The 57671-nt window shown below is 74.5% G+C and carries 47 protein-coding genes and 1 tRNA gene (2 of these 48 cut by a window edge); 26 read left to right on the forward strand and 22 right to left on the reverse strand.

The window, feature by feature from the left end:
- The 4 genes from ABT048_RS13145 to ABT048_RS13160 all read left to right on the forward strand — a co-directional run.
- A protein-coding gene (locus tag ABT048_RS13145) for a 6-phospho-beta-glucosidase (RefSeq protein WP_350521439.1) crosses the window boundary here: on the forward strand, positions 1–398 show its end. 916 nt of this gene lie to the left of the window's left edge; only the last 398 of its 1314 coding nucleotides appear in the window; its start codon lies off the left edge, out of view; it ends in the stop codon at positions 396–398.
- A gap of 147 nt (positions 399–545) precedes the next feature.
- Complete coding sequence (locus ABT048_RS13150) at positions 546–1565, forward strand: N-acetylglucosamine kinase (protein ID WP_350521440.1); 1020 nt, start codon at positions 546–548, stop codon at positions 1563–1565.
- A 127-nt stretch (positions 1566–1692) separates the two neighbouring features.
- Positions 1693–2343, forward strand: a complete 651-nt coding sequence (locus ABT048_RS13155; protein WP_350521441.1) for a hypothetical protein — start codon at positions 1693–1695, stop codon at positions 2341–2343.
- A 354-nt stretch (positions 2344–2697) separates the two neighbouring features.
- Positions 2698–3786 carry a hypothetical protein gene (locus tag ABT048_RS13160; protein WP_350521442.1) on the forward strand — a complete coding sequence of 363 codons (1089 nt, stop codon included), beginning with the start codon at positions 2698–2700 and terminating at the stop codon, positions 3784–3786.
- Positions 3787–3862: 76 nt separating this feature from the next.
- Here the strand turns inward: ABT048_RS13160 and ABT048_RS13165 are convergent, their stop codons facing one another.
- Both ABT048_RS13165 and ABT048_RS13170 read right to left on the reverse strand, forming a co-directional pair.
- Complete coding sequence (locus ABT048_RS13165) at positions 3863–4540, reverse strand: response regulator (protein ID WP_350521443.1); 678 nt, start codon at positions 4538–4540, stop codon at positions 3863–3865.
- The gene (locus tag ABT048_RS13170; protein ID WP_350521444.1) at positions 4537–5715 is read right to left on the reverse strand and encodes a sensor histidine kinase; all 1179 of its coding nucleotides are present in this window, start codon (positions 5713–5715) and stop codon (positions 4537–4539) included. The genes ABT048_RS13165 and ABT048_RS13170 overlap by 4 nt, the downstream gene beginning before the upstream one ends.
- A gap of 134 nt (positions 5716–5849) precedes the next feature.
- On the opposite strand from ABT048_RS13170, the gene ABT048_RS13175 reads away from it, so the two are divergent.
- Positions 5850–6776 carry an ABC transporter ATP-binding protein gene (locus tag ABT048_RS13175; RefSeq protein ID WP_350521445.1) on the forward strand — a complete coding sequence of 309 codons (927 nt, stop codon included), beginning with the start codon at positions 5850–5852 and terminating at the stop codon, positions 6774–6776.
- The gene (locus ABT048_RS13180) at positions 6773–7645 is read left to right on the forward strand and encodes an ABC transporter permease (protein WP_350521446.1); all 873 of its coding nucleotides are present in this window, start codon (positions 6773–6775) and stop codon (positions 7643–7645) included. Before ABT048_RS13175 ends, ABT048_RS13180 begins: the two co-directional genes overlap by 4 nt.
- A gap of 12 nt (positions 7646–7657) precedes the next feature.
- Here ABT048_RS13180 and ABT048_RS13185 read toward each other — a convergent pair whose 3' ends face one another.
- Both ABT048_RS13185 and ABT048_RS13190 read right to left on the reverse strand, forming a co-directional pair.
- Positions 7658–8221 carry a DUF4291 domain-containing protein gene (locus ABT048_RS13185; protein ID WP_350521447.1) on the reverse strand — a complete coding sequence of 188 codons (564 nt, stop codon included), beginning with the start codon at positions 8219–8221 and terminating at the stop codon, positions 7658–7660.
- Between the two features lie 178 nt (positions 8222–8399).
- A complete protein-coding gene (locus ABT048_RS13190) occupies positions 8400–9161 on the reverse strand; it encodes a tyrosine-protein phosphatase (protein ID WP_350521448.1) in 762 nt (253 codons plus the stop codon).
- Positions 9162–9404: 243 nt separating this feature from the next.
- Here ABT048_RS13190 and ABT048_RS13195 point away from each other — a divergent pair, with 243 nt between their 5' ends.
- The 7 genes from ABT048_RS13195 to ABT048_RS13225 all read left to right on the forward strand — a co-directional run bounded on the left by ABT048_RS13195 (position 9405) and on the right by ABT048_RS13225 (position 21678).
- Positions 9405–10232: a GntR family transcriptional regulator gene (locus tag ABT048_RS13195; protein WP_350521449.1), complete on the forward strand. Its 828-nt coding sequence runs from the start codon at positions 9405–9407 to the stop codon at positions 10230–10232.
- A 146-nt stretch (positions 10233–10378) separates the two neighbouring features.
- Positions 10379–11494 carry a PucR family transcriptional regulator gene (locus ABT048_RS13200; protein WP_350521450.1) on the forward strand — a complete coding sequence of 372 codons (1116 nt, stop codon included), beginning with the start codon at positions 10379–10381 and terminating at the stop codon, positions 11492–11494.
- 264 nt (positions 11495–11758) lie between these two features.
- Complete coding sequence (locus ABT048_RS13205) at positions 11759–12586, forward strand: hypothetical protein (RefSeq protein ID WP_350521451.1); 828 nt, start codon at positions 11759–11761, stop codon at positions 12584–12586.
- A 151-nt stretch (positions 12587–12737) separates the two neighbouring features.
- On the forward strand, positions 12738–14768 hold the full coding sequence (locus tag ABT048_RS13210; protein WP_350521452.1) for a flotillin family protein: 2031 nt from the start codon (positions 12738–12740) through the stop codon (positions 14766–14768).
- Positions 14769–14889: 121 nt separating this feature from the next.
- Positions 14890–19629 (forward strand): DNA repair ATPase, encoded by a 4740-nt coding sequence (locus tag ABT048_RS13215; RefSeq protein ID WP_350521453.1) that lies wholly within the window; start codon positions 14890–14892, stop codon positions 19627–19629.
- 166 nt (positions 19630–19795) lie between these two features.
- On the forward strand, positions 19796–20650 hold the full coding sequence (locus ABT048_RS13220; protein ID WP_350521454.1) for a methyltransferase domain-containing protein: 855 nt from the start codon (positions 19796–19798) through the stop codon (positions 20648–20650).
- On the forward strand, positions 20647–21678 hold the full coding sequence (locus ABT048_RS13225) for an aromatic ring-hydroxylating oxygenase subunit alpha (protein WP_350521455.1): 1032 nt from the start codon (positions 20647–20649) through the stop codon (positions 21676–21678). Before ABT048_RS13220 ends, ABT048_RS13225 begins: the two co-directional genes overlap by 4 nt.
- Before the next feature lie 460 nt (positions 21679–22138).
- On the opposite strand, the gene ABT048_RS13230 is transcribed toward ABT048_RS13225, so the two are convergent.
- From ABT048_RS13230 to ABT048_RS13265, 8 genes are all read right to left on the reverse strand, one after another.
- A complete protein-coding gene (locus ABT048_RS13230) occupies positions 22139–23878 on the reverse strand; it encodes an FAD-dependent oxidoreductase (RefSeq protein WP_350521456.1) in 1740 nt (579 codons plus the stop codon).
- Between the two features lie 181 nt (positions 23879–24059).
- On the reverse strand, positions 24060–25007 hold the full coding sequence (locus ABT048_RS13235; RefSeq protein ID WP_350521457.1) for an AurF N-oxygenase family protein: 948 nt from the start codon (positions 25005–25007) through the stop codon (positions 24060–24062).
- Between the two features lie 211 nt (positions 25008–25218).
- Positions 25219–26271: an alpha/beta hydrolase gene (locus ABT048_RS13240; protein WP_350521458.1), complete on the reverse strand. Its 1053-nt coding sequence runs from the start codon at positions 26269–26271 to the stop codon at positions 25219–25221.
- Positions 26272–26917: 646 nt separating this feature from the next.
- The gene (locus tag ABT048_RS13245) at positions 26918–28234 is read right to left on the reverse strand and encodes an RNA polymerase sigma factor (RefSeq protein ID WP_350521459.1); all 1317 of its coding nucleotides are present in this window, start codon (positions 28232–28234) and stop codon (positions 26918–26920) included.
- Complete coding sequence (locus ABT048_RS13250) at positions 28231–28608, reverse strand: YciI family protein (RefSeq protein ID WP_350521460.1); 378 nt, start codon at positions 28606–28608, stop codon at positions 28231–28233. The genes ABT048_RS13245 and ABT048_RS13250 overlap by 4 nt, the downstream gene beginning before the upstream one ends.
- A 201-nt stretch (positions 28609–28809) precedes the next feature.
- On the reverse strand, positions 28810–29841 hold the full coding sequence (locus ABT048_RS13255) for an RNA ligase family protein (protein ID WP_350521461.1): 1032 nt from the start codon (positions 29839–29841) through the stop codon (positions 28810–28812).
- Positions 29842–30035: 194 nt separating this feature from the next.
- On the reverse strand, positions 30036–31283 hold the full coding sequence (gene aroA / locus ABT048_RS13260; protein WP_350521462.1) for a 3-phosphoshikimate 1-carboxyvinyltransferase: 1248 nt from the start codon (positions 31281–31283) through the stop codon (positions 30036–30038).
- Between the two features lie 153 nt (positions 31284–31436).
- Entirely contained in the window at positions 31437–32093 is a 657-nt protein-coding gene (locus ABT048_RS13265; RefSeq protein ID WP_350521463.1) for a TetR/AcrR family transcriptional regulator, read from the reverse strand.
- A 124-nt stretch (positions 32094–32217) separates the two neighbouring features.
- Between ABT048_RS13265 and ABT048_RS13270 the strand changes: the two genes are divergently transcribed.
- The gene (locus tag ABT048_RS13270) at positions 32218–33630 is read left to right on the forward strand and encodes an amidase (RefSeq protein ID WP_350521464.1); all 1413 of its coding nucleotides are present in this window, start codon (positions 32218–32220) and stop codon (positions 33628–33630) included.
- Positions 33631–33690: 60 nt separating this feature from the next.
- On the opposite strand, the gene ABT048_RS13275 is transcribed toward ABT048_RS13270, so the two are convergent.
- From ABT048_RS13275 to ABT048_RS13285, 3 genes are all read right to left on the reverse strand, one after another.
- The gene (locus ABT048_RS13275; RefSeq protein ID WP_350521465.1) at positions 33691–34365 is read right to left on the reverse strand and encodes a response regulator transcription factor; all 675 of its coding nucleotides are present in this window, start codon (positions 34363–34365) and stop codon (positions 33691–33693) included.
- A complete protein-coding gene (locus tag ABT048_RS13280) occupies positions 34362–35582 on the reverse strand; it encodes a sensor histidine kinase (RefSeq protein ID WP_350521466.1) in 1221 nt (406 codons plus the stop codon). The genes ABT048_RS13275 and ABT048_RS13280 overlap by 4 nt, the downstream gene beginning before the upstream one ends.
- A 360-nt stretch (positions 35583–35942) precedes the next feature.
- A tRNA-Leu gene (locus ABT048_RS13285) sits at positions 35943–36026 on the reverse strand.
- 349 nt (positions 36027–36375) lie between these two features.
- On the opposite strand from ABT048_RS13285, the gene ABT048_RS13290 reads away from it, so the two are divergent.
- Positions 36376–37992, forward strand: a complete 1617-nt coding sequence (locus ABT048_RS13290) for an AMP-binding protein (protein ID WP_350521467.1) — start codon at positions 36376–36378, stop codon at positions 37990–37992.
- An 89-nt stretch (positions 37993–38081) separates the two neighbouring features.
- On the forward strand, positions 38082–39830 hold the full coding sequence (locus ABT048_RS13295; protein WP_350521468.1) for a DUF885 domain-containing protein: 1749 nt from the start codon (positions 38082–38084) through the stop codon (positions 39828–39830).
- Between the two features lie 293 nt (positions 39831–40123).
- Here ABT048_RS13295 and ABT048_RS13300 read toward each other — a convergent pair whose 3' ends face one another.
- Both ABT048_RS13300 and ABT048_RS13305 read right to left on the reverse strand, forming a co-directional pair.
- Positions 40124–40609: an SRPBCC family protein gene (locus tag ABT048_RS13300; protein ID WP_350521469.1), complete on the reverse strand. Its 486-nt coding sequence runs from the start codon at positions 40607–40609 to the stop codon at positions 40124–40126.
- A 137-nt stretch (positions 40610–40746) separates the two neighbouring features.
- Positions 40747–41430, reverse strand: a complete 684-nt coding sequence (locus ABT048_RS13305; protein WP_350521470.1) for a TetR/AcrR family transcriptional regulator — start codon at positions 41428–41430, stop codon at positions 40747–40749.
- Between the two features lie 58 nt (positions 41431–41488).
- Between ABT048_RS13305 and ABT048_RS13310 the strand changes: the two genes are divergently transcribed.
- The 4 genes from ABT048_RS13310 to ABT048_RS13325 all read left to right on the forward strand — a co-directional run bounded on the left by ABT048_RS13310 (position 41489) and on the right by ABT048_RS13325 (position 45769).
- Complete coding sequence (locus tag ABT048_RS13310) at positions 41489–42943, forward strand: aldehyde dehydrogenase family protein (RefSeq protein ID WP_350521471.1); 1455 nt, start codon at positions 41489–41491, stop codon at positions 42941–42943.
- 205 nt (positions 42944–43148) lie between these two features.
- Entirely contained in the window at positions 43149–43478 is a 330-nt protein-coding gene (locus tag ABT048_RS13315) for a hypothetical protein (protein ID WP_350521472.1), read from the forward strand.
- On the forward strand, positions 43475–45145 hold the full coding sequence (locus ABT048_RS13320) for an alpha/beta hydrolase (protein WP_350521473.1): 1671 nt from the start codon (positions 43475–43477) through the stop codon (positions 45143–45145). Before ABT048_RS13315 ends, ABT048_RS13320 begins: the two co-directional genes overlap by 4 nt.
- 21 nt (positions 45146–45166) lie before the next feature.
- Complete coding sequence (locus ABT048_RS13325; protein ID WP_350521474.1) at positions 45167–45769, forward strand: hypothetical protein; 603 nt, start codon at positions 45167–45169, stop codon at positions 45767–45769.
- On the opposite strand, the gene ABT048_RS13330 is transcribed toward ABT048_RS13325, so the two are convergent.
- Positions 45766–46725, reverse strand: coding sequence for a GlxA family transcriptional regulator (locus ABT048_RS13330; RefSeq protein WP_350521475.1), 960 nt, complete (start codon positions 46723–46725; stop codon positions 45766–45768). The genes ABT048_RS13325 and ABT048_RS13330 overlap by 4 nt on opposite strands.
- Positions 46726–46810: 85 nt before the next feature.
- Here ABT048_RS13330 and ABT048_RS13335 point away from each other — a divergent pair, with 85 nt between their 5' ends.
- Positions 46811–47407: a cysteine hydrolase family protein gene (locus ABT048_RS13335; RefSeq protein ID WP_350521476.1), complete on the forward strand. Its 597-nt coding sequence runs from the start codon at positions 46811–46813 to the stop codon at positions 47405–47407.
- A 21-nt stretch (positions 47408–47428) separates the two neighbouring features.
- On the opposite strand, the gene ABT048_RS13340 is transcribed toward ABT048_RS13335, so the two are convergent.
- On the reverse strand, positions 47429–47953 hold the full coding sequence (locus ABT048_RS13340) for a hypothetical protein (RefSeq protein WP_350521477.1): 525 nt from the start codon (positions 47951–47953) through the stop codon (positions 47429–47431).
- Positions 47954–48111: 158 nt separating this feature from the next.
- Positions 48112–48903, reverse strand: coding sequence for an SDR family oxidoreductase (locus tag ABT048_RS13345; RefSeq protein WP_350521478.1), 792 nt, complete (start codon positions 48901–48903; stop codon positions 48112–48114).
- 104 nt (positions 48904–49007) lie between these two features.
- On the opposite strand from ABT048_RS13345, the gene ABT048_RS13350 reads away from it, so the two are divergent.
- Positions 49008–50003 carry a sigma-70 family RNA polymerase sigma factor gene (locus ABT048_RS13350; protein WP_350521479.1) on the forward strand — a complete coding sequence of 332 codons (996 nt, stop codon included), beginning with the start codon at positions 49008–49010 and terminating at the stop codon, positions 50001–50003.
- A 78-nt stretch (positions 50004–50081) separates the two neighbouring features.
- Here the strand turns inward: ABT048_RS13350 and ABT048_RS13355 are convergent, their stop codons facing one another.
- Positions 50082–50729 (reverse strand): DinB family protein, encoded by a 648-nt coding sequence (locus ABT048_RS13355; protein WP_350521480.1) that lies wholly within the window; start codon positions 50727–50729, stop codon positions 50082–50084.
- Positions 50730–50781: 52 nt separating this feature from the next.
- Positions 50782–51357, reverse strand: coding sequence for a nucleosidase (locus ABT048_RS13360; RefSeq protein ID WP_350521481.1), 576 nt, complete (start codon positions 51355–51357; stop codon positions 50782–50784).
- Between the two features lie 568 nt (positions 51358–51925).
- Here ABT048_RS13360 and ABT048_RS13365 point away from each other — a divergent pair.
- The 4 genes from ABT048_RS13365 to ABT048_RS13380 form a co-directional block, all read left to right on the forward strand.
- Positions 51926–53254, forward strand: coding sequence for a GlnX family signal transduction membrane protein (locus ABT048_RS13365; RefSeq protein WP_350521482.1), 1329 nt, complete (start codon positions 51926–51928; stop codon positions 53252–53254).
- Positions 53255–53350: 96 nt separating this feature from the next.
- Entirely contained in the window at positions 53351–54271 is a 921-nt protein-coding gene (locus tag ABT048_RS13370) for a glutamate ABC transporter substrate-binding protein (protein ID WP_350521483.1), read from the forward strand.
- A gap of 201 nt (positions 54272–54472) precedes the next feature.
- A complete protein-coding gene (locus ABT048_RS13375; RefSeq protein WP_350521484.1) occupies positions 54473–55834 on the forward strand; it encodes a hypothetical protein in 1362 nt (453 codons plus the stop codon).
- Positions 55835–55839: 5 nt separating this feature from the next.
- Positions 55840–57671 carry the 5' portion of a serine/threonine-protein kinase gene (locus ABT048_RS13380; RefSeq protein ID WP_350521485.1) on the forward strand. The gene runs 733 nt beyond the window's last position, so the window shows 1832 of its 2565 coding nt (coding positions 1–1832); its start codon is at positions 55840–55842; its stop codon lies off the right edge, out of view.

Consider the following 57671-nt stretch of genomic DNA (forward strand, 5'->3'; position numbering starts at 1 on the left):
TCGGCAAGCGCGGCGGCGCCTTCTACTCGGAAGCCGCCGTCCAGCTGATCGCCGCCCTGCTCGGGACCGGCGGCGGGACCTCCGTGCAGGTCGTCAACACCCGCAACGACGGCGTGCTGCCCTTCCTGCCGGACGACGCCGTCATCGAGGTGCCCGCCGAGGTCGACGCCGGCGGCGTGCGCCCGCTGCCGCAACGCCCGCTGGAGCCGCTGTACGCCGGCCTCGTCGCCGCCGTCACCGCGTACGAGCACCTCGCCCTGGACGCCGCGCTGCACGGCGGGCGCGACCGGGTCTTCGACGCGCTGCTCGCCCACCCGCTGGTCGGCCAGATCGAACTCGCCGACCGGCTCACGGACCGACTGCTCGCCCACAACCGCGAGCACCTCGCCTGGGCCTGACCCGGCCCGCGGTGCCGGCCCGCGTCCCGCGAGGAGAGCGCGGGCCGGCACTGCGAGGAGACCGCCCACACCCGGCCGCCCACACCCGGCCGGGCACCCCCGGCCGACGACTTCCCGGCCGGGCCACGTACGAGCCGCGGGGACCCGATGACCCACCAGCCCGAACCACTCCTGCCCGGCGTACTCGCCATCGACGCGGGGAACTCCAAGACCGACGTCGCCCTGATCGGCCTCGACGGCAGCGTCCTCGGCACCGCCCGCGGCGGCGGCTTCGCCCCCCAGCGGATCGGCGGCGCCGCGGCCGTCGCCGGCCTCGCCCCGCTCGTCCGGCAGGCCGCAGCCGAGGCCGGCCACCCGACCTGGAACGGCGTGCTCACCGGCCACGTCAGCGCCTGCCTCGCCAACGCCGACCTGCCGGTCGAGGAGCAGGCCCTGCACGACGCCCTCGAAGCCCACCCCTGGGGCGTCACCAACACCGTCGTCAACGACACCTTCGGCCTGCTGCGCGCGGGCACCGACGGCCCGCGCGGCGTCGCGGTCGTCTGCGGCGCCGGGATCAACTGCGTCGGCCTGCTGCCGGACGGCCGCACCGCCCGCTTCCCCGCCCTCGGCGAACTCACCGGCGACTGGGGCGGCGGCGGCGGCCTCGCCATCACCAGCATGTGGCACGCCGTACGGTCCGAGGACGGCCGCGGCGGGCCCACCGCCCTCGCCCGCGCGATCGCCGACCACTTCGGCCTGCCCAGCGCCGGCGCCGTCGCCGAGGCCGTCCACCTCGGGCAGCTGTCGAGCGACCGGCTGCACGAACTCGTCCGGGTGCTGTTCGCGGTCGCGGGCGACGGGGACGCCGTCGCCCTGGAACTGATCGACCGCCAGGCCGACGAGATCGTCCGGCTCGCCGTGGTCGCCCTGAGACGGCTCGACCTGCTGGACTCCCCCACCCCGGTCGTGCTCGGCGGCGGCGTACTCGCCTCCGAACAGCCGCTGCTGCTCGACAACGTGAAGGCCCGCCTCGCGCAGGCCGCACCGCTGGCCGAACCCCGGGTCGTCGTCGCGCCGCCGGTGCTGGGCGCGGCACTGCTCGGACTGGACCACCTGAAGGCGGGCACGCAGGCGCAGGCCCGGCTGCGCGAGGCCTACGAGGGACCGCGGCCGGTCGCGGCCTGACCCGGCGTCAACGAACTTCCCTCCTCCGCCGGATCCGCACGTCCGGCGGAGGAGGGAACCCATGCTCCCGGTCGTCCTCGTACGACCCGAGTACCGGCGGACGCCGCCGCCCGGGGAGACTGGTGCCATGGCCGTGCCCCGCAACCTCCTCGCCGCCGCCCTGCTGGCCTGCGGCACCGCAGCCGCGCTCACCGGCTGCACCCCCGCCGACTCCCGCCCGACGGTGGCCGCCGCCTCCGCCGCGGCGGTCGCCGACGAGGCGGCGGACGACCTGCTGGACGAGGACGACGAACTCCTGGGCGAGGAGGAGGACGTCGAGGAGGCCTACTCCCCCGCGGCCGACCCGTCCGCCGCCGGCCCCTCCGCGGCCGACCCCTCCGCCGCCGACCCCTCCCTCCCGGCTCCGTCCGGCCCGGCCCCCGGCTGCACGGCACCCACGGAGCTCCCGGGCCACGAGGTCCTCGTCGTCGTGGCCGCCGGCCCAGCCGCACTCACCGCCCAGCCGGCCCGCTTCACCTGCGGCCCCGCCCGCTACGCCCCCACCGGCACCCCCGTCCACTACGGCTTCGCGGCGGCCGGCGTGGCGGCGACCCTGGTCGACCGCCCGCACGACGAGCCGGCCAGGGCGGTCCCGCTGACGGAACTGGTCGCCCACCTCGACGACTGCCTGGCGGAGCGGGACCCCGCGCCCCCGTACGGGTGCCACGGGAACGCGTACGACGTGGTGCTGGACTCCCACGGGCGGATCATGCGGATCGGCGAGGTCGAGCGGCCGTAGGGCGGGCGTCAGGGTGGGCGTGGGGCGGCATACGGTGTAGAACCTCCCCGCAACTGTTGACATTCGGCTGAGCTACGCGCGTCAGCAGCCCGGCAGCTGGGGACTTTTGACGTTCCATACCTCCGCGTGGGCCGCCCTTGGGGCTGGTCTTACTCTCAGCCTCGTTGACCCGGTTTCGGCGGCTCTGCTTTGCTTCCGGCGGTCGACGGTGCGCCGGTCCCCCATCCCCTCTTCGCCGGCCGCCCCTGACGGGCGGTCCGCCGCTCCGGCCTGCCGTCGTCGCCCCGCTCGTCCCCCCACAGCGCCGCCGCGTCCCCACCCGGGTGCGGCCGGCGCGAGAGAGGAACCCTCACGATGGGCATCTCCCCCACCTCCCGCCGGATGCGCGTCCGGGCCTTGACCGGGCTCAGCGCGCTGGCCCTCGCCGTCACCGGCTTCGCCGCTCCGGTCGCCCAGGCCGACCAGCCGGGCGGCGAGTTCGCCGGGAACTCCCACCCGTACCGGCACGGCGCCCACCCGACCAAGGAGGCGGGCAACTCCGCCGCCGCACGGACCAGCAACCTGAAGTACGGCGGCGCCGTGGACGGCATCGGCGTCACCACCGGCGCCCCCGCGGTCTACTTGGTCTTCTGGGGCACCCAGTGGGGCACCCAGGGCACCGACGCCAACGGCTACACCACCCTCACCGGCGACCCGAAGGGCATCGCCGTCCGCGCGCAGCAGCTGTTCAAGGGGCTGGGGACCAACAACGAGACCTGGTCCGGCGTCATGACGCAGTACTGCGAGGGCGTCGCCAAGGGCGCGACCAGCTGCCCGGCCACCGCCGCGCACGTCGGCTACCCGACCGGCGGCGCGCTGGCCGGCGTCTGGGTGGACTCCTCGGCCGCCGCACCGGGCCAGGCCACCGGCAACCAGCTCGCCGCCGAGGCCGTCAAGGCCGCCGGGCACTTCGGCAACACCACGGCCGCGTCCAACCGCAACGTCCAGTACGTGGTGCTCTCGCCCACCGGCACGCACCCGGACGGCTTCAACACCCCGAACGGGGGCTTCTGCGCCTGGCACGACTGGAACGGCGACACCACGCTGACCGGCGGCGCCGCCCCGTCCCCGTACGGCGACGTGGCGTTCACCAACGACCCGTACGTGACGGACATGGGCGCCTCCTGCGGCCAGAACTACGTCAACAGCGGCAGTGCGGGCACGCTGGACGGCGTGACCATCGTGTACGGCCACGAGTACTCGGAGACCGTCACCGACCAGAACCCGGCCGGCGGCTGGACCGACTCGACCGGGTACGAGAACGCCGACAAGTGCGCCTGGAAGGGCACCGGCGGGACCGGCGGCGCGCAGAACGTGACCTTCGCGACCGGGTCGTTCGCCATGCAGGGCACCTGGTCGAACGCGGTCAGCGGCTGCCAGATCTCGCACGCGATCGTCCACTGACGCCCGCGGTGCGTTGAGGCGCCGGGGCGGGCCGTGCGGGCCCGTCCCGGCGCTCGGCGTTCCCGCGGGGGCGCCGTCAGGGGCTGACCAGCCCGAACTCGTAGGCCTGGATGACCAGATGAACCCGGTCACGGGCGTCGAGCTTGGTGAAGAGCCGGGCGACGTGGGCCTTGGCGGTGGCCACGCTGATGGTGAGCTCCTCGGCGATCTCGGCGTTGGACAGACCGCGGCCGACCAGGGTGAGCACCTCGCGCTCGCGCTCGGTGACGCTCCCGGTGACGGCCCGCCGGGGCTGCCGGGCCGCCCCGCCGTTGCCCCCGCCGTTGTCCGGACGGGCGGCGAACTCGCCGATCAGACGGCGGGTGATGCCGGGGGCGATCAGCGCGTCCCCGGCGGCGACGACCCGGATGCCGTCCAGGATGGTCTCCAGGGCGAGGTCCTTGACCAGGAAGCCGCTCGCGCCGGCCCGCAGGGCGCCGTACACGTAGTCGTCGTCGTCGAAGGTGGTGAGCACGAGGACGTGGGTGGGCAGGTCCGGGTCGGCGGTGATCCGGCGGGTGGCCTCGATGCCGTCCGTCCCCGGCATCCGGATGTCCATCACCGCGACGTCGGGGCGCAGCCGGGCGACCAGGTCGACGGCCTCGGCGCCGTCGCCGGCCTCGCCGACCACCTCCAGGTCCGGGGCGTCGGCGATGAGCACACGCAGGCCGGTGCGGATGAGCGGCTGGTCGTCCACGAGAACGACGCGGATCACGGTCCCACCTCCACGGGGATCGGCAGTCGGGCGGCGACAAGGAAGCCGCCTTCGGGGCGCGGGCCGGCGCTGAACTCGCCGTGCAGCAGGGCGACCCGCTCGCGCATGCCGGCGATGCCGTAGCCGGTGCCGGGGGTGGGCGTCGCCGGGGCGGCTCCCAGGTCGACGACGGTGACGGCCAGTTCGTCCGGCCGGTAGTCGACGGTGACGTGGCAGTCGCGGGTGCCGGAGTGCTTGACCACGTTGGTCACCGCTTCCTGGACGATCCGGAACGCGGCGAGGTCGACGTCGGCGGGCAGGGCTCGCGACTCGCCGCCGCGGGTCACCGCGACCCGGACGCCGGCGCCCGCGCTCTTCTCCACCAGCCGGTCCAACTCGGCGAGACCCGGGGCGACTTCGAGCGGTGCGGACTCCTGCTCGCCGGCCCGCAGCGCGCCGAGCATCCGGCGCAGGCCGGCCAGGGTCTCCCGGCTGGTGGTCTCGATGGCGGCCAGCGCGTTGCGGGCCTCGGCGGGCTGGGTGTCCATGACGCGGCTGCCCATGCCGGCCTGGATCGCGATGATGCCGATGCTGTGCGCGACCATGTCGTGCAACTCCCGGGCGATCCGCAACCGTTCGGCGGTGATGGCCTGCTCGGAGGCCCGGCCGCGCAGCGCCTCGGTGTGGGCGCGGGTCTGGTGCACGGTGTTGCCGACCAGCCAGGCGATCAGCACGGTCGCGGCGTAGCCCGCGTAGGCGAGCGGGTTGACGGGGTAGTCGTGGACGGCACCCCAGAGCATCAGCCCGGCGAGCGTGGCGAGCGGCAGCGCCAGGGCGCTCAGCGAGACGCGCCGGGAGCGGGTGGCCGCGCAGTAGCCGACCACGCCGTCGGCGATCAGGAACTGGAGTCCGGTGGTCTCCGGAACCTCCCACATCCCGAGCGCGAAGACGCTGCCTCCGAGCGCCACCGCGATGGCCGCCAGCGGCAGCCGGACCAGCAGGGTCGCGACCGACGTGGTGACCACCGCGGTGACCACCAGCGGCATGTCCTCCGGGTTGCCGTAGTACCTGAACAGGTGGCTCAGCTCGTCCTCACGCGTGAAGCAGCGGAACACCACCAGGGCCGTCCAGAGCGCCGCCACCCACACGCCCGGCGGTAGGCGCCTGAGCAGCGGCGGGCGGGCTTCGGTGATCATGACGCGATGGTAGCCGCGTCCCGTTCGGCGGCGCATTGGCCGGCGGGCGTAATCCCCGGGGCCAGTGCGCCGGCCCGCAGTTGTGGCCCGCCGCCCGACGCCCGGGCGGGGCGGCGACCGGCAGCGTTGTCCCCGTGATCGAGATCGAGCGACTGACCAAGAGGTACGGCGCCACCACGGCCGTCGACCAACTGACCTTCACCGTCCGGCCCGGCGCCGTCACCGGCTTCCTCGGCCCCAACGGCGCCGGCAAGTCCACGACACTGCGGATGATCCTGGGCCTCGACACCCCCACCGGGGGCAGCGTCACCGTGGCCGGCGTGCCCTTCGCGAGCCGGCCGCGCGGGCTGCGGCACGTCGGCGCGCTGCTGGACGCGGGCGACGTCCACGGCGGGCGCAGCGCGAGGGCGCACCTGCGGGCGCTGGCCCGCAGCAACCGGATCCCGGCCGGGCGGGTGGAGGAGGTGCTGGAGGAGGTCGGGCTGGGCCGGGCCGCCGGGCGGCGGATCGGCGGCTACTCGCTGGGCATGAGGCAGCGGCTCGGCATCGCGGGCGCGCTGCTCGGCGACCCGCCGGTGCTGCTCTTCGACGAGCCGCTGAACGGGCTGGACCCGGAGGGCGTGCTGTGGGTGCGCGGACTGTTCCGCCGCCTCGCCGCCGAGGGGCGCACGGTGTTCGTCTCCAGCCACATGATGGCCGAGATGGAGCACACCGCCGACCGCCTGGTGGTCATCGGGCGCGGCCGGCTGATCGCCGACGAGGGCCTGGCGGAGTTCTCCGCCCGCAACGCGACGACCTCGGTGACCGTCCGCACGCCCGAACTCCCGCTGCTGGCCGAAGCATTGCGGACGGAAGGCGCCGACGTACAGCTCCACGAGCCGCAGTCGGCGATCGTCACCGGGCTGACCGCCGAACGGATCGGCGAACTCGCCCTGCGACACGGCGTGGTGCTCGGCGAACTGACCACCCGCACCTCGTCCCTGGAGACCGCGTTCATGTCCCTGACCGCCGACAGCGTCGAGTACCCGGCGACCGAACACCCGGCTGGAGAACCCCGATGAGCACCACGAGCACCACCCTCACCCCCCTCGCCCCGACCGCCCCACACACCGCCGAACCCGCACCCCGCTTCACCGACCTGCTCGCCGCCGAGTGGATCAAACTCCGATCACTGCGGTCGACGTACTGGGTGCTCGCGCTCGCCTCACTGGCGGCGATCGTGGTGAACCTGAACGCCGTCCACAGTGACCTGCCGTACCTCGACCACCCGAGCCCACCTCCGCCCGGCTTCCCCCCGTACCGGTACGACCCGCTGTTCCACGGCCTGAGCAGCATGTCGAGCGACCTGATGGCGATCGCGGCCGGCAGCCTCGGTGCGATCACCGTGTTCGGCGAGTACACCACCGGCCTGGTCCGCACCACCTTCGCCGCCGTGCCGGACCGGCGCGCGGTGGTCACGGCCAAGGTGGCGCTGATCGGCGGGATCACCGCGCTCGCCGGGCTGGTGGTGTCGTTCGGCTCCTTCCTCGCCACCAACGCGATGCTCGCCTCCCGGCACGTCGGGCTCTCCATCGCCGACGACGGCTGCCTGCGCGCCGTCCTCGGCTTCGCGGCGATCGTGCCGACCTGCGCGCTGATCGGCATGGCGCTCGGCGCGGTGCTGCGGCACGCCACCGCCTCGATCGTGTCGCTGGTGGTGCTGATGTTCATCCTGCCGCTGATGTTCGGCGGGGACCGCTATCGCTGGCTCAAGGAGATCGGCACCCACCTGCCGCTCAGCACCGTCACCCGGCTCACGATCAACCCCGACTCCTCGACGACGATGGGGAAGTACGCGCCGACCGTGCTGGACTCCTGGATCACGATGGGCGTGTGGGCCGCCGTCTCGGTGGCGGTCACGGTGGTCGTGGTGCGGCGACGGGACGTGTGAGGTGCCGCGCCCCTAGCCGAGGCCGAGGCGCTGCGCGGTCGCGGCGGGCAGCGGGTACGGGCGCTCGGGCGGCAGCGGCCGCTGCGCCTTCGCCCCCTGCCCGCCGCGGACCAGCTCGGCAATCCGCCGCACCTGCGGGGTGAGGTCGGTGAGCCCGGTGACCCACTCCTCGGCGAAGGTGCGGACCAGCGAACGGCCGACGCCCACCTGGATGCTGTACTGGTTGAGCGCCGCCCCGCGCAGCGTGCGCTCCGGATCCCACTGGACGTGGACCTCGGCGCGGGCCAGCTCGTCGGGGTGCGCCGTGGTCGGCACGGCCCGGGCCAGCGCGTCCTCCCAGCCCTCACGGGTGATCCGCACCGCCAGCACCCGGGTCTGCCCCGGCTTCTGCGCCCAGTTGCTGCGGTGCATCAGCCAGCGGAACGAGGGCTTGATCCACGTCATCCGGTGGAAGCCGAACGGCGCCACGAAGCGCCCCGCCGCCAGCGCCGCGTCCGCGACGGCGGGCGGGTAGGCCTGGTAGACCACGATCGTCCGGTCGTCGTGGTCGGCGCGGATCTCCCGCAGCGCGGTCATCGCGGCGCACCCCCTGGTCTTCCTGCTCCCCGGCGCATCCCCGCCGCCCTCTGCCGTCCTCTGCCGTCCGCTGCCGTCCTGCTGGCAGCGTCCCCCGCCGGGCACGCTGCCAGGGCGGGCGGGGCGGCGCAACGGAATTGCCGCGCGGGCGGGGCGGCGGGGCCCCGGGGGCGCCGGGTCAGCTCACGCCGGCGCCGGCCTTGGTGCGGAAGGCGGTGATCGTGGCGGCCGGGACGCCGCAGGCGGGGAGGAAGGAGGCGGCGCCGCCGTGGTGGGTGCGGACGCGGTCGAGGAAGACGGACATGGCCTCGGCCGGGGCCTCCAGCAGGGGCGCGGGGATGGTGAGGTGGCGGCCCTGGGAGTCGGTGACGCGGGAGGGGGAGTAATCGTTGAGCGCGGCGCGGTGGCGTTCGGCGAGGCCCGCGAAGATCTGCGGGAGGGCGTCGGCGGTGCGGGCGTAGTCGGCGACGATGCGGTCCGCGGAGGCGCCCAGGAGGTCGAGGAGCAGGGCGGTCAGCAGGCCGGTGCGGTCCTTGCCCGCCGCGCAGTGCAGCAGGACGGCGCCGGGGCGGACGGTGGCCTCGACGGCGGCGGCGACCGCCTCGGGGGCGGACTCGGCCAGCAGCACGTAGAAGTCGCCGAGGTCGGCGGCCGTGGCCATGGTGCTCATCCGCGCGGTGAGGGCGTCGGCGGCGGGGTTCACCGGGGCCGCGACGACGGCTATCCCGGCGGCCTCGGCGGCGGCCCAGTCGGCGGGGTCGGTCTCCCGCAGGTCGCGCAGGTCGACGATCGTACGGATGTCGCAGGCGCGCAGCTGGGCGACGGTGGCCTCGTCGGCAGCCGGGAACGGCTGGGCGGAGCGGTACAGCACGCCGGGGCGGACCCGACGGCCCTCGGGGTCGCCGAGGACGGCGGCGTCGCGGAAGTTGACCAGGGACATGCGTGAGGCCTTTCGGTGGAGCCGCGCTCGGGAGGGGTGGGGCATCCGGACGGACATCTAGACGTCTAGATGTCTAACCCCTCCGGGGGTCGCCGGGCAAGCGGCGGCCGACGGCGCTCCCTCCATCCCACCCCCGTCCGTGCGCCGGGGCGACCCGGAAGGGGCGGCGGATCCGGTCGGCGGGCTCGGGGCGACATTTCCGGGCGGCGGGCTCGGGGCGGCGGGCTTCGTAGGATCGACCGTGTGGCGACCAACCCTCCGAGCACCCCGAGCACCCCGCTGTACCGCCGCCTCGCGCGACGGCTCCAGGAGCGCATCGACGCCGGCACGTACCCGGCGGGCGCCCGGCTGCCGAGCGAGCCGGAGCTGAGCACCGAGTTCGGCGTGAACCGCTTGACCGTGCGGCAGGCGGTCGCCGAGCTGGAGCGGGCGGCCGTGGTGGAGATCCGCCGGGGCGTGGGCACCTTCGTCCGCCCGCCCGCCGTCCGCGTGTCGATCACCGTGGACCCGCGCAGCCAGCGCTTCGACCTCGGCAGCGTCCACGCCGCCCTGCCCGCCGGCAGCCACGGCCCCGGCCGGGACGGCGACGAGGGCGGCGATCGGGACGGCGGCCCGGACGGCGCTCAGGACGACGGCGAGTTCGTCGTCGCCGCGCCGCCCGTCACCGGCGCGGCGGAGGACGCGGAGGCGGCCCGCCAGCTGGGGCGTGAGCCCGGCGAGCTGTCCCGGGTGGACTCGGTGATCCGGCTGGGCGGCCGGGCCCGGGCCGCCTGCAGCTACTGGGTCCCGTTCGGCCCGCTGCCCGACGAGCTGGTCCGGCCCGGGCGCCCCGGGAACCTCGTGCTGGACCTGGCGCGCGCCGCCGGCGTGGAGCTGGAGTACGACTGGCGGGCCTTCGGCGCGGTCGGCGCGGACCTCGCCGACGCCGAACTGCTGGGCGTCCCGCCGGGCACCGCACTGCTGGTCCGCGAAGGCGTCAGCTGCACCCCGGACGGCACCCCGGCCCTGTACGTGCGGCGGCGGATCGACGGCAGCAGCGCCCGGTTCGTGCTGCACTTCCGCGACCGCTAGCGCGGGCTCCCGGGCGGGCGGTGCCGAGGGGCGCAGGCCGGGCGGCGCAGGGACCCGCGCGTGCGGCGGCACCGGCCTCCGGCCGTATCGATCCTGCTAGTGTTCAGCGCCGAATCACCAGGTCGTTCGGGGGATGGCAGGACAAGGTGACCGAGGGGATCGAGCACGACATACCCACCGAGCTGGCCGAGGCCTACCTCGTCCTGCTCGCCGACGTCTCCCGCACCGGCCGGCTGCTGCGCCGCGACGAGCTGGAGGGTCTGCGCAGGCTCGGCGAGCACTGCGCGGAGGCCGGGTACGGGCTGCGCGAGGTGGTGTCGCACTGCCTGGCGGCTGCCCGCCGGGCCTGGCAGACGCTGCCCGGAACGGCCTCGGCGACCAGCGTCAACGAACTGCGCCGGATGGGCGACGCCGTGCTCGCCGCCACCGACGCCGCACTCGCCGCACTCGGCGAGGGGCACGAGCGCGCGCAGCGACTGGCGGTCCGTCAGGAGGAGGCGGCCAGGCGGGAGTTCATCGACGACCTGCTGTTCGGCCGCAGCGACCTCGGCCTGCTCGCCGAGCGCGCGGAGCGGTTCGGGCTGCGGCTGGCGGGTGCGTACACGGTGGCGGTCGCGGTGGGCGACGAGCCCTTCGCGGACGTGCACCCGATGGTGCACCGGGTGGAGCGGGAACTGGCCGGGCGGTTCGGCGAGCGGGACGTCCTGCTGGCCGGCAAGGACGGCCGGCTGGTCTGCATAGCCCCGGACTCCGAGCGGGCCGTGCTGGAGGCCTTCGCCGATCTGACGCTGCGCCCGGGCTCCGGCTACCGCCCGGTGCAGCGGGTGGCCACCGGCCGTCGGCACTCGGGGCCGAGCGGGGTCCTGCGCAGCTACGAGGAGGCGCTGGACGCGCTGGACTACGCGCAGCGCCTGAACCTGCCGACCCGGCAGCTGAAGGCCGAGGAACTGCTGGTCTTCCCGGTGCTGATGCGCGACCGGGCGGCCATGGCGGACCTGGTGCGCAGCGTGCTCGGCCCGCTGACCGAGGCGCGCGGCGGCGCCCGCCCCCTGCTGGACACCATCGCGGTGCAGGCGGAGGCCGCGTACGTGAACGCGGAGGCGGCGCGGCGGCTGGGGCTGAGCGTGCGGACGCTGGGCTACCGGCTGGAGCGGATCAAGGCGCTCACGGGGTACGACCCGTCGGACGCGCTGCAGCGCTTCACGCTGGAGACCGCGGCGATGGGCGCGCGGCTGCTGAACTGGCCGGAGCAGCCGCTCTAGGCCCGGCGTCGAGCCCGTCATCGAACGCTCGCCGAACCCGCCCGCCGGACGCTCGCCGAGCCCGTTCGCCAAACCCGCGCGGGCCCGCTGCGACCGTCCGGCGGCCGTTCTGTTGCCCGGCTGTTGCAGTGTCACGTGGGTCGCGCGTACCAGGGTGTCAAAGAGCCGTAAAGATTGCCGGATCCTGGCAATGTGCGGCCGGCTCCTCCACTGCCATGATCTCCCCGGCGCCGAAGCGCGGTGCCGGGGGAAAGGCGGGGGAGCGTGGCCGGGACGGGGGAATTCTTCGCGGCCGCACTGGCCTTTCCGACCGCGCTGTTCAGCTTCGCGCTGGTGGTCGTCGTCGGGTACTGGCTGCTGATGCTGCTCGGCGGACTGGGGTTCGACGCCCTGCACGGGGGGCACGGCGTCGGGCACCACCTGGATGCCGGGCATGTCGGTCACGTCGGCCATGTCGGTCACGTCGGCCATGCGGGTCACGTCGGGCACGGTGCCGGGGGGCACGGTGCCGGGAGCCACGTGGCACACGGGGGCCACGGGGCACACGGGGCACACGGCGGGCACGGCACCGACGGGCGCGGCTCCGACGGGGGGAACGGCGGTGACGGCACCCGCACGGGGGCCGGCCACCACGGGGGCGTGCTGGACGCGCTCGGGCTGGGCGGCGTGCCCGTGACGGTGGCGGTTTCGCTGCTGGTCGCGCTCGCCTGGTTCGTCAGCCTGGCCGGCACCGTGCTCACCTCGGGGGCGCCGGCGCGCGGTGGAGTGTTCGCCGTCGCGCTGGTCGCCTCCTGGGCGGGCACCAGGGTGCTCGTCAAGCCGCTGCGGCGGCTCTTCCCGCAGGACCGGCCGACCACCCGGGGGGACTTCGTCGGCCGGGTCTGCGTGATCCGGACCGGCCGGGTGACGGCCGACTTCGGGCAGGCCGAGGTCACCGCCGAGGACGGCTCCACCGCGACCGTCCAGGTCCGCACGACCACCCCGGAACCCGAGCTGACCGTCGGGCGGACCGCCCTGATCTTCGACTACGACGCCGAGGGCGAGCACTTCCTGGTGGCGCCCTTCGACCCGTCGCCGCCGGGCCTCACCTGACGGCCCGAGCCCGACGGCCGAGCCCGACAGCCGAACCTGTCGGCCCGGACCCGACGGCCCGGACCCGCCGGATCCCGTCCGGCGCTCCCCGTCGGTTCACTTCCCCAACTCTCCTGTTCGCACCGTCTCGCCATCGTCAAAGGACTCCGTGATGGACACCATCGCCGTGGGTTTCGGCGTACTCGTCGCCGTCGTGCTGCTCATCGTGCTCGCCATGCTGCTCTTCGTGGGCCGCCTGTTCCAGAAGGTCGAGCAGGGCAAGGCACTGATCGTCTCCCGGACGAAGAAGGTGGACGTCACCTTCACCGGCGCGATCGTCCTACCGGTCATCCACAAGGCCGAGCTGATGGACATCACCGCCAAGACGGTGGAGATCCACCGGGCCGGCCGGGACGGCCTGATCTGCCGCGACAACATCCGCGCGGACATCCGGATCTCCTTCTTCGTCCGGGTGAACAAGACCGTCGAGGACGTCGTCAAGGTCGCGCAGTCGATCGGCACCGCCCGGGCCAGCGATCCGCAGGCGATCCAGGACTTCTTCGCGGCGAAGTTCGCCGAGGCGCTCAAGACCGTCGGCAAGCAACTGGACTTCACCGACCTGTACACCCACCGGCACGAGTTCCGGGACCAGATCATCGCGGTCATCGGCACCGACCTCAACGGCTACACGCTGGAGGACGCGGCCATCGACCACCTCGAACAGACCCCGATGAGCCAGCTGGACGGCGACAACATCCTGGACGCCCAGGGCATCCGCAAGATCACCGAGCTGACCGCGATCGAGCACGTGCGCACCAACGAGTACCAGCGCACCGAGGAGAAGGAGATCACCCGGCAGAACGTCGACGCCCGGGAGACCGTCCTGGAGCTCGAACGGCGCCAGGCCGACGCCGAGATCCGCCAGCGCCGCGAGATCGAGACCCTGCGGGCCAAGGAGGACGCGGTGATCGCCCGGGTGCAGGAGGAGGAGCGGCTCAACGCGCAGACCGCGTTCCTGCGCACCGAGGAACTGCTCGGGGTGCAGCGGGAGAACCAGGCCCGCGAGGTCGCGGTGGCGCAGAAGAACCGCGAGCGGGTGATCGCGGTGGAGAACGAGCGGATCGAGAAGGACCGCCTGCTGGAGGTCGTCGGCCGCGAGCGGGAAACCCAACTCGCCTCGATCGCCAAGGAGAAGGAGGTCGAGTCCGCCAAGCGGGACGTCGCCGACGTGGTCCGCGAGCGGGTCGCGGTGGACCGGACCGTCGCCGAGCAGGAGGAGGCCGTCAAGACGCTGCGCGCCACCGAGGAGGCCGAGCGCGTCCGCAAGGCGGTCGTCATCCAGGCCGAGGCGGAGGCCCAGGAGAAGCTTGTCAAGGACATCAAGGCCGCCGAGGCCGCCGAGCAGGCCGCCACGCACAAGGCCCGCGAGGCGCTGGTGCTGGCCGAGGCCCGGCAGCAGGCCGCCGAGCTGGACGCGGCCGCCAAGATCCGGATGGCCGAGGGCGTCCGGGCGGAGGCCGCCGCCGAGGGTCTGGCCCGCGTCCAGGTGCGGGAGCAGGAGGCCGCGGCCGTGGAGAAGGTGGGCCTCGCCGAGGCCGTCGTCCAGGCCGAGAAGGCCAAGGCCGCCGCGCTGGAGGTCGGCGCCAAGCTGAAGGCCGAGGCCGAGGGCCTGACCGAGAAGGCCGCCGCGATGGCCAAGCTGGACGAGGCCTCGCGCGAGCACGAGGAGTACCGGCTGCGGCTGGCCGCCGAGAAGGACGTCCGGCTGGCCGGGCTGGACGCGCAGCGGCAGATCGCCGAGGCGCAGGCCGCGCTGGTCGCGACCGGACTGGAGAAGGCCAAGATCGACATCGTCGGCGGGGACTCGGTCTTCTTCGACCGCCTGGTGCAGTCGGTGACGGCCGGCAAGAGCGTGGACGCCTTCGTCGGCCACTCGCAGACCGCGCAGACCCTGGCCGGCCCCTGGCTGGACGGACGGGCCGGCTTCACCGAGGACCTCACCCGGGTGCTGTCCTCGGTCTCCACCGCGGACGTGCAGAACCTGACCGTCTCCGCGCTGCTGATGCAGCTGATCGGCTCGGGCGCCGGCGCGCAGTCCGGGCAGCTGCGCCAACTCCTGGAGTCGGCACGGAAGCTGGGCATCGCCGAGACCCCGATCGGGACGCTGGCCGGTGGCGGCGCCGCGCTGAACGGCTCCAAGTAGCCTACGGCTCCGGGCGACACCGCTCCCGGCAACGGGCAGCACCCGCTCCGGGCAACGGGCAACACCGCTCCGAGCAACACCGCTCCGAGCAACGATCCGCCGAGTACCTGAGGAACTGACCGTGGACGTCCTCGACGACCGGCTCGACGCCGGCACCTACGAGGTCCTGCGCGACCGGCTCGCCCGGGCCGCCACCGAACTCGCCGACCGCGCACAGGCGTTGAACGCCCGCCGGGTCGAGGAGTTCGGCGGCGGGGAGCTGCGGCTGACCGGCACCGGGCGGCTCACCACCGCCCGGGCCTGCCTCCCGCAGGACCTCACCGCCGCCGGCGGGCTGCTCCTGCTCGGCACCCGCCCCACCGACGGCGCGGACGGCGCCGAGGACTTCGCCGACGTCCTCGGCCTCCACGGCCCCGACCTCTCCCCCGCCCCCGCCGAGGGCACCCTGCTGGACGACCCCCGGCTGTGCCAGGACCTCGCCGACCTGCGGCGCTACTTCCGCGACGCCCGCCTCGAACGCCTGCGGCCGGTGGACGGGCGGCTGCTCGCCGTCTTCCGCACCGGCCCGGCCGCCACCGACGTCCGGGTGCTGCGCTGGCGCCTCGACGACGACGCCGACGACGCCCGCCCCGCCTACCTGGACGGGCGCGGCGAGCGCGACCACACACCCGCCGACGGGCAGCAGCTCGCCTGGACCGCACTGACCCGCGACGACCACCTGCCGGCCGGCCCCGGCCGCCCGCCCCGCGCCGACCTGGCCGGAGAGCTCCACCTCGGCGTCGACGGCGGCCGGTTGACCCTCACCACCCCGGACGGCCGCGAGCTGCACCACGAGCCGCTCGCCGACGCCCTGCAGACCCTCGCCGACGCGCAGATCGCCCACACCCGCCTGGGCACCCTGCTGCTGGTGCGCGTGCGCCCGTACCAGGAGGAGGGCGTCCGGCACCTGGTGGTGCACCTGCCCACCGGCAAGGTCACCCGGATCGACGCGCTCGGCCGGGCCTGCCTGCGGCTGCCCGCCGACCAGGGCGTCGCCTTCCCCGGCGGCTGCCACCTGACGGACGGCACCGTACGCACCTTCGACCAGCCCGTGGACGGCCTGGTCCACGAGCGCACCGTCGTCTCGCCGAACGGCGAGGACGTGCTGTACGAGTTCCGCTCCCCCGCCGACGGCCGCGCCCTGCTGCAGCCGTACAACAGCGTCCGCCAGGAGGCCGCCGCCCCGCTGTCCTGCCAGGGGTACGCACTGCTCGCCGACGGCACCCTGATCGCGCTGCGCCCGGCCGAGGACGGGCCCACCCGGCTGCACCCCGTCCAGCTCTGGCAGACCCCGTTCACCAGCGAGCGCTTCGCCGCCCTACAGCCGCCCGGCACCGGGCCGTTGGCCCGCATCGGCAACGCCGACCTGGTACGCGGCCTGGCCGACTGCCTCGCGCTCGCCCGGCTGGCCGCGGCCGGCGCCGACACCCCGGCCGGCCACCGGGCCGTCCTCGCCGCCTGCACCCGCACCGCCGACCGCCACCACTGGCTCGGCCAGAGCGGCCTCGGCGACCTCGCCGCACCGCTCGCCGAGATCCGCGACACCGCCCGGCAGGTCATCGCCGAGTACGAGGCGATCGCCCAGCTCACCGCGCACGCCGCCCGGCAGACCGACGAGGCGGCCGGACACGTCGAGGGCCTGCTGCGCACCGCCCGCGGCGAGACCCTGGCCGACGCCGCCGAGTGGGTCGACCGGCTCGCCGCGCTGCGCCGCGCCCAGGGCCGGGTCGAGGCGCTGCGCGACCTGCCGCGGGCCGACCCCGAGCGGATCGACGCGCTCGCCGCTCACCTCACCGAGGGCCTGGCCGAGGCCGCCGAACGCGCCGTCGGCCGGCTGGCCGAACCCACCGCCTTCGAACCGCACCGGCAGCGGGCCGCCGAACTGGCCGAGCAGTGCGCCGTGATCGCGACCGCCGCCGAGGCCGAGCCGCTCGGCCTCGAACTGAACGCCCAGAGCGAGGCGCTGCAGACCGTCTCGGAGCTGGTCGGCACCCTCGACCTGGCCGACGCCACCACCCGCACCGCGATCCTGGACCGCCTCGCCGACGTCCTCGGGTTGCTCAACCGGGCCCGGACCGCGCTCACCGTGCGCCGCCGGGAGCTGCGCACCCGCGAGGCCGCCGCCGAGTTCGCCGCCGAGACGGCCCTGCTCGCCCAGGCCACCACCGCCGCGCTCGCCGCCGCCGACACCCCGGAGGCCTGCGACGACCAGCTCGGCCGGCTCCTGCTGCGGATCGAGCAGCTGGAGACCCGCTTCGCCGACGCCGACCCGGCCCTCGGCGAGCAGCTCGCCGACCGGCGCACCGCCATCCACGACGCGCTCACCGCCCGCCGCCAGCACCTGCTGGAGGAACGGGCCCGCCGCGCCGACCGGCTCGCCGCCTCCGCCGAGCGGATCCTCGACACCCTGCACCGGCGCCTGACCGCGCTGGACACCGCCGCCGAGATCGACGCCGCGCTCGCCGCCGACCCGACCGCCGTCAAACTCCGCGACCTCGCCGGGCAGTTGACCGCGCTCGGCGACCGGGTCCGGGCCGAGGAGCTGACCGGACGGCTGCGCGCCGCCCGCGGCCGCGCCCACCGTGCCCTGCGCGACCGCGCCGAACTCGCCGGGGACGGCCCCGGCACCCTGCGGCTGGGCCGGCACCTGTTCGCCGTCACCACCCAGCGGCCCGAACTCGCCCTCGTGCCCTGGCGCGGGCGCCCCGCCTTCACCCTCACCGGCACCGACTACCGCTCCCCCGTCACCGACCCGGCCTTCGCCGCCACCGAGCGCTACTGGGAACGCCCGCTGCCCTCGGAGACCCCGCAGCTCTACCGCGCCGAGTACCTCGCCGCCAGTCTGCTGCTGGCCGCCGAACCGGGCTCGCTCTCCGCCGACGCGGACCTGCTGGACCACGTCCGGCGAGCCGCCGAGCAGCGGCCGGACGAGGGCTACCAGCGCGGCGTGCACGACCACGACGCGGCGCTGCTGCTCCGCGCCCTGATCGAACTCGGCTCCGACGCCGGCCTGTTGCGGCACCCGGCGGCCGCCCGGGCGGCCGCGCAGGTGTACTGGGCGCACGGCGCCGACGAGCGGCAGCGGCTGCTCTGGCACACCCGGGCCCGATCGCTCGGGCTCGCCCGGCAGGCCTTCGGCGGCGTGCCGGCGCTCGACGGGCTGGCCGCCGAACTCTCGCGGGCCGTCGCGGAGTTCGACCCGGAGTCCGCCGGCCCCGGGGCGGCCGACGCCGGACCGTACCTGGTGGCCGAACTCACCGCCGAATCACCCGCGTTCGCCTACTCGGCGGGCGCGGCCGCGCTGCTCGACAAGTTCCGCGCCGCCCCCGAGTCGGCCGGCCTCACCGAGGCGCTGGCCGCCCTGCCCGACGAACCGGCGCTGCTGCCCGTACGGCGCCAGCTCGCCACCGCCTGGCTGACGGCGGGAGCCGCCGACGCCGATCCGGCCGACCTCGCCGAGGCCGCCGCCGTGCTGCTCTGCCCGTCCCTGCCGCGCCGGCCGGTGGACGCCGCCGTGGCCACCCGGCTCACCGGACTGCTCGGCGACCATCCGCGCCTGGCGGGCGGCGCGCTCGACCTCCGACTGGACGAACTGCTGGCCCGGGTCAAGGAGTTCGAGGAGGTCGAGGTGCCGGGACACCGGGCCTACCGGAAGCTGCGCGGCGAGCTCCTGGCCGCCGAGCACGCCCGGTTGCGCCTCGACCAGTACCGGCCCGCCCCGCTCAACGGCTTCGTCCGCAACCGGCTGATCGACCAGGTGTACCTGCCGCTGATCGGCGACAACCTCGCCAAGCAGCTCGGCACGGCGGAGTCCGGCGGACCGGTCGACCGCAGCGGCCTGCTGCTCCTGGTCTCCCCGCCCGGCTACGGCAAGACCACCCTCGTCGAGTACCTCGCCGAGCGGCTCGGCCTGCTGCTGGTCTCCGTCAGCGGCCCGGCGCTCGGCCACCGCGTCACCTCGCTCGACCCCGCCGAGGCGCCCGACGCCACCTCCCGGCGCGAGGTCGAGAAGCTCAACTTCGCCCTGCACGCCGGCGACAACGTGCTGCTCTACCTGGACGACGTCCAGCACACCTCGCCCGAGTTCCTGCAGCGGTTCATCCCGCTGTGCGACGCGCAGCGCCGGATCGACGGCGTCCGGGACGGCGAGGCCCGCGAGTGGGACCTGCGCGGCAAGCGCTTCGCCGTGGTGATGGCCGCCAACCCGTACACCGAGTCCGGCCGGCTCTTCCGGCTGCCCGACATGCTCGCCAACCGCGCCGACGTCTGGAACCTCGGCGACGCCGTCGCCGGGCGGGACGACCTCTTCGCGCTCAGCTTCATCGAGAACGCCCTGCCCACCAACCCCCACCTGGCCCCGCTCGCCACCGCCGAGCGCGCCGACCTGGACACCCTGCTCGCCCGTGCCACGGGCGTCCCGGGCGGTACCCTGACCGGCGCCTGGCCGGCCGCCGAGGTCGAGCGGATGACGGCCGTCCTGGCCGGCCTGCTCCACCTGCGCACCACCGTCCTGGCCGTCAACCGCGCCTACCTGGACTCCGCCGCCCAGGACGACCGCACCCGCACCGAGCCGCCGTTCCTGCTCCAGGGCTCGTACCGCAACATGGCCAAGCTCGCCCAGCGCCTCGACCCCGCCCTCACCCGGCCCGAGCTGGACGCCCTCCTCACCGACCACTACCGTGCCGAGGCCCAGCCGCTGGGCGCCGAGGCGGAGGCGCAGCTGCTGAAGCTGGCCGAGCTGCGCGGCGCCCTGACGCCGGAGCAGGCGCAGCGGTGGGAGGAGCTGAAGCGCGCCCGGCGGGGGCAGGGCCCGGGTCTCTGACGACCGGGCCTCCCCAGCCCTCAGCGACTGGCGTCGGGGCTCACTGTGCCGCCGCGTGCACCGGTCCGCTGATCAGCCGGTCGGACGACCACACAACACGCCCCACCGGGGCAACCCTCCGTGGCGCCGCCGGGTCGCGCCCGAGGCCCGCGGCTAGCGTGTCCGCATGGGCGCTCAGCAACTCGATCTGACCGGGCTGCGCCGGGTGTACGGGCGGGCCGGGAGCCGATGGTTCTACACCCGGGTGGCGCGCAACGCCCGGCACTGGGGGTGGACGGAGCCGGGGCAGTCGAAGTGGCGGCTGTGGCGGGCGCAACAGCAGCTGGAGGACGTACTGGGGCGCAAACTGGCGCTGCCGGTCGGAGCCCGGGTGCTGGACGCCGGGTGCGGGGCGGGAGTGGTGGCGCGGGCGATGGCCGCGCGCTTCGGACTGGAGGTGACCGGGGTCGACGTGCTGGACTTCCACCTCGCCGAGGCCCGTCGGCTCAGCGTCCGGGCCGCACTGGACGACCGGACCGCCTTCTCCTGGGGCGACTACCACCGGCTCCCCTTCGGGGACGACGAGTTCGACGGCGCCTACTCGATGGAGACGCTCGTCCACTCCTACGACCCGCCGCGCGCCCTGGCCGAGTTCCACCGGGTACTGCGCCCGGGCGGGCGACTGGTGCTGCTCGGCCCGATGAGCACCGTCCCGCTGGACGAACTGGAACCGGGCGCACGGGCGTTGCTCGAACCGTACCTGGACGCGATGACGATGACGGGCGCCAAGCTCTACCACGCCCGCAACCTGCCGCGACTGCTCGCCGACGCCGGGTTCGAGGTCGAGGAGGCGCTGGACGCGACGCCGTACTACACGCCCACGTCGGAGGCGGTGTACGCGTACTTCCGGCTGCCGTGGGAGGTCCTGCGGCGCTTCGGCGACCCGGCGAAGTGGCTCAACCTCCGCTCCACCGTGGAGATGTACGCCGTCCGCGAGTACATCGCCTGGTACGTCCACACCGCCGTCAAGCCGGCGCGGTGACCTCCGCCGTGGACGGGCACCCGGCGCCGCTGCCGTACCCGAGCGGCTGGTTCTGCGTCGGCCGGGCCCGGGACCTGCCGCCCGGGCGGGTACGGACGGCCCGGCTGATGGGCGAGGACGTGGTGCTGTACCGGACCCGCCGGGGCGCGGTGCGCGCGGTCGGGCCGCACTGCCCCCACCTGGGCGCGCACTTCGGCGCCGGCGGGACGGTCCGGGGCGAGGAACTGGTCTGCCCGTTCCACGGCTTCGCCTTCGGTCCGGACGGTTCGTGCACCGGGGCGCCGGACGGCACCCGGCTCCGCGCGTCGCTGACGACGCACCACCTCCGCGAACGGGACGGCGCGCTGTTCGTCTGGCGGGGCCCGGACGGGCAGCCGCCCGGATGGGAGCTGCCGCCGGCGGTCGGGGTGCGTCCGCTCGCCTGGTGGAGCGGGGAGGTGCGCTCGCACCCGCAGGAGGTGATGGAGAACAGCGTCGACTTCCGGCACGTGAGCGTGCTGCACGGCCTGGACACCCGGGAGACCGCGCCGCCGGAGGTGGACGGCCCGCTGTTCACCGTCCACCAGCGCACCACGACCCGCTTCCCGGGGCTGGGCGCGGTCAGCCTGGAGCAGCCGGTGACGCTGGCGGGGCTGGGGATGATGCGATTGACGGCCGAACTTCCGCAACTGGGCAGCACGTTGCGGGTCTGGGTGCTGGCGACACCGGTCGCGCCGTGGCGGACCAGGGTGTGGTTCGCGGCGACCGTTACGGTGCCGGTGTCGGTGCCGGCATGGGCGCCGGCATGGGCGCCGGTGTCGGCGCTGGTACCGGCGCTGGTGCCGGGGGGCGGGTCGGCGAAGGCGCTCGACCGGGCGGCGTCCTGGCTGGCGTTGCAGGCCTCGGTGCGGATCATCAAGCAGGACCGGCCGGTGCTGGCCCACAAGCGGTACCTGGAGCAGCCGCGGCTCGTCCCCGGGGAGCGCTCGATCGGACTGTTCCGCCGCTGGGCCCGGCAGTTCTACCCGGAGGCGAATCCCGCGGACTGACCCCGGCCCCGGGGCGCGGCCAGCGACTCCCACACCGGGTCGGGCAGCCCGGGGACGGACCGTCCCTCCGCCTGCCACCGCCGGGCGAGCTCGGCATAGATGGGAGCCTCCGGATCGGGTTCTCCGGGCGGCTCCAGCCCATGCAGGATCGTTTCTTCGGCCGGCCACCGCCGCGGGACCGGCATCACCCCAAATCCACTCACACCCACCCAACGCGCCCCGGCCGCGCCGGGACACGGTTCCGTCAACCGGGCGGCCCGCACATCAACCCCTCGCGGGGCTCCGTCCGGGGCAACGGAGAGAGGGCGCGAGGGGATGCGAGGGGGCGTGAGGGGATGCGAGGGGCGCTGCTGCGGACAGGGGTTCGCGCGCAGGAAGTCGGTCGGGCCGACTTCCTGCGCGGCCGTGTGCATGCACGACGCACAACGCCCGACGCACGACGCGTACGGCGCCCTGCCGCCTACCGTCGGCGGCCCGCCGCCAGCAGCTCGGGCACGGTCGCGAGCTTCACCCGGGGCCGCCCCTCCGCCTCGCCCCGCTCACGCTCGGCCCGGTCCACCGCCCGCAGCTCCTTCAGCCCGACCGCATCCGGCCGACGGCGCCGCACCAACCGGTCGAAGTCCTTGCGGCCCGCCTCCGGTACCGGCAGCACGCGGGCGGCCGCGTCGTCCAGGAGTGCGTCCACGGTCTCGCGTGCGCAGGCCCGGTTGGCACCGATCCCGCCGGACGGGCCGCGCTTGGCCCAGCCCACCACGTACGTCCCCGGCAGCGGCTGCCCGGTCTCCGGGTCGACCACCCGGCCGCCCCGGTGCGCGACCGTCCCCGCCCGCTCGTCGAACGGCAGCCCCGGCAGCGGCACCCCGCGGTGCCCGATGGAGCGCACCACCAGCCCGGCCCGCAGCACGTCCCGCTCCCCGGTCGGCTCGACCCGGCCCCCGTCCACCGGCCTGGTCCGCTCGACGGTCAGCGCCTCGACCCGCCCGTCCCCGGACAGCTCCACCGGCGCCGACAGGAACCGCAGCACGATCCGCCGCCCCGCGCCGGGCTCGGCGGCCCCGTCGTACGGGACCAGCGGAAGGCCGGCGAGCAACGCCGCCCGCGAGCCCGCGGACGGCGGCGCGGCGCCCGGACCCGCTTCCTCGGCCGACGCCGACGCCTCCTCCGCCTCCGCTGACGCCGCCCCCACCGACGACACCGCTGCGTCGATGGCGGCCCGGACCTGCGGGTGGTCCTCGACCACCACCTCGACGCCCGGCAGCTGCCGCAGCGCCAGGAACTCCGCCGCGGTCCATGCCGCCTGCTCCGGACCGCGTCGGGCGAGCAGCACGACCTCCCGCACCCGGCTGCCGCGCAGCGCGGCGAGGGCGTGGTCGGCGATGTCGGTGGCGGCGAGCCGGTCGGGGTCGGTGAACAGGATGCGGGCGATGTCCACGGCCACGTTGCCGTTGCCGACCACGACCACCCGCTCCGCCGACAGCTCGACGGCGTCGGCCGGCACGGTCGGATCGGCGTTGTACCAGCCGACGAAGGCGGTCGCGGGCAGGCTGCCGGGAAGGTCCTCTCCGGGGACGCCGAGCCGGCGGTCGGCGGCCGCACCGACGGCGTACACCACCGCGTGGTGGTGCGCGGCGAGTTCCCGGTGGGTGACGTCCGCACCGATCTCCACGTTCAGGTGCATCCGCAGCCGGGGGTCGCGGAAGACGCTCGCGAAGCTCTCCGCGATCCGCTTGGTCGACTGGTGGTCGGGCGCGACGCCGTGCCGCAGCAGACCGCCGGTGACCGGCAGCCGGTCGATCATGGTGATCTCGGCGCTGGTGCTGCGCAGTAGTTCCTGCGCGGTGTACCCGGCCGACGGCCCGGTGCCGACGACGGCGATCCGCAGCGCGCCGAGCTCCCCCGGCAGGCTGCGCGGAAAACTGGGCCGGCCCCAGGCGTGGTCGTTGGGGTGGTCGCGGAACCAGTCGCGGTTGAGGTCCCCGAACACGGTGTCCGGACCGCGCAGCCGGTCGACCGGGAACACCGCGTCCACCGGGCAGGCGTCCGCACAGGCGCCGCAGTCGATGCACGCCTTCGGGTCGATGTACAGCATGTCGGTGGTGCCGAACTCCGGCTCGTCCGGGGTCGGGTGGATGCAGTTGACCGGGCAGACGGACACGCACGAGGCGTCGTTGCAGCAGGTCTGGGTGATCGCGTAGGCCATGGCCGGAGTGGGGTCCTCGCTGCGCGTCGGGGGGGGTGGTGTCGGGGATGGCGTCGGGGGTGGCGGAGGGTGCGGTGGCAGGGGGCTTCGGTGGGCACGGCGGTGCGGGGGCACGGGGGTGCGGCGGTGCGGCGGTGCGGCGGGCAGGGGCGGGCGGCGCGGGTGCGCTTTCAACTGCAGGTCAGAGCATGTGCACGCGGCGGTAGACGGCCGCCGAGCGGCCGGTGAGCAGCCCGGTCTCGGCGAGGAAGGCCATCAGGTGCCGGGAGCTGGTGCGCATCATCGCCTTGCGGTGCTCGTTGGCCTGCACCTCGGCGAGCGCCCGTTGCACGTCGAGCCCGGCGGCCCGGTAGACGCCCGGGTGGACCATGCTGGTGACGATGACGTAGGCGCCCACGGCGATGCCGGTCGCCGAGGCGCGTCGGCGCGCCGGGCTCGCGTGCCGCATCCGCTCGCGGATCTCCTGCCGGGCGAACTTCATGTGCCGCGACTCCTCGACCACGTGGATCCGGGACGTCCCGCGGACGATCTCCAGCACGTTCTCGCCGCGCATCCAGTCGCGCTGCATGACGTCGAGCACCTCTTCGGCCACCAGGATGCCGCCGTACGCGAGTTCGCCCTTGGCGAGCGCCTTGAACACGCGTCCGGCCTGGGCGATCAGCTTGTTCGGCCGGTAGGCGGGGACGCCCATCTTCTCGCACGCCCGGGCGAACATGATCGAGTGGCGGCACTCGTCGGCGATCTCGGTGAGGGCGAACCGGAACTCGGCGCTGGCAGGGTCCTTGAGGTACTGGTCGCGCAGCACCATCTGCTGGAGGATCATTTCGAACCAGATGCCGGTGTTCATGATCGAGCAGACCTCGTGCCGGGTCAGGGTCACCCGCTGCCGCTCGGTCATCTCGTCCCACAGCCGCGTGCCGTAGAGCGTGCTCCACTCCGGGTTGAGGCCGTAGTGCTCCTCGGGGAGGGGGGCGTCCCAGTCGATCTCGGTCGAGGGGTCGAAGGAGAGGGCGGCGGCTGACTCCAGCAGCCGCTTCGAGACGTCGTCGTCGGCGGTGGTGTGACGGTCACTCCGGCGCTCGTCCTGACGGTGGTCCCGCCTCCGCGCCCTCGGGTCGGTGAGAGCCATGGCTGCCTCCAGGTGCCTGCTGCTGCGGGTTCCCGCTCACCCGCTTATTAGACGGACAGTACAATAAGACCCTGTCGCCGAGAACCCCCCGCGCAGCAGCGAACCGGCGCGCGGGCGGGCACGACGAAGGGCGGGACCGTCGAGGCCCCGCCCTTCGCTGTGCTCTTCGCCCTGCCCTCTGTCTTGGTGCTGTTCCGCCCACTGGCCTCCGCTACGCCGAGGCCAGCGCCTGGCGCAGCGCCTCGGCGGCCTCCGCGGTCGCCTCCCGGAAGCGCCGGCCGATGCCGATGTAGTTGGCGTACCCGTGGATGAGGTCCGGCTGACGGCTCAGGTGCACCGTCACCCCGGCCTCCTCCAACGCCCGCGCGTACGCCTCGCCCTCGTCGCGCAGCGGGTCGAAGCCCGCGGTGCCGATGTACGCGGCCGGCAGACCGGCCAGGTCCCCGGCGAGCAGCGGCGACAGCCGCGGGTCGACGCGGTCGGCGGGCTCGGGCGCGTACCGCTCCAGGAACCAGTCCATGTCGGCGCTGGTCAGGAAGAACCCGTCGGCGAACAGCTCCCGCGAGGGGCGCCGGGTCGACGCGTCGGTCGCCGGGTACAGCAGCAGCTGGAACACCGGCGCGGGACCGCCCCGCCGCACGGCCTGCTGCGCCGCGACGGCGGCCAGGTTGCCGCCCGCGCTGTCCCCGCCGATCGCGATCCGCTCCGGGTCCGCACCCAGGTCGGCCGCCTTGGCGTGCGCGTAGTCGAACGCGGCCAGCGCGTCCTCGGCCGCGGCCGGGAACGCGTGCTCGGGCGCCAGCCGGTACTCCACCGACAGCACCCGCACGTGCGCCCGCTGCGCCAGGAACCGGGCGACGTGGTCGTGACTGGCCCGGCTACCGACCACCCAGCCCCCGCCGTGCAGGTACACCAGCAGGCCGGAACCTGCCGCCAGGCCCTCCGGCGTGTACAGGGTCGCGGCCAACTCGCCCTGCTCCTGCGGGATCCCGACGGCCCGCGCGGCCACCGTGTGGAGCGTCGGCCCGCCCACCAGGTACCGGGCGTACTCCATCGCGGCCCGCGACGGCTCGACCCCACCCGGCATCACCAGGGCCGCCTTCGACTGCCGCTGCAGCTTGAGTATCAACTGCGCGTCCAACGCGAGCGTCTGCCCGTCCCGCACCACCGGCTTGCCCGCGATCGCCCGCCGCACGCCCTCCGGCAGGGCGTACATGCCCCGGACGACGGCGGCCTGGATCCGGACGGGGAGTGGGATCGTCATCTCTTCTGCCTCCTGGGGACGGAACTGGGGACTCGACTGGGGACCGCGCTCGGGATCGGCCGGGGACGGTGTTGCCCGAACGGGAGCCCATGATGGGGCCGTCCCAGCAGAGTTGGAAGCCTCCTGGACGCCCTCTGAACCCACCCTCGACCCGACACACCCCCACCCTGGTCCAACGCCTGGGGAAATTATGTAGACCGGTCTACATTCTTGCCGCCGCCCGGCGCCACTGCGCACGAGAAGTCGGCCAGGCCGACTTCCTGCGCAAGGAGCACCACTTCGGGGGTCAAATCAGTAGACCGACCTACATAATCCGGCGCCCGCACCGCCCCCGGCATCGCACCCAGCCGCGCAGGAAGTCGACCCAGCCGACTTCTCACGCACGCTGCGCCACCGGCCCCCACCCCGGCCCCCACCCGCGCGCGAATCAGTAGACCGACCTACATATTCGCCCCACCCACGCCCTCAAGCCCCAGCGCTCGCAACAAATCAGTAGACCGACCGACATAATCTGGCACCCGCACCGCCCGCACCGTCACACCCAGCCGCACAGGAAGTCGACCCGGCCGACTTCCCACGCACACTGCGCCACCAGCCCCCACCCCGGCCCCCACCCGCGCAGGAATCAGTAGACCGACCTACATATTCACCCGCCCGCACCCTCAAGCCGCAGGGCCCGGGCCGCCAGGTGGCGGCGTTCGGGGGCGCTGGAGGTACGGGCGGCGGCTTCGCGGTAGGCGCGGGCGGCGGCGGGCGGGTCGGTGCCGAGCCGGTCGAGGAGGTGGGCGCGCACGGCGAGCAGGCGGTGGTGGCGGGCGAGGCGCCGGTCGGCGGCCAGCGCATCGAGGAGGGCGAGCCCGGCCGCCGACCCGTGGACCATCGCCACCGCGACGGCCCGGTTGAGGGCGACCACCGGGTTGGCGTCGAAGCGCAGCAGCAGGTCGTACAGCGCCAGGATCTGCGGCCAGTCGGTGGCCTCGGCGGTCGTCGCCTCACTGTGCACCGCGGCGATCGCCGCCTGTACCCGGTACGGCCCGGGCTGCCCGCCCGGTAGCGCGGAGGCGATCAACTCCAGCCCTTCATCGAGCAGTTCGCGGTCCCAGCGGTCGCGGTCCTGCTCCTCCAGCGGCACCAGCTCACCGTACGGTCCGGTGCGGGCGGGTCGGCGGGCGTCGGTGAGGAGCATCAGGGCGAGCAGTCCCGCCGTCTCGGCGTCGCCCGGGGTGAGGCGCCGCAGCAGTCGGGTGAGCCGGATCGCCTCGACGGCGAGCCGCGGCACGGTCAGCTCATCGCCGCCGCTGGCCGTGTAGCCCTCGTTGAAGATCAGGTACAGCACGTGTCGGACCTCGCCGAGCCGCGCCGCTCCGCCGTCCCTTTCCCCCTTCCCCTTCCCCTGCCTCGCCCCCTCCCCGTCCTCCTCCCCCTCCCCGTCCCCCTCCGACGGCGCCAGTCGTCCGCCCGCCGCCTTCAGCGTCTGCTTGGCCCGGCTGATCCGCTGCGCCATGGTCGCCTCGGGCACCAGGAACGCGGCGGCGATCTGCGCGGTGGTCAGGCCGCCGACGGCGCGCAGGGTCAGCGCGATCCGGCTCGGTACCGACAGTGCCGGGTGGCAGCAGAGGAACAGCAGCGCGAGCGAGTCGTCCGCCGCCGGGTCGGGCTCGTCGGCGGCGGGGGCGAGCAGCGCCGCCTGCGGTGTGGCCAGCGCCAGCGTCTCCTCCCGGCGGCGCCGGGCCGACTCGCTGCGCACCTGGTCCACCAGTCGGCGGTCGGCGACGGTCACCAGCCAGCCGCGCGGGTTGGCCGGCACCCCGCCCGCCGTCCACTGCAGTGCGGCGGCCAGCAGGGCTTCCTGCACCGCGTCCTCACACGCGTCGAAGGCCCCGCCGTGCCTGCGTACCAGCGCGCCGAGGACCTGCGGCGCCAGTTCGCGCAGCAGGCCCTCGACGCCGTTCGGCTCGGTCACCCGTTCGCCGCGAGGTCGTTCGTCGGCGACTCGTGCAGGATCGGCCACAGCTCCACCGGCTCGACGTCCGCGAACGGCATGTCCGCCGCGATCTGCTGGGCGCGCTCCGGGCTCTCGCAGTCCAGCAGGTAGAAGCTGGCCAGGTACTCCTTGGTCTCCAGGTACGGCCCGTCGGTGATCACCGGCACGCCCTCCGCCCGCCGCACCAGCTGCGCGGCGGCCGCGTCCGCCAGCCCGTACGCGCCGATCAGCTCGCCGCTCTCGCGGTACTTGGTGTTGAACGCCTCCTGCTTGGCGATCGCCTCCGGCCAGGCTTCGGCCGGGAAGGAGTCCCACTTGGCCTGGTTGCCGTAGATCATCGCGACGTACTTCATGGCGGGTGTCCCCATTTCCGTCCCGCACGCCCCTCCGGCGCGCTGTCACCTCTCAGTCGGAGCCGCGGCAGGGGCCCTCGACATCGCCGACGGGGTTTCTTCGAAGTTTTTTCGCCGTCGGAGATTCGCCGTCAAGCACTCGCCGTCAAGCACTCGCCGTCAAGCACTCGCCGTCGGAGATGCGCCGTCGGAGGATCCTTCTCAGGCGCCGCGCCGGTCCACGGCGTCGAAGGCCGCCAGCGCCCGAGCGCCCGGTTCCAGTGCCCGACGCAGCGCCGCCAGGCCGGGAGCGTCCAGGCCGCCCAGCGCGTCGGCGAGTTCCTCCGTCACGTCCTGTGCGATCTCCTCGGCCACCACCTCCGTGGCCGTGCGCGGCCCCAGCTTGCTGACCGCGGCGGCCGCGCGGGCGGGCGTGAGCAGGGCCGACGCCTGGACCAGCAGCCACGCCGGCACCCCGGCCGCGCCCTCCGGTGGGGGCAGGTAGGGGCGGGCGCCTCCGTAGCGCTCGTCCTCGGCGAAGGCCTGCTGCTTCGCCTTCACCAGCGGCCGGGCCACCGCCCCCGCCTCGCCCGACTCCCGCCACTGCCCGGCCGGTTTGAGGACGTACCCCTCCGCGAGGTTGTCCGCCAGCTCGGGCAGTCCGAACAGTGCGGGTACCCGGCTCGGGAACAGCACCGGGAGGTCCTGCAGCGCGTTCAGCGGGCCGTGGCCGAGGAGCGGCACGCAGGTGAGCCCGGCGGTGCCCGCGGCGGTGCGCAGGGCGCGGTCGGCGATCCACCAACGGCCTTCGGGTGTCCGTACGGTGGCGTCGAACGGCAGCCAGCGCAGGCCGGGGTCGTACCAGACGCCGGTCTGCACCGGTTCGACCCCGTCGGCGGCGGGCACGTCGGGGTGCGGGTAGCGTCCGCCGGCCAGCTCGCCGTAGACGGTCACCACCGCCGACGGGCCCCACGGCCCGCGCACCGCGCCGGCGAGCCGGGCCGCGGCGACGGCGAGCCGGGGCCAGATGCGGCTCACGCCGAAGAAGCCGTCCAGTCCTTCGTCGTCGAGCAGTTGACGTCGTTTCGCGGGGCGCACCGAGTCGCCCTCGCAGACCACCGCGAAGTGCGCGCCGTGCACCTTCTCCGCCGCGACCCACTCGCGGCTGCCGGGCCCGCCGGAGCGGCCGCGCGCGGGGATCTTGGGATAGGGCTGCAGCTCGGCCGCGTCGAACACCGTCGTCGTCTCGGACACGAACAGGATCCTCGCCGCCGGATCCGCCCGCCGGCAACCGGGATTCCCGGCCCCGCCGATCCCACGGGGTGCGTGCTCGGACCGGACACGCTCGGACCGGACGCGCCCGGCCCGGACACGCTCGGAGCCGTACGCCGCGGTCAGCCCGGTGCGCCGCGGTCGGCGGCCCGGTCCGCGCTCACCCTGGTGCGCGGTCAGACCGCCCACTGCGAGCGCAGCCGGGCGAACGCCTCGTGGAACCCGGGGAAGGTCTTCCGCACGCACCCCGGGTCGTCGAAGGTGATCCCCGGCGTGCGCAGCGAGGTGACGGCGAAGGACATCACGATCCGGTGGTCGGAGTGCGTCGCGACCTCGACCGGGCGCGGCGCACCGGGGTGGATCTCGATCCAGTCGTCGCCGGTCGCGACCGTGATGCCCATGGCGCGCAGGTTGGCGGCGCAGGCCTCCAGCCGGTCGCACTCCTTGACCCGGGTGTTGTGGACGTCCTCGATCCGCACCGGCCCGGACGCGAAGGGCGCGATCGCCGCGAGGGTGGGCATGGTGTCGGAGATGTCCCGCATGTTGACGGTGAGGCCGTTCAGCGTGCCGTCGCCCGCCACCGTCGTACGGTCGCTCCCGACGTCCACCCGGACGCCCATCCGCCGCAGCACCTCCACGAAGCGCAGGTCGCCCTGGAGGGCGTCCCGGCCGAGGCCGGGCACGGTGACCTCCCGTCCGGCGACGGCCGCGGCGGCGAAGAAGTAGCTCGCGGTGGAGGCGTCCGGCTCGACGGCGTACGGGGTGGCCCGGTAGCCCCCGGACGGCACCTCGAACACCTCGCCGCCGGGCGTCCGCTCACGCTTCACCTCGGCCCCGAACTCCCGCATCATCGCCAGGGTGATGCCGATGTACGGGGCGGACACCAGCCGGGTGACGGTGATCCGCAGCCCGTCCCGGGTGAGCGGGCCGAGCAGCAGCAGCGCGGTCAGGTACTGCGAGGACTCCCCGGCGTCGAGGGTGAGTCCGCCGCCGCGGACGCCGTCGGCGACGACCGTGAGCGGGTGGTGCCCCTCGGCCTCCTCGTGCCGCAGGTCGACGCCCAGCTCGCGCAGCGCCCGGGTCAGCGGGGCGACCGGACGGCGGCGCATCTGCGCGGAGGCGTCGAAGCGGTAGGTGCCGCGGCCGGCGGCGGCGAGGGCGGGCAGGAAGCGCGCGGTGGTGGCGCCGTCCCGGCAGTACACCTCGGCCGTCTCCACGCCGGGCCCGGCCGGCCGTCCCGTCACCCGCCACCGGTCCGCCGCCCGCTCGACGTCGTACCCGAGGGCGACCAGCCCCTGCGCGAAGCCCTCGGTGTCGTCCGAGGCCAGCGGCCGGTGCAGGGTGGTCACGCCGTCGGCGGCGGCGGCCAGGAACAACGCCCGGGCGGTGATGGACTTGGACCCCGGGATCTCGACGGCAGTCACGGCAGGCTCTCCCTACACAGGTGTGTCCAGCGATGTCGGCCCGATCCTGCCGCACCTGCGCCCTGCCGTTCCCGGCCTTCCACGGACCGGACGGCGACGGCCCGACGACCCCCACCCCGGGTCCGGACCCCGCCCCGCGCGGACCCCGCCGGCTCAGCGGCGCCCCCAGAGCCCGACCAGGTGGGCGTGCAGGACCTCCTCCGCCTCCTCCGCCGTCCGGTGCCCGACCAGCACGTGCGCGGTGAGTCCGTCCGCCAGGGCCAGCAACGTCCGGGCCTCGGTCCGATCCGCCGCACGAACCTCCGCCGACTCCCCGAGCCCAGCCCCGTCTCTGTCCCCGTCCCCGGCCTCGCCTCCGCCCCCGTCCCCGCCCCCGGAGGCCTCCGCGAGCAGCCGCACCACCAACTCCTCCAGGGCCGCGTAGCTGCTCCGCAGGGTCGCCGCCAGCGCCGGGTTCACCGCGGCCCCGGCGACGAAGGCGAGCCAGATCCTGGCCTCGGCCCGGTGTTCCTCGCGCAGCAGCGCCACTTCCCGGGCCACCAGCCCGAGTTCGCTGGCGGCCGACTGTGCCGGGCCGGCGGCCAGCCGCCTCCGGACCCGCTCGGTGACGCGCTCGCCGATGTGCGCGAGGGCGAACCGCAGCATCTCCTCCTTGGTGCGGAAGCAGCGCTGGACGGCCCCCATCGACACCTCGGCGCGGGTGGCGACGTCCCGGAGGGTGACGCCCTCCAGTCCGTGTTCGTCCACCAGCAGGCAGACGGCGTCGGCGATCTGCCGGCGTCGGCCCTCGTGGTCCACCTGCTTCGGCATGTCCGGCCTCCTCGTCCCGGCCTCCGGGGTCCGGGGCCGTCAATTATTCGATGCAAGCGTATCGGTTCCCGGACTATGGTTCCGATGCAACCGCATCGGAACCAATCCGAGGAGACCCGCACCCATGCCCCTGTGGAACAGGACCGCCACCGAACTCGCCGCCGCCGTCCGGGCCGGCGAGGTCTCCGCCCTCGACGTGGTCGACAGCCACCTGGACCGCATCGCCGAGGTCAACCCCCACCTGAACGCCGTCACCCAGCTCCTCGCCGACCGCGCCCGCGAGGCCGCCCGGCACACCGACCGGCGCCGGGCCGCGGGCGAGGACCCGGGCCCGCTCGCCGGCGTGCCGTTCACCGTGAAGGAGTGCACCCCCATCGCGGAGGTGGCCACCACCTTCGGCACCCCGCGCTTCCGCAACCACGTCGCGCCCGTCGACGCCGTCCCGGTGGCCCGCCTGCGCGCCGCCGGGGCGATCCCGATCGGCCACAGCAACATGCCGACGCTGATCCTGGCCGGGATGCACACGCGCAGCGAGCTCTACGGCGACACCCGCAACCCGTGGGACCCGAGCCGCACCCCCGGCGGCAGCAGCGGCGGCGACGGCGTCGCGGTCGCCGCCGGCATGGCCCCGCTCGGGCTCGGCAACGACTCCGGCGGCTCGCTGCGGATCCCGGCGACCTTCTGCGGCGTCGCCGCACTCAAGCCGACCACCGGCCGCTTCCCCGCCGACCAGCGCCTCCTCGGTCCGGACGACCCCGGCCCGGCCTCCCAGGTCCTGGTCACCGACGGCCCGGTGGCCCGGACGGTCGCCGACCTCCGGCTCGCGTACGAGACACTGGCCGGCACCGACCCCCGCGACCCGCGCGCCGTCCCCGTCCCGCTGTACGGCGAACCTCCCGGTCGCCCGCCACGGGTCGCCGTCGTCGCCGACCCTGGCGGCCACGGCGTCCACCCCACCGTCCGCCGGGCCGTCGAGACCGCGGCCGACGCGCTGCGCGACGCGGGGTACGACGTCCGGAAAGTCCCCGACGTGCCGAGGCTGCAGGAGGCCTACGACGCCTACCACCGGCTCACCGTCACCGAGTTCGCCCCGAGCTGGCCCGTCGTACGGCAGTTGCTGGGCGAAGGCGGCGACCGCTTCATCGACCTGACGATGCGCAGCACTCCGCCCGCCGACGCCCCCGGGCTCATCCGGCTCATGAGCGCCTGGCTGAACATCCGCCGCTCCTGGACGGAGTTCCTGCACGAGTACCCGCTGTTGCTCGGCCCGGTCTTCACCGAGCCGCCGGTCGAACCGGGCCTGGAGTCGCGGGACCAGGCCGGCCGGGACCGCGTCGCCTCGGGCATGCGGCTCTGCTCGGTGACCAGCTTCGTCGGCGTCCCGGCCGTCGCCGTCCCGACCGGGCTCGCCGACGACGGTCTGCCCACCGGCGTGCAACTCGTCGGGCGGGTGTTCCGGGAGGACCTGTGCCTGGCCGCCGCCCAGGCCGTCGAGGACCGGCTCGGCGTGCTCACCCCGATCGACTCGCGGCCGTAGCGGCCGTAGCGGTCCGCGGAGTCGGCGGGGTCGGGGGCCGGGGGCGGCGGAATGCCGCGGCTACGCGCCCTGCAGGCCCGGCACGACCAGTCCCGACTCGTACGCGATCACCACCGCATGCGTCCGGTTCTGCGCGCCGAGCTTGGTCAGCACGTTCCCGACGTGCGTCTTCACCGTCTCCGGACTCACCGCCAGCGACTGCGCGATCTCCGGGTTCGACGACCCGGTCGCCATCAGCCGCAGCACCTCCTCCTCCCGCCCGGTCAGCGCCGCCCGGGGCAGCGCCTGAGCGGAGTCCAACGGGCGGGCGGCCACCATCCGGCGCAGCGCGGCGGGGAAGAGGATCGCCTCCCCCGCCGCCGCCACCCGCACCGCTTCGGCGATCTGCGGGACCGGCCGCCGCTTCAGCACGAAGCCGCTGGCCCCGGCGCTGAGGGCGGCGGTGACGTAGTCGTCGTTCTCGAAGGTGGTGATCACGACGACCTTCGGCGGGTCGGCGTCCCCGGCCAGCAGTTCGCGGGTCGCCTCGATCCCGTTGCGGCGCGGCATCCGCACGTCCATCAGCACCACGTCCGGGCGCAGCCGCCGCACCTGCTCGACGACCTCGACCCCGTCGGCCGCCTGCCCGACCACCGCGATGCCCGGCTGGGCACCCAGCAGGGTGCCCAGACCGCTGCGGGTCACCGGGTCGTCGTCGGCGATCAGGACGGTGACGGGGCGTTCCGGGCTGCTCACGCCGACAACCGTATCGGCAGCCGGACCGCCAGCCGCCAGTGCTGTTCCCCGCGCGCACCCTGCAGCCCGGCCTCGAACTCGCCGTGCAGCAGGCGGACCCGCTCGGCGAGGCCGGGCAGGCCGTGGCCGGAGGTCGGGAAGCCGCTCGGGCCGGCCTTGACCCCGTTGACCACACCCAGTTCCAGTCCGTCCGCCGCGACCACCACCCGCAGCTCGATCGGCCCGCCCGCGCCGTGCCGCAGCGCGTTGGTCAGGCCCTCCTGCAGGATCCGGTACGCGGCGCGGGAGAGCGTGCCGTGGACCTGCTCCGGATCACCGAGGACCACCGTCTCCACGACGGCGCCCGCGTGGCGCAACCGGTCCAGCAGTTCGGGCAGGTCGGCGAGGGTCCGGGTCGGCGCGACGCCCGCCGCCTCCTCCCTCAGCACGCCCAGCACGTAGTCCAGGTCCTCCAGCGCCGCCCGGGCCGACTCCTCGATGCTGCGCATGGCGGCCCGGGCGGCCGCCGGATCGGCGGCGAGCACCTCACCGGCGACGGCGGCCTGGATGGTGGCGGCGGTCAGGGTGTGACCGATCGAGTCGTGCAACTCGTGCGCCAGCCGGTTGCGTTCGGCCAGTGCCCGCTCCCGCTCGGCCGCCATCGCCAGCCGCTCCGCCGGCGACGGCCCGAGCAGCCGCGGCGCCAGCCACCGCAACGCACCCGACACCGCCACGAACAGCACCACCAGCAGCACCAGGCAGACCACCGACACCAGCCGGCCCCAGCCTCCCGTCAGCTCCTTGGACCACCCGAACAGGCTGAACCGCGCGTCCCCCTTCGCGTATCCGGTGGGCAGGAACAGTCCCATCGTCAGCAGCACACCGCCGCCGAACAGCACCGCCCACCCCGACATGACGTGCAGCACCAGGAACGCCGGTGTCCGCCACCGTTCCCCCGCCGCACCCTTCACCGGATCCGGCAGCGCCACCCCGAGCAGCCGCCGCGCCGCCCGGACCAGCGCCCGCCGCGTCACCCCGGCCAGGCCCACCACCCCGATCAGCACCACCCAGAGTGCGAGCGACAGCACCTCCGGCAGCGCGTACGGGTCCGCCTGCATCCCCGCCGCGGGCACCGCCGCGACCAGCGCCAACGGCAACCCCGCCACCGCCCCGAGAACGGCGAACAACACACCCGAATACGTGGAGCCGCGCAACAACGGCCGAAGGACCTTGATCATGGTCGCCAGTATTGTCACGCGCCCCGCACCCCACCTCCCCCGATCGAGGGAGCAGCTCGCCCCCGCATCCGACCGGACGGTCCCGACACCGTGCCTGGGCCGGCCAGCAGGGTCGGTTCGTCGGGGTGGCCGTGCCCGTCCGGGTGCGGTCGTAGGCGGGGTCGATGGTGCCGAACAGGCGGTCCCATCCCGCGTCCCGCCCCTCGCGCTTCGGACCATCAGCAGGCCCATGGTGCACTTCCGGCCGGGTTCCACACACGGATCGGCCGGACGGCGCGGGGTCGACCCTCGGCGGGAACCGGATTGCTCGGCGGAGAACAAAACGGCCGGTCGATCCGAAGATCGACCGGCCGTTCGCTGTGCGCGAGGGGGGAGTTGAACCCCCACGCCCTTTCGGGCACTGGAACCTGAATCCAGCGCGTCTGCCTATTCCGCCACCCGCGCATCTGGGTGATGGGTTAAGCATAGACCATCTGGAGGGGTGCTTCCGACCACGTCCGGGCGACGCCCACGGTCACCCTCTCCGGCCGGGCTCCAGCCCGACTCCGTCGGGCATCCGGCTCCGTTCCAGGTGGCGCCGGCCAGGGCGGGCGACTCGGCGCCCGAGCCGGCGGGGGCGCAGGTGGCGCCGGCCGGGGCAGGCGACTCGGCGCCCGAGCCGGCGGGGGTGAAGCACGAGGACCCCGACCCAACCCCAGCCCCAGCCCCAGCCCCTCCGACAATCCACCCCGGCGAGGAGGACCGAGGAGGAAACTCCCGGATCGGACACGAAGGACGGGGCTACTCTGGGGCCATGGTTGTGAATGGCGCAGACCAAGTAACCACGGACGAACAGGAGTTCATCAGCGCCCCGGCTCTGATCCTCCACTCCCTCGCCGCCCGCCCCGACCGGCGGGCCATCACCACCGCCGACGGCACGGTGATCACGGCCGGCGACTTCGCCGCCGCCACGTACCGGCTCGCCCACGAGCTGGTCGCCCGGGGCGCGGCCCGCGGCACCACCGTGACCCTGCTGACGGGCAACACCGCCGAGGCGCTGAGCGCGCGCTACGCCGCCGGGCTGGCGGGCGCACGGGTGGTGAACCTGTACGACGGCATGAGCGCGCCGACCCTGGCCGAGATCACGACGAGCGTCGACACCGCCGTCCTGCTGGTGGACGCCGAACGGTACGCGACGGCCGCCGAGTTGCTGCCGCTCGTCGACGTGCCGACCGTCCTCACGCTGGGCCCGGGCCCCGAGACGTCCGGCTCCGCAGCGACCGGCGCCGCAGCGACCGGCTCCACAGCGATCGGCGAGGACGTCGTCGCCGCTTCCGCGCACCGGCCCGCCGAGCCGCCGGCCGTCCGGATCGGCCCGGACGACGACCTGGGCATCCGCCACACCGGCGGCACCACCGGCATCCCGAAGGGCATCCGCAGCCTGCACGGCCCGTACCGGAGCGCCTTCGACGCCCAGTACGGCGGCACCGACCCGGATGCCGCCCCGCCCCGCTTCCTCGCCGCCACCTCCCTCGCCCACCTGGCCGGGGTGCTGTCCGACCTGACGTTCCACAGCGGCGGCTCGGTGGTCATCCAGCGTTCCTTCGACCCCGGCGAGGTCCTGGCGGCGGTCGAGCGCGAGCGCATCACCGACCTCTGGGTGCTGCCGCCGCTGCTGTACCAGCTGCTCGACCACCCGGCGATCGGCCGCACCGACCTGTCCAGCCTGCGCCGGGTCTCGTACGGCGGCTGCGCCGCTTCGCCGTCCCGGGTGCGCGAGGCGATCGAGGTGTTCGGGCCGGTCCTGGTGTCCGGCTACGGGCAGTCGGAGGCGCAGAACATCTCGATGCTCGCGCCGCACGAGCACGACCGGATCGGGCGCGGCGGCCAGCTCTCGGTCGGCCGGCCGCTCCCGGGCGTCGAGGTGACGGTCCGGGCCGAGGACGGCACCGAGCTGCCGGCCGGGGAGCAGGGCGGGATCCACGTCCGCTCGGCGACCGTCATGGCCGGGTACTGGAAGCGGCCCGACCTCACCGCCGAGGTCCTGCGCGAGGGTTGGCTGGACACCGGCGACATCGGCTACCTCGACGAGGACGGCTACCTCTACCTGGCCGACCGGAGCAAGGACAAGATCATCGTGGTCGGCGGGCACGTCTACCCCACCGAGGTGGAGGAGTTGCTGCTCACCCACCCGGCGATCGCCCAGTGCGCGGTCTACGGGGTGCGCGACGCCCAGGAGGCGGAGCACGTCCACGTCGCTGTCGTCCCCGCGCCGGGGCAGCGGCCCGACCTGGACGACGTCCGCGCGTTCGTCACCGCCCGCAAGGGCCGGATGTACGCACCGGAGGCCCTGCACGTACTGGCCGAGATCCCGCTGACGGCCGTGGGCAAACCGGACAAGAAGCTGCTGCGCGACTCCCACGCGGGCTGAGAACTGCCCCCCCCGGGGGCGCTTCCGGGCGGATCCTCCGCGGACGATCCGACCGGAAGCACCCCCGGCGGATGGGCCATCATGGCGCCATGGCAGATGAAACGATCACCGCTCGCACCATCGCCGACCGCCACCTCGACCAGGTGGCCGCCCACGACCCCTTGCACGCCGCATGGTTGGGCCTGCACCCGGGCGACGACCGGCAGCCGGACCTCTCCCCGGAAGGGTTCGAGGCGCTCGCCGACATCGCCCGACGCACCCTCACCGCGCTCGACGCCACGCACCGCGCCACCGACCTCACCGCCGTGGCCGACGCCGCCGGGGCCGACACCGCCGGCGACCACAAGACAGCCGCCACCGCAACGGACCCCGCCGACCGGACCTGCGCCCGGCTGCTCCGCGAACGGCTGACCGCCGAACTGGCCGTGCACGACTCCGGCGAGAACTTCCGCCAGCTGCGCAACATCGCCGCGCACGTCCACCACGTCCGGGACATCTTCAGCTACATGCCGACCGCCACCGACGACGACTGGGCCGCGGTGGCCGGCCGGATGCGCAACCTGCCCGCCGCCCTCGACGGGTACCGCGCGACCCTCACCGAGGGCATGTCCCGGCGGCTGCTCGTCGCACCCCGCCAGGCGGCCGCGGTCGTCGACCAGCTCACCGCCTGGACCGGCGAGGACACCGGGAACGCCGGGTGGTTCGCCGGCTTCGTCGCCCCCGGCCCCGAACGGCTGCGCGGCGAACTGGACGCCGCCGCCCTCCGGGCCACCGCCGCCACCGCCGAGTTCCGCGACTGGCTGCGCGACACCTACGCCCCGGCCACCGTCGGCATCCCGGACGCCGTGGGCCGGGAGCGCTACCGGCTCGCCGTACGCCACCACACCGGAGCCGAGGTCGACCTGGACGAGGCCTACGCCTGGGCCTGGAGCGAGTTCCACCGGACCGCGGCCGAGATGCGCGCCGCGGCCGACCGCGTACTGCCCGGAGCGGGAGCCCTGGAGGCGATGCGACACCTTGAGCGGCACGGCCACGCGGTCGAGGGCGAGGAGGCGGTCCGCGACTGGCTGCAGCAGATCATGGACGGGGCCATCACCGCCCTCGACGGCACCCACTTCGACATCTCCGGGCCGCTGCGCCGGGTCGAGTCCCGGATCGCCCCGGCGGGCAGCGCCGCCTCGCCGTACTACTCCGGCCCGAGCCTGGACTTCAGCCGCCCCGGCCGCACCTACTTCCCCACCCTCGGCCGGGACTCCTTCCCGACCTGGCAGCTCGTCAGCATCTGGTACCACGAGGGCGTCCCGGGCCACCATCTGCAGCTCGCCCAGTGGGTCGCCCTCGCCGACGAACTCAGCCGCTACCAGACGACGCTGGGCATGGTCAGCGCCAACGTCGAGGGCTGGGCCCTGTACGCCGAGCGCCTCATGGACGAGCTGGGCTTCCTCGACGACCCGGCGCACCGGCTCGGCTTCCTCGACGAACAGATGCTGCGCACCATCCGGGTGATCATCGACATCGGCATGCACCTGGACCTGGCCGTCCCGGCCGACGCGGGCTTCCACCCCGGCGAGCGCTGGACCCCGGAACTCGCCACGGAGTTCATGGCCACGTACAACGGCAGCCCGGCCGAGCTGCGCGACAGCGAGATCGTCCGCTACCTCGGCTGGCCGGGCCAGGCCATCGGCTACAAGCTCGGCGAACGCGCCTGGCTGCGCGGACGTGACGCGGCCCGCAGCCGTCTGGGCGCCGGGTTCGACCTCAAGACGTGGCACATGAAGGCGCTCGCCCTGGGCTCGCTGGGACTCGACGACCTGGTCGACCGACTCGCCGCGCTCTAGAGCCGGCGGCGCAGCTCGCCCGGCGCGGCAGAACGGGCGCAGCAGCTCGCCCGGCCCAGCAGCAGAACGGGCGCAGCACCTCTGCCGGCGCAGCACCTCCGCCGAATCCCCGGGAGATCCCCACCGGACTTCACCCCACCGTGGGGTTTGGCTCAACGAAGTGCCACCCGGGTGCCGAGAAGGCAAGAGGGGTGGCGGCGCTGAGGGTCGCCACCCCGCTCCGCACACGGTCCGGACGGGCGGGCGGACGGCCGTCCGTCCGTCCGGCCGGCCGTCCGCCCGGCCGGCGCGGCTCAGGCGGCGCCGAAGTGCCGCTTGGTGTCGCCGATCAGGCCCTTCAGGAACGCCGCGCCCGGGACCCCGGTCAGCGCCGCCGGGCGTGCCAGCAGGGGGACCGGCTCGAAGGCGAAGGTCCAGGTGAAGCGGGTGCCGTTCGCCGTGGGCTCGACGAGGTAGTCCTCGCCGAAGCGCCGGAACAGCGGCAGGCTGGCCTGCGCGACGCAGAACGAGTGCCGCACCCCCTCCTCCCACCGCACGAACTCCTCGCGCAGCCGCAGCACGCCGCGCGCGGTGATCTCCCGCGTCGTGCCGACACCGTGCGGGGCGGGCGAGGTGTAGCGGCCGCCGCTCAGACCGCGGCACCAGGACAGCGGCGTGTCGCCGGCGAGGCCCTGCCAGACGGTCTCGGGCGCCACGGGGAGGTCCATGGTGAACGAGTGGCGGTGCGGGGCGGTGTCGAAGAAGGACACGTCGAAGCGTTCGAGCGTGGACCAGGGCATGGTTCCCCTCCTGTCGGTGTGGCGACGTCCTGTCGGTGTGGCTACGTCTGTCCGTGCGGATGCATCAGTCCGTGCCGGACGCGGGGGCCGGTCCGCGGTGGACGCGGGGGCCGGTCCGCGGTGGACGCGGGGGCCGGTCACCCGCCGGCGGGCGCCCCGCCGCCCACCGCCCGCAGAGCGAAGGGCAGGAAGCGGTCCGCCACCTCCCGGGCGCTGGCCTCGTCCACCTGCTCCGGCAACCGGGGCGTGAGCAGGAACCGGCCCATCACCGGCCCGACCACCACCTCGCCGAGCAGCTCGGCGTCCTCGACCGGCGGGATCTCCCCCCGCTCGACGGCACTCCGCACGACCTCGGTCACCCGCCGGTACACGGGCGCCAGGAGGGTCACGGTGAGCGCCTCGGCCAGGGCGGTGTTGTGCGCCGCCTCGCCGATCAGGGCCCGCATCACCCGGCCGCTCTCTCCGGTCATGGCGGCGGCCTTGTCCCGGAGCACCACGCGCAGGTCGCCCTCCAGGCTGCCGGTGCCGGGCAGGCCGTACGGGTCCTCCTCGGCGAAGCTCGCGGCGGCGGCGACCACCAGGTCCTCCTTGGACGACCAGCGCCGGTAGAGGGTCGCGGTGGAGACCCCCGCCCGGGCGGCCACCGCGGCGGTGGTCAGTCCGCCGTAACCGTTCTCGGCCAGCACGGCCAGCGTGGCCTCCAGCAGCGCCCGGTCCCGGGCGGCGTCCCGGGGGCGGCCCCGGCGGGGTGCGGTCCCGGACGGGGCGGGCGACGCGGGCGACGTCGGGGACGCGGGCGGGGTCGGGGTGGTGCGGGTCATGCCGCCAGTTTACCGCCAATAGAAACGAAATCATTTCGTTTCGTTTATGCTCGGCGGCATGAGCGCTTCCACCGAGACCACGCCCGGCACGACCGCCCCCGCCGAGTCGGCGCCCGGCGCCGCAGCAACCTCCACCGACGCCACCTCCGCCGCGGCCACCGTCGCCCGCCTCGGCGCCGCCTTCACCGCCGGCCGCACCAAGCCCGTCGCCTGGCGCAAGGCCCAACTGCGCGCCCTGCGCCGCCTGCTGGTCGAACAGGAGGACGTCTTCGCCGCCGCCCTCCACACCGACCTCGGCAAGCACGCCGCCGAGGCGTACACCACCGAGATCGGGTTCACCGTCAGCGAGATCGACCACACCCTGCGCCACCTCGACCGCTGGCTGCGCCCGAGCCGCGTCCCGGTGCCGCTGGCGCTGCAGCCCGCCCGGGCCCGCACCGTGCGCGAACCGCTGGGCACGGTGCTGGTCATCAGCCCCTGGAACTACCCGTTGCAGCTGGCCCTGGCCCCGCTGGTCGGCGCGATCGCGGCGGGCAACTGCGTGGTGGTCAAGCCCAGCGAACTCGCCCCGGCCACCTCGGCGGCGCTCGCCCACTGGCTGCCCCGCACGCTCGACCCGCAGGCCGTCGCCGTCGTCGAGGGCGGCGTCCCGGAGACCACCGCCCTGTTGGAGCAGCGCTTCGACCACGTCTTCTACACCGGCAACGGCACGGTCGCCCGCATCGTGATGACCGCCGCGGCCCGCCACCTCACCCCGGTCACCCTGGAGTTGGGCGGCAAGAGCCCCGCCGTCGTCGAGCCGGGCACCGACCTCGCGACCGCCGCCCGCCGCATCGCCTGGGGCAAGTTCATGAACGCCGGCCAGACCTGCGTCGCCCCCGACTACGTCCTCGCCATCGGCGGGAGCGCGACCGCGATCGAGGCGCACCTGACCGCCGCGGTCCGCGAGATGTACGGCACCGACCCGAGGAGGAGCCCCGACTACGGCCGCATCGTCAACGAGCGCCACTTCGACCGGCTGACGGCCCTGCTCGGCGACGGACGGATCGTCACCGGCGGGGACCACGACCGCGCCGAACGCTACCTCGCCCCGACCGTCCTCGCCGACGTCGACCCGGAGGCGCCGGTGATGCGCGAGGAGATCTTCGGCCCGGTCCTGCCGATCGTCAGCGTCCCCGACCTCGACGCCGCCATCGCCTTCATCACCGCCCGGGACAAGCCCCTCGCCCTGTACGCCTTCACCGCCTCGGCCCGCACCAAGCACCGCCTGACCACCGAGACCTCCTCCGGCGCCCTGTCCTTCGGCGTCCCCAACGCCCACCTCACCGTCCCCGGCCTCCCCTTCGGCGGCGTCGGCGAGAGCGGCATCGGCGCCTACCACGGCGCCCACACCATCGACACCTTCAGCCACACCAAGGCCGTCCTCGACAAGCCCCTCCCCGCCGACACCCTCCGCCTCGCCTACCCGCCCTTCACCCCCCTCAAGTCCCGCATCCTCCGCCGCTTCCTCTGAACCCCCGCACCGCCGGTCGCCGCCCTCCCCGTCCTCCCCGTCCTCCCTACCGGCGGCAACCGGCGACTCTCTCCGATCCGACGAAGTCCCGCCGGCCGAGCCCGTACGATCCGAGTATCTGTACGGATGCGGAGCACGCAGTCCCCGCCTACCGTCCTACGGGCGGGTGCGGCACACGCATCCGCTTCCGGGGAGGGGAACCCACATGGGCGACAAGGACACGTCCGGCAAGATCGCGATCCAACCGGCCGACCTGCGGGCCTCCGCAGGCATCGCCAAGGCACTGGGCGAGGAACTGGACAAGCCCGTCCAAGCCGCTCTGACCACCAGCACCACCGTCTCGACCCAGCTCACCGGCTGGTCGATATCCGGCGGCCTCGGGCAGTTGGGAACGGGCTGGGCCAAACCGCTCGGCGACCTGCGGCAGCGCCTCGTGGACACGGCGACCAACCTGGACGCCAACGCGTCCGCCCACGAGCACCACGACCAGGCCGTCGCCGGCGGTTGGGCCGTACCCCAGCAGGGGCCCAAGTGAGCGGCGTCTACGAACTCCTGGTGAAGTTCGACCCGCACGGGCTGCGCGACGCCGCCAAGGCCTGGAAGGCCCTCGGTCACGCCGTGGACACCACCGGCCAGCGCCACCGCAACCAGGTCAACGGCCCGCTGCAGGTCAGCAATGGCCCGGACCGGCCCGCTTGGGAAGGCGCCGACGCGACAGCGGCACGCCCGTACATGGTGAAGACGGAAGTCCAGATGGAGATCATCAGGATGGAGTCGGAGGCCGCGGCCCTGGTGCTCAACACCGTCGCCGAGCGGATGTACCAGGCGCAGACCAACCTCATCAACGCCGTCAACCGAGCCGTCGACGCCGGGCTGACCGTCTCCGGCGAGGGCGTCATCACCATGCCACCGCCCGGCAAGGGCGAGGCCAACGACCCGGAGGCCCAGAAAGCGCGTCAGCAACTCGGCTCGGAGATGAAGGGGTTCCAGGACCGCATCGACGCCGCACTGAAGGCCGCTCAGACCGCTAGCGACCAGGGCCACAGCGCCCTCGTCTCCCTCAGTGCCAACACCCTGGACCCGTCCCGGGAAGCAGGCTCCTTACTCACGGCGAAGAACAACGTCGCCGGCATCATGCGGGAGCTCGACCTCGTCGACCCCTACATGCCCGACGGCAAGGATCCGGCCCGGAACGCCACGTGGTGGAAGAGCCTCACCCCGGAACAGCAGGAAACCTACATCACGCTGGACGCGGCTCGGGTGGGCAACCTCGACGGGATCCCGGCCGACGCGCGAGACAGGGCCAACCGACTCGTTCTGGACCAGAAGATCGACGCCCTGGAGGCCGGCTCGGCCTCCGTGTTCGGCCTCGACCAGGAGGCCTACGACAAACGCAAGGCCACCCTGAAGGACATCAGGACGAAGTTGGAGGAGAGCGCCAACGAGCGGAACGAAACGAAGCAGATGTTCCTGCTCGCCATCGACCCGGAGGCGTACGGCGGTGACGGCCGGGCGATCGTCGCCACGGGCAATCCCGACAAGGCCTCCCACACTGCCGTATGGGTCCCGGGCACCGGGACGGAACTTCCGGGGATGCCGGACCAGATCAACCGCATCCGCCAGTTCCAACGCACCGCCGAGCGTCAGGCCGGTGCCGGAGAGACCGTCTCGGTCATCTCCTACCTCGGATACGACACTCCGGAGAGCATTCCGGAAGCCGGAAATCCCATGCGTGGCGTCGATGGTGCGGAAGACATGCGGAGGTTCTCCAACGGGCTTCGTGTGGCCCACGGTGAACCGAAGACCCACCTCACGTGGATGGCACACAGCTACGGCACCTTCGCCCTTGGCGAGGCCGCCAAATCGGCAGGCGGTCTGCACGCCGACGACATCCTCGCCCTTGGCAGCCCCGGCATGGGCCTGGGCGTCATTCGCGCCGAGCAGCTCAACATCGACCCCGAGCATGTCTGGATCGGAACGTCCACGAGCGATCCCATCCGCGTCGTCAGCGGAACGGTCTTGGGTTCCGCGCCGCACATCGCCGGTTTCGGAGGGAACAACATCAAGGTCGACACCTCCGGCCACGCGGGATATTGGACTGATGACTCCGAGAGCCTGAAGAACATCGGAAAGATCATCGCCAAGGTGCCGCCCACGACAGGGCCGAAGGAAGACCCGCTCTGGGGCAATATTCCCCACTGACGAATCCCCGGAATGGAACCAATGACCCTCTCGACCCCCCGCGCGCACACCGCCCTCGGACGGCTCGGCCGTCTCACCGTCGCAGCATTGCTGACCGCCACCCTTGGAGCCTGCATGTCCAGCCCCGGAAACGGAAAGTACGACGGCAAGGACGACCCGCTGCCCGTCAAGTCTCAGCAGGAGGCTTTGGACTGGGCGCGTCAGATCATCGCTCACGTGGCCCAGACGACCGGGGCCCGCATCAACGCGGAACCTGAGATCTACGGGTTCAATCCGTGCGTGGGCAGGAACGGCGAGAAGGCGCCCGACGACCGCTACACGCTCGACTACGGCGTCCACGCCGATGTCCCGGACGACCAGCAGAACGACGTCCTCCGCAAGGTCCGGGACCTGCTCACCGGCGAAGGGCTCAAGGTCACGGAGTACCAGGAGATCCCGGCCGGCGATCCCCCGGCCCAGCCCGCCGCCGCCTTCTCCGCCCGGCACCCCAACAGCCAGTACGTCGTCGACGTCGACAGCACAGGGGGTCACAACCGGATGTCCCTCGCCGTGCGTACTCCCTGCCTGCTGCCGCCGTCCGAGTCGGCCCCGCCGACCACGCCGGCGCCGACCGGTACGGCCTAGTCGTCCTGCCGGCCGCGGAACGCGCGGCGGTACTCCCTCGGGGCCACGCCGACGCGCGCGGTGAAGACCGGCCGCAGGGAGACCGCCGAGGAGAAGCCGCAGCACGTGGCGACGGTGTCGACGGGGAGGTCGGTCTCCTCCAGGAGGCGCTGGGCGGTGAGGACCCGCTGGTCGAGGAGCCAGCGGGTCGGGGTGGTGCCGGTGGCGGCGGCGAAGCGGCGGGCGAAGGTCCGTTCGGACATCAGGGCGGCGGCCGCCATCCGCGGGACGGTCCACGGGGTGTCGAGGGAGGCGAGGATCTCGGCGCGGACGCGGTCGAGCGGGTCGTCCGCGGTGGGGGCCGGGACCGGGGTGGGGATGAACTGGGCCTGGCCGCCGGCCCGGAAGGGGGCGGTGACCATGGCGCGGGCGATGGTGGCGGCGGCCTGCTGGCCGTGGGCGGTGCGGACGAGGTGGAGGCAGAGGTCGATGCCCGCCGCGACGCCGGCCGAGGTCCACAGGCCCTCGCCGCCGGTGAAGAGCACCTCGGGGCGGACCGTCACCGCCGGGAAGCGGCGGGCGAGTTCGGGGGCGAGGGCCCAGTGGGTGGTGGCCTCGCGGCCGTCCAGCAGGCCGGCCTCCGCGAGGACGAAGGCGCCCGCGCAGAGCGAGGCGATCGGGACCCCGTCGGCGTGGACGGCCCGCAGGGCGTCGAGGACGGCGGGATCGCGCTCCGCCGCCGGGTCCTCGACGCCCGGGACGACGACCAGGTCGCAGTCGGCGAGCCCGGCCGTCCCGTGGTCGGGGACACGTTCCAGCCCGCCGCCCAGCCGGACCCGGGTGCCGTCCGGGCCGCAGACCCGCAGGTCGAAGGCGGGCAGTCCGGGCCGGGCGACACGGTTGGCCCACACCTCGCCGATCACCGCGTAGTCGAAGGCCCGGACACCGTCGAAGATCAGACAACCCACCGTTCGCATGGCAGAGAACCTATGGCAGGAATCCATCGATGGGTGGCATCTCCGCCCATCACGCCGCCGGCACGCCGGCGAGCACGATGGACGCATGACGAACACCGACGCATTCGACGCCCCGCTCACCCTCGACCCCGACGCGGTCCTGCTGCTCATCGACGTCCAGAAGGGCTTCGAGGACCACGAGTTCTGGGGCCCCCGCGACAACCCGCAGGCCGAGCAGCGGATGGCCGAGCTGATCGCCGCCTGGCAGGCCACCGGCCGCCCGATCGTCACCGTGCAGCACGCCTCCACGGCCGGGCCGCTGGTCGAGGGCACGCCCGGGTACGAGCTGAAGGACTTCGTCGCCGACGTCACTCCCGCGCTGCACATCACCAAGACCGTCAACAGCGCCTTCTACGGCACCCCCGACCTGCACGCCTGGCTCCGGGAGCGCGGCGCCCGGCAGCTGGTGGTCACCGGGATCATCACCAACGTGTGCAACGAGACCACCGCCCGGATGGCCGGCAACCTCGGCTACGACGCGATCTTCCCGACCGACGCCATGCACGCCTTCGACATGACCGGCCCCGACGGCACCACCCTCCCCGCCGCCGAACTCGCCCGCGCCACGGCCACGGTGCTGCACGCGATGCGGTTCGCCAAGGTGGTGACGACGGAGCAGGTGCTCGGCGCGGCGAAGGCCTGACCGGCGGCGGGGCCCGGGTGGCTAGTCCCTGATCAGCAGCCGGTACGCGTTCCCCTCCTCGGCGTTGAGCAGCACGTACGACGCCCCGAGGCCGAGCGCGACCTCCCGCAGCCGGGCCAACGCCTCGGCCTCGGAGGGGACTTCCAGGCCGAGGGCGGCGGCGGCCGCGTCCCGGTCGGCGTAGTGGCCGGGCTCGTCCTCCAGGTACTCCTCGGCCGCTTCCGCGCTCTCCTCCACGGTCAGCCGCCGGCAGTCCCGCCACCACGGCACGGCGAGCAGCAGCCGGACCAGCTCCGGCACCCCGACGGCCAGCAGGGCGGCGCCGCCCTCGGAGTCGGCGAAGAGCACGGGCCGTTCCTCGCCGCCCTCGCCGCAGAGGAAGTAGGTGCCGCCCGCGCCGTCCTTGGCCACCGGTTCCAGGGCCTCACCGGAGGCGAGCACCACCGCCTCGACGTGCTCGTACCAACGGGAGGGGTCGAACTCGCCCGGCCAGGCCAGGTAGTCGGCGGCGGCGGGGTTGGCGCGGATCGCGTCGAGGAGGGACATGGCGGCCACCCTACGGCGTACCGCTGACAGGAACTCAGGCCGACCGGAACCGGGCCTCGGGACCAGGCGCCGGGACCAGGCCAGGACCAGGCCGACCGGGACCAGGCCAGGACCCGGGCCGACCGGAGCCGGCCCCACCGGCCCCGGTCCGGCGGGGCTCAGGCCGCCAGCCGCTGCGCCAGGTACTCCTCCCAGGTCCGCCGCCCGTGCTCCGCCCCCGGCCGGGCCAGGTTCTCCCCGGCCCGGTAGGCGCGCCCGACCTTCCCCGGCACCCGCACCGGCAGCTGCCGCCGGCCGCGGCCGCGGGCCTCCAGGTACCGCCGGGTCAGCTCGCGCATCTCGTACACCGTGGGACCGGCCAGGTCGGGCACCGCCCCGGCGGGCTCGTCGAGCGCCAGCTCGACCATCCGGGCGGCGACCTCGCGCACGTCCACGGGCTGCCAGCGGACGCCGCCGGGGGCCGGGACGACCGGCAGCTTCGCCATCTTCTCGACGACGGTGAACGCCAGGTCGTGGAACTGCGCGGCCCGCAGCACGGTGTACGGCAGGCCCGAGCCGGCGACCGCCTCCTCGGCGGCGAGCTTGGCCCGGAAGTAGCCGAGCGGGATCCGGTCCGCGCCGATCACCGAGATGTACACCAGGTGCCGCACGCCCGCCCGCCGGGCGGCCGCGACCAGCACCGCGGTGGCGGTGTCGTCGCCCTTCGGGCCGCCCGCGAGGTGCAGCACGGTGTCCACGCCGGTCAGCGCCTCGTCCAGCCGGACGGCCGCCTCGGCCGGGTCTCCGAGGAGGTCGCCGCGCGCGTAGGTCACGCCGTCGGCGGCGGCACGCCGGCGGCGGCTGAGCACGCGCACCGGCCGACCGGCCGCGCACAGCAGCGGCACGACGTGCCGGCCGAGCGTGCCGGTGCCTCCGGTGACCAGGACGGGATTGACGGGATTGCTCGTCACAATCGTTCTCCGATTCGTCCGGGGCGGGGAGTTGATCTCCCCGCCGCAGCCGTTGTTGGGTGGCTCCTGCTGCCCTGACCCCCGGCGACGAAGGAATGTGACACGTGGACGACGCGGTGGACGAGACATCTGCCCGGACCGCGCTCTTCGAGGAGCAGCGCCCGCACCTGCGCGCGGTCGCCTACCGGATGCTCGGCTCGATCAGCGAGGCCGAGGACGCCCTGCAGGAGGCCTGGCTGCGGTACGACCGCACCGACACCGCCGGGGTGGAGAACCTCGGCGGCTGGCTGACGACGGTGGTGTCACGGGTGTGCCTGAACCTGCTGCGCGCCCGCGCCCAGCGCCGTGAGGAGCCGCTGGAGCCCGCCGGTCCGGGCGGTGAGCCGGGCCCGCCGCGCATCCCGGACCCGCTGCTGCGGCGTGAGGGCGTGGTGGACCCCGAGCAGGAGGTGATGCTCGCGGATTCGGTCGGCCTGGCGATGATGGTGGTGATGGAGTCGCTGTCGCCGGCCGAGCGGGTCGCCTTCGTGCTGCACGACCTGTTCTCCGTGCCGTTCGACGAGATCGCCCCGCTGATCGAGAAGTCGGCGGCCGCGACCCGGCAGCTGGCCAGCCGGGCCCGCCGCAAGGTGCAGGGGCAGGCGCCCGTGCCCGACCCTGACCTCGGCCGCCAGCGGCTGGCCGTGGACGCCTTCTTCGCCGCCGCCCGCAACGGGGACCTCGACGCCCTGGTCGCCGTGCTCGACCCGGACGTGGTGCTGCGTTCGGACGGCGGGGCGGCGATGGCCCGGCACACGGTGGTGCTCTCGGGCGCCGCCACGGTGGCCGGCCAGGCCGTCCTCTGGGGCACGCTGTCGCCGTTCGCCCGCCCGGCGCTGGTCAACGGCACCGCGGGCGCCGTGGTGATCGGCGACAACGGCCGGGCTCTGTCGATCATGGCGTTCACCGTGGCGGACGGCGCGATCGTCGCGATCGACGTGCTCACCGACCCCGAGCGGCTGGCCGCGCTGGACCTCTCGCAGTTCCGGGACCGCCGGGACGGCGAGGACCGCCGGGACCGCCGGGACGGCGGGGCGCACCAGGACGGCGAGCAGCGGTAGGACGGCGAGCAGACAGCAGGACGGCGAAGGGGTGGGAGGGCCAGCGCCTCCCACCCCCCGTCCACTCCCGGAGCGTCCTCAGCGCCCGACCGCGCCGTCCAGCTGCTCGCGGATGATGTCCGCGTGGCCGGCGTGCCGACCGGTCTCCTCGATCATGTGGACCAGCACCCACCGCAGCGACGGCCCCTCGGCCGCGTCCGGCCGCAGCGAGCGCACGCCCGGCCGGTCGAGGTCCGGGGCGGCGGCCGCCACCGCGTTGGAGCGCGCGATCGCGTCGCGGTACGCGGCGACCGCGGCGGCCACGGTCGCGTCGTCCAGCAGGTTCTCTTCGGAGTCCCGGGGCTTCTCGCCGACGCCCTGGTAGGCCCACGCGAACCAGTTGTGCTCGACCACGGTCAGGTGCCGCACCAGCCACAGCAGGCTGGTGCCGGAGGGCACGCCGGGGCGGCGGGCGTCCTCGTCGGAGAGCCCGTCGACCTTGGCGAGCACCGCCCCGCGCAGGTAGTCGAGGAAGGCGAGCAGCGTGGTGGGCTCGTCCGCGTTCGCGCTCGGCGGCCGGGTGTCGGAGAGTTTGCTCGGCGCGGCGCCCGGGGCGGCGTTCCCGGTGCCCTCGGTGCCCTCGATGCCTTCGGTGCCGCCGGTGCGGTCAGCGGCCTCGGCGTGCGCGGCGGGCTCGGCGTGCGCGGCGGGCTCGGCCTGCGCGGTGTTGTCGGTGTTGTCGGTCACCGCGCCACCCTAGCCACCGCCCGTCCGCCGGGGAACGGAATATGAGTGGCCGTCACCAGCCCTGCGCGGCCACCCAGTCGGCGAGGTGCCGGGCACAGTCGTCGACCGACTCCTGCCAGGTGTGCACGGCTCCGGCCCCGGCCTCGTCGCTGACGTGCTTGACCAGCCGCACCGGGACGCCGGCCCGGTGGGCGACGGTGGCGATCGCGTAGCCCTCCATGTCGACCAGGTCGGCGTGCTCGGCGAGCCGGTCACGGGCGGCCGGGTCGGAGACGAACAGGTCGCCGGTGGCGAGCACCGGGCCGTCGCCCTTGCCGATCACCAGCGGGGCGCCGTACTGACGCCCGGTGAGCGCCTGCAGGGCTGCGGTGTCGAGGTCGTGCTGGATCACCTGGACCACGTGGTGGGTGCCCTCCCAGCCGGGACGCAGCGCACCGGCCGTGCCGAGGTTGATCACCTCGGAGGGCTTCTCGCCCCCGGCGAGGACGGTGGCCAGGGCGGCGGTGGCGTTGACCTTCCCGATCCCGGTGAGCAGCACGGGCAGTCGGCCGTCCAGGTGGGCGGCCTCCTCGCGCACGGCGACGACGAGCAGCGGGCGGTCGGGCGAGATCGTTCCAAGCAGGCGCATGTGCCCATCGTACGGAGCGAGGGGGTGCCGCACCGGGGAGCGCGCGCCCACGAACGGACCCCCGCGCTCCGCCCGGTCGGGGGAACCGCTCGGGGTGCGGGTGGCGTCGGAGGGTTCGCCACCTCTCCGTGCGGGCGACGGCACGAACGCCGACCGGACGACACCGCGAGCGGCACCGCGGGCGACGGCCGCCCGCCACCGCGGGCGTGCGGGCCGCGTGCCCGAGCCGTACGGAGGCGTGCGGGAACCGTGCACGACATGCTCAAAATCGGCGCAAGTCGGGTGTGGCCGGGGGGAGTCACGGCCATACTGCTGCCATCGGCCGGGCCCCGGCGAACGGGCCCGGCTCCAGGGGAGGATGAGGCGGGTGGCGACACCAGAAGGCAACGGCGCACCGGGGGCCGCGATCCCGGCCCGGCCACCGGGAGCACGGGCCGCGACGGGCACGTCGGTGCTCGTGGGTCCCGGCGGCCCCCCGGCGGCCGGCCCCGGCACTGCACCCGGCCGGGCACCCGGCCGGGCACCCGCCGGAGCACCCGGCGGACCACCCGCCCGGCGCCCCCGGACGGTGGTCGCCACCGGCGTCCGCGCCCGGCTCGCGCAGGCCGGCCGGACGGCGCCCGGCCGGCTGCGGCTGGCCGGGGTGGTGCTGGCGACGCTCACCGTGGCGTTCGGCGGGCTCACCGCCTGGCAGTTGGAGACCAGGGCGCAGGCCGCCGACCGGGTGGTCTCGTACAGCCAACCGCTCAGCCGGGACGCCGCCGAGATCCACCGCAACCTGGCCGATGCCGCGACCACCGCGGCGAGCGGCTTCCTGCTGGCCGGCACCGAGCCCAAGGACGTCCGGGACCGCTACGAGCAGGACCTCGCCACGGCCGCCAAGCTGGTCGCCGAGGCCGCCGCCCGGACCACCTCGACCTCCCCCGCGCAGGGTTCGCTCGCCCGGCTGAACCAGCAACTCCCCTCGTACGCGGGCCTGGTGGAGACCGCCCGGGCCGACAACCGGCAGGGCATCCCGCTCGGTGGCGCCTACCTGCGGTACGCCTCCGAGCAGATGCAGACCGTGCTGCTGCCGGCCGCCGCCGAGCTGGCCGCTGCCGAGAACGAGGAGCTGGCGAAGGACTACGCCGCCGCCAAGTCGGTGCCGTGGGGGGCGTACGGCCTGGCGCTGGTGACCCTGGCGGCGCTGGTCCAGGTGCAGCTGACGCTGTTCCGCCGCACCAACCGGGTGTTCAACATCGGGCTGCTGGGCGCCACCGCCGCCGTGCTGGCCGGCGCGCTCTGGCTGACCGTCACCGCGCTGACCACCGACGCGGCCCTGAAGCGCAGCGACAGCGAGGGCGCCACCCCGCTGCGGGCGCTCAACTACGCCCGGGTCGACGTGCTGACCGCCCGGCTGGCGGAGAACCTGCACCTCGTCGCCCGCGGCTCCACCACCAAGTACGCCGACCAGTGGAACAAGGCCACCGAGCACCTGGACAGCGTCGCGTCCGCGGACATCCCGCTGGAGCGGCGCGTCGGCTCGCTCCCGGAGGCCGCCCGGCTCGCGCCCGCGGCGGCCGAGCAGAGCATCCAGGACGCGGTGACGCAGTTCGACCAGTGGCACCAGCAGCACGACAAGGCCCGGAAGCTGGAGGTCGACGACGCCGACTACCAGGGCGCCCTGGACGCGACCGTGACGGCCACCGCCGGCACGCCCACCGCCGACGCCTTCTTCAGCACCACCGACCGGGCGCTCGCCCGGGCCGCCGACATCGAGCAGAACCGGTTCGCGCAGTCCGCGAAGGGCACCGGCGGGGACCTCCGCACCGCCGCCGTCGCGGCCGCGCTGCTCGGCCTGGTGGCCGCGGCCGCCGCGCTGCGGGGCCTGGGCCGACGACTGGCCGAGTACCGGTAACCGGCAAGGGGGAACGGACAGATGCGCAGGACAACCGCACGCACCGGATCACGCTCGTGGTCACGCTCGTGGTCACGGACCAGGTCGGCCGCCGCCGTGGCGCTGCTCGCGGCCGGGTCCGCCGTGCTCGCCGGGGGCGGCCCGGTCGGCGCCGCACCGACCGCCGCGGCCGGCACCACCGCCGGGACCGCCGCCCAGCAGGGACAGCAGGCGCAGCAGGACCAGGCCGACTGCGACGTCTACAAGAGCGTGCCGCCGAGCACCGAGGACGGCCCCGCCGTGAAGGCCGTCAAGGCCAAGCGCAGCCTGGTCATAGGCGTCGACCAGAACAGCTACCGCTGGGGCGCCCGCAATCCGAACACCGGCCAGATCGAGGGCTTCGACATCGACCTCGCCCGGGCGATCGGCACCGCCATCATGGGCGACCCGGACAAGGTCGTGCTCAAGCCGGTGGCGACCGCAGACCGGATCGACGCCATCAAGAAGGGCCGGGTCGACCTGATCGTCCGCACCATGACGATCAACTGCAAGCGGATGGAGGACGTCGCCTTCTCCAAGCCGTACTTCAACATCAGCCAGCGCGTCCTGGTGCCGAAGGCCTCCCCGGCGAAGAACATCGACGACGCGATCGACGGCAGGACGGTCTGCGCCGCCGACGGCTCCACCGCCCTGAACGTGGTCAAGGACAAGAAGACCGCCGGGCGGATCGTCACCCAGGAGAACCAGCTGGACTGCCTGGTGCTGATGCAGCTCGGCAAGGTCGACGCCACCATGACCGACAACGGCCTGGCGGCCGGTCAGGCCGCCCAGGACCAGACCGTGCGGATCGTGGACGGCGAGGCGCAGCCGGAGGTGATCGGCGTCGCCATGCTGAAGGAGAGCCCGGACCTGACCGCCCGGGTCAACCAGGTGCTGGCCGACTACTACGCGCGCGGCGACTGGGCCCGTTCGTACGAACACTGGCTCAAGCCGTACATGCTCAACGAGGCCGACCACTACTGGCCGGGCACGCACTGAGGCACCGCACCGGGGAACCGGCCGGACCGGCGGGCCGGGGCGTTGACGCCGTCTTGACGCCCCGCGCCCGTCCGGCCCGAACGGTCACCGGCTAGGGTTCGGGACGATCACCGCGGGGAGACCGGTGGTGGACACGGGGGTTGTCGCGGGACCGCACGTCACACGTGGCGGGATCGCGCGCGAGGAAGGAAGGACACCGCGGTGGCGGCATCGGCTGGCCCGGTACTGAGCCGGGAGGAGGTGGACCGCGCGCTGGCGCGCCTCGGCGCGGAGCGGGACGCGGTCGAGTCGGCCCTGCTCGCCCTGCAGGACCACCCGGGCCTGCGGCTGCTGGACGGCGCCGAGCTGACCGGGCGCACCCTGGAACGCTGGTCGGTCGCCGGGAAGGGCCTGCCGCTGCTCTGGGCGCTGTTCGACCGCTACTCCGAGGCGCTGGCCTCGGCGCGCGCCGTACGGGCCCGCAAGGCCAAGCCCGGCGCGCCCGAACTCGCCGAGCTGAGCGAGCTGTTGACCGGCGACGCGGTGACCGTCCCGGGCGGCGCGGTGCCGGACGGGCCGCAGCTGCTCGGCGCGCCCGCCAAGCTGGTCGAGCGGATCAGCCTGGACGCGCTGATGGCCCGGATGAACTCCTGGTACGCCACCGTGCTGGAGGTGGTCAGCGCCGCCGACGCGGTCTGGTCGGCGCTGCCGACCCGGATCGACCTGCTGCTGGCCGAGCTCCACCGGGTGCGGACGCTGGCCGGCTCGCTCGGCGTGCGGGCCGGCAGCCACCCGCTGGGCGACGACCTGGCCGCGATCGAGAAGGACCTCGTCGAGCTGCGCACCGAGGTGCACGGGGACCCGCTGGCGCTGTGGCGCCCGGCCCGGGTGCCGGCCCAGCGCGGCACGGTGCCGGAGGAGTCGGCCTTCGCCGGCCCGGTCGGGGTGGTGGACACCGAGCGGTTCGACCGGGCCGGGCGGGCGCTGGACGGCGTCCGGCTGGAGCTGGAGGACCTGCTGCGGCTGCGCGACGAGGCCGAGGAGCGGCTGCAGGGCGTCGGCGACCTGCTCCAGCGGGCCGACGCCACCCTGGCCGAGGCCCGCCGGGCGCGCGGCGAGGTGCTGGCGAAGATAGCGGCCAGCGACGTCCCGGCGGTGCCCGGCCCGGCCTCGGCGCTGCGCGAGCGGATCGTCGCGGCGCTGGAGCTGCGCCAGGCCGGGCAGTGGGGCCGGCTGGCGCCGCTGCTGGACACGCTGGAGGACGCCGCCGCCAAGGAGTTGACCCGGGCCCGGCAGTCGCTCACCGAGGTGACCCAGCCGCTGGCCGTCCGGGCCGAGCTGCGCGGCCGGCTGGACGCCTACAAGGCGATGGCGGCCCGGCTGAGGGTCTCCGAGGACCCGGAAGTGATCGAGCGCTACGAGAAGGCGCGCTGGCTGCTGTGGAGCGCGCCGTGCGACCTGCGGGCGGCGGCGGCCGCGGTGGCCCGGTTCCAGCAGTCACTGCGGCCCGCCCAGACCGAGGCGGCACAGGGTCAGGAAGCGACCGGCCAGGCGCCGGTCGACGGACAGGTTCAGGGGGGCTGAGGGTGATGGGCGAAACGTGCGTACGGCCGGAGTGCTCCGGCAGCGGCAGCATCGACGCCGACGGTTACTGCGACGAGTGCGGGCTGGCCCCGGCGGGGACCTCGACGGTCGCCCCGGCGGGGACCTCGACGGTCGCCCCGGCGGGAACGTCCGCGCCCGCCCCGGCGGGTGAGGGGGCGGCCTCGCCGCCGGACGCCGCCGGCCCCGGCTCGCCCTGCCCGCGGGACTGCTCGGGCACCATCGACGCGGACGGCTACTGCGACGAGTGCGGCCTCACGCCGCCCGCCGGCGACACCGGCGTCACGCAGCCCTACGTCCCGTCCGCGCGGGTCGGCGCGGACTCCGCCCGCAGCGGCTCGGTCCGCTCGCTGTCGGCCCGCACCGGCTCGGCCCGCTCGATGTCGGGCCGCTCCCGCTCGCACCGCTCGACCCGCACCGGCTCCAGCCGCTCGGTCTCGGTGCGCTCCACCCGCGGCAGCGTCAGCGCGGGCACCCGCAACCGGCTGGGCGCCGGTCTGGTCACCGTGCCGACGGTGGCGACGGCCGACCCGTCGCTGGCGGTGCTGGTCGATCCCGAGGTGCCCGAGCGCAAGCGCTACTGCGCCAAGTGCGAGGCGCCGGTGGGCCGGGAGAAGAACGGCCGCCCCGGCCGCCCGGAGGGCTTCTGCACCAAGTGCGGCACGCCGTACTCCTTCACGCCCAAGCTGCGCCGCGGCGACCTGGTCGGCGGGCAGTACGAGGTGGTCGGCTGCCTGGCGCACGGCGGCCTGGGCTGGATCTACCTGGCGATAGACCGCCGGGTCAACGACAAGTGGGTCGTCCTCAAGGGCCTGCTGAACACCGGCGACGAGGACGCGCTGGCCGCGGCCGTCGCCGAGCGCCGCTTCCTGGCCGAGGTGGACCACCCGAACATCGTCCGGATCATCAACTTCGCCGAGCACCCGGATCCGAGGTCCGGTTCCACCGACGGCTACATCGTCATGGAGTACGTCGGCGGCAAGTCGCTCAAGGACATCGCCAACGAGCGCCGCACCCCGGACAACCGGCGCGAGCCGCTGCCGGTGGAGGTGGCGATCGCGTACGCGCTGGAGGCGCTGCCGGCGCTCGGGTACCTGCACAGCCGGGGCCTGATCTACTGCGACTTCAAGATCGACAACGTGATCCAGAGCGGCGACGCGCTCAAGATCATCGACATGGGCGCGGTCTGCCGGCTCGACCACGACGGCCCGATCTACGGCACCGTCGGCTACCAGGCGCCGGAGATCGCCACCCACGGCCCCTCCCCCGCCTCGGACCTGTACACCGTGGCCCGCACCCTCGCGGTGCTCACCTTCGACTTCCAGGGCTACAGCACCACCTTCCGCGACTCGCTGCCCGGCCCGGAGGACGTCGAGGCCTTCGCCCGGTACGAGTCGTACTACCGCCTGCTGGTCCGCGCCACCGACCCGGACCCGGCCCGCCGCTTCGCCTCCGCCGAGGAGATGGCCGACCAGCTGACCGGCGTGCTGCGGGAGATCCTGGCCCTCCAGAACGACCGGCCCTACCCCGCGCTGTCCACCCTGTTCGGCCCCGAACTGCGCGTCGTGGACACCGAACTGGTGCTGCCCACCGAGCAGGCCGGGCAGCTCCGGGTGGCCTCGCTGGACCCGGCCGCCGCCGCCCTCGCGCTGCCCATCCCCCGGGTCGACCCCGGGGACCCCAACGCCGGCTTCCTCGCCACCCTGCTCTCCCCCGACCCCGAGGAGGCGCTGGTCGCCCTGGCCGGCGCCCCCGCCGTCTCGGTCGAGAGCCGGCTGCGCGAGCTGCGCGCCCTGCTCGAACTCGGCCGCCACGACGA

The sequence above is a fragment of the Kitasatospora sp. NPDC096140 genome (assembly GCF_040303045.1).
In the GTDB taxonomy this organism is placed as follows: domain Bacteria; phylum Actinomycetota; class Actinomycetes; order Streptomycetales; family Streptomycetaceae; genus Kitasatospora.

What these genes read in the sequence shown, in the direction of transcription:
- ABT048_RS13250 (WP_350521460.1), bottom strand. Translation starts at nt 28,608, where the DNA reads ATGAAGTACGTCGCGATGATCTACGGCAACCAGGCCAAGTGGGACTCC.
- ABT048_RS13265 (WP_350521463.1), bottom strand. Translation starts at nt 32,093, where the DNA reads ATGCCGAAGCAGGTGGACCACGAGGGCCGACGCCGGCAGATCGCCGAC.
- ABT048_RS13325 (WP_350521474.1), top strand. Translation starts at nt 45,167, where the DNA reads ATGACCCTCTCGACCCCCCGCGCGCACACCGCCCTCGGACGGCTCGGC.
- ABT048_RS13220 (WP_350521454.1), top strand. Translation starts at nt 19,796, where the DNA reads ATGGGCGCTCAGCAACTCGATCTGACCGGGCTGCGCCGGGTGTACGGG.
- ABT048_RS13180 (WP_350521446.1), top strand. Translation starts at nt 6,773, where the DNA reads ATGAGCACCACGAGCACCACCCTCACCCCCCTCGCCCCGACCGCCCCA.
- ABT048_RS13360 (WP_350521481.1), bottom strand. Translation starts at nt 51,357, where the DNA reads ATGCGCCTGCTTGGAACGATCTCGCCCGACCGCCCGCTGCTCGTCGTC.
- ABT048_RS13270 (WP_350521464.1), top strand. Translation starts at nt 32,218, where the DNA reads ATGCCCCTGTGGAACAGGACCGCCACCGAACTCGCCGCCGCCGTCCGG.
- ABT048_RS13160 (WP_350521442.1), top strand. Translation starts at nt 2,698, where the DNA reads ATGGGCATCTCCCCCACCTCCCGCCGGATGCGCGTCCGGGCCTTGACC.
- ABT048_RS13310 (WP_350521471.1), top strand. Translation starts at nt 41,489, where the DNA reads ATGAGCGCTTCCACCGAGACCACGCCCGGCACGACCGCCCCCGCCGAG.
- ABT048_RS13305 (WP_350521470.1), bottom strand. Translation starts at nt 41,430, where the DNA reads ATGACCCGCACCACCCCGACCCCGCCCGCGTCCCCGACGTCGCCCGCG.
- ABT048_RS13150 (WP_350521440.1), top strand. Translation starts at nt 546, where the DNA reads ATGACCCACCAGCCCGAACCACTCCTGCCCGGCGTACTCGCCATCGAC.
- ABT048_RS13185 (WP_350521447.1), bottom strand. Translation starts at nt 8,221, where the DNA reads ATGACCGCGCTGCGGGAGATCCGCGCCGACCACGACGACCGGACGATC.
- ABT048_RS13315 (WP_350521472.1), top strand. Translation starts at nt 43,149, where the DNA reads ATGGGCGACAAGGACACGTCCGGCAAGATCGCGATCCAACCGGCCGAC.
- ABT048_RS13330 (WP_350521475.1), bottom strand. Translation starts at nt 46,725, where the DNA reads ATGCGAACGGTGGGTTGTCTGATCTTCGACGGTGTCCGGGCCTTCGAC.
- ABT048_RS13240 (WP_350521458.1), bottom strand. Translation starts at nt 26,271, where the DNA reads ATGACGATCCCACTCCCCGTCCGGATCCAGGCCGCCGTCGTCCGGGGC.
- ABT048_RS13170 (WP_350521444.1), bottom strand. Translation starts at nt 5,715, where the DNA reads ATGATCACCGAAGCCCGCCCGCCGCTGCTCAGGCGCCTACCGCCGGGC.
- ABT048_RS13210 (WP_350521452.1), top strand. Translation starts at nt 12,738, where the DNA reads ATGGACACCATCGCCGTGGGTTTCGGCGTACTCGTCGCCGTCGTGCTG.
- ABT048_RS13335 (WP_350521476.1), top strand. Translation starts at nt 46,811, where the DNA reads ATGACGAACACCGACGCATTCGACGCCCCGCTCACCCTCGACCCCGAC.
- ABT048_RS13295 (WP_350521468.1), top strand. Translation starts at nt 38,082, where the DNA reads ATGGCAGATGAAACGATCACCGCTCGCACCATCGCCGACCGCCACCTC.
- ABT048_RS13340 (WP_350521477.1), bottom strand. Translation starts at nt 47,953, where the DNA reads ATGTCCCTCCTCGACGCGATCCGCGCCAACCCCGCCGCCGCCGACTAC.
- ABT048_RS13155 (WP_350521441.1), top strand. Translation starts at nt 1,693, where the DNA reads ATGGCCGTGCCCCGCAACCTCCTCGCCGCCGCCCTGCTGGCCTGCGGC.
- ABT048_RS13300 (WP_350521469.1), bottom strand. Translation starts at nt 40,609, where the DNA reads ATGCCCTGGTCCACGCTCGAACGCTTCGACGTGTCCTTCTTCGACACC.
- ABT048_RS13235 (WP_350521457.1), bottom strand. Translation starts at nt 25,007, where the DNA reads ATGGCTCTCACCGACCCGAGGGCGCGGAGGCGGGACCACCGTCAGGAC.
- ABT048_RS13230 (WP_350521456.1), bottom strand. Translation starts at nt 23,878, where the DNA reads ATGGCCTACGCGATCACCCAGACCTGCTGCAACGACGCCTCGTGCGTG.
- ABT048_RS13290 (WP_350521467.1), top strand. Translation starts at nt 36,376, where the DNA reads ATGGTTGTGAATGGCGCAGACCAAGTAACCACGGACGAACAGGAGTTC.
- ABT048_RS13190 (WP_350521448.1), bottom strand. Translation starts at nt 9,161, where the DNA reads ATGTCCCTGGTCAACTTCCGCGACGCCGCCGTCCTCGGCGACCCCGAG.
- ABT048_RS13280 (WP_350521466.1), bottom strand. Translation starts at nt 35,582, where the DNA reads ATGATCAAGGTCCTTCGGCCGTTGTTGCGCGGCTCCACGTATTCGGGT.